Source organism: Photorhabdus luminescens subsp. luminescens, from assembly GCF_001083805.1.
GTDB classification, from domain to species: domain Bacteria; phylum Pseudomonadota; class Gammaproteobacteria; order Enterobacterales; family Enterobacteriaceae; genus Photorhabdus; species Photorhabdus luminescens.
In genome coordinates, this window is record NZ_JXSK01000002.1 from 288,357 (window position 1) to 346,027 (window position 57,671).

The following is a 57,671-nucleotide window of genomic DNA, read 5'->3' on the forward strand; positions in this document are numbered from 1 at the left end:
CTTGGCTAATCTAGCCAAATATAAGCACCTTACTATGACGATCCAAACAAAATATGCATGAAGTTAAAAGTAACCTAAACCAATTAGCTGACAAAGCTGGCAAACCTTATGTCCAACTTGTACCAATCAACCAACAAGATAGAGTTCCCGGAGGATTCGAAGATCTTATTACCATAGGCGAGGATTTTTTTGATGCAGATCGGGAAATTCAGTTTATGTTTGCAGGGGATAGCTCTACAACTCAATACGAGCTTATTTCACTATCCCCTAAGACTATATTAAGGCTACGTGCTATTTAAAGTTTCTTAGACGCCTGTAAATAAAGCATCTCCAGCGCAATAGTCGCACCTGCCAGAGCCGTAATTTCAGACTGATCATAAGCTGGGGCCACTTCAACCACATCCATACCGACAATATTGAGCGGTTGCAAACCACGAAGTAATTTCAGTGCCCGATCGGTTGTCAGACCACCAATAACAGGCGTCCCCGTACCCGGTGCAAAAGCAGGATCAAGACAATCGATATCGAAGGTCAGGTAAACCGGCATATCACCAACCGTCTCTTTTATCTGAGCAAGCAAATCATCCACACTACGGTCATTAACCTGATCAGCATCCAGCACCGTAAAACCATTGTCCCGCCCATGTTCAGTACGAATACCAATTTGTACTGAATGATGTGGGTCGATCAACCCCTCATTTGGCGCATGATAGAACATGGTACCGTGATCAAATTGGCTACCGTTTGGATAGGTATCAGCATGAGCATCAAAATGAACCAGAGCCATTTTGCCGAAATGTTTGGCATGAGCGCGCAGCAAAGGCAAAGTGATAAAGTGGTCGCCACCAAAAGAGAGCATACGCTTACCGGAAGCCAGCACCTTTTCAGCATGAGCTTGCAACTTATCACTCATATCCTGAGCATCGCCAAAGTTGAAGACCAAATCACCACAATCCACAACGTTAAGGCAATTGCGTAATTTAAAATCCCACGGCCAACGGCGGCTTTCCCATGCCAGGTGAGTAGAAACCTGACGAATAGCCGCAGGCCCGTGGCGACTACCTGCACGGCCTGATGTCGCCATATCGAATGGCACCCCAGTAATTACCCACTCTGCATCGCTAGAATATGGCTGGAAATTCAACGGAAAGCGCAGGAAACCGAAGGCATTAGAAACCAGAGAGTCATCTTGTTGGTTGCCCAAGGTACTTATTGTCATGAGATATATCCTCAAAAGTTTCCCGACAAAACAACGCTATTTAATTCCAGAATACCCATGCCATGACGAAATGGGGTATTTCTAAGATAACCCCATTTCTCTGCATTCCGCATCTGATTGATATAAATAACATTATCTGTATACAGGAGGCTTAATTAACACCAGAAGATCATTCATCTTCCAGATATGTGTAGCCATAAAGACCACTTTCAAATTCCAGTAAAAATTGCTCTTGCAAACCTGTATCCAAATCCGCGCCTTTTACTTGATCACGGAAGCGAGCCATCAATACGTTAGGGTCCAATTTCACATATTGCAGCATATCGGCGACTGAATCCCCCTCTTCACTTTGGTTATAGGTCACTTCGCCATTATCGAATACATAAACATCAATAGCCGCTGTATCGCCAAACAGGTTATGCATATTGCCAAGAATTTCCTGATATGCTCCCACCATAAAGAAACCAATCATTGGCGGGCAATCGGGGTCATAAGCGGGCATCGGCATTGTCGCTGCTACACCATCGCCATCCACATAATGATCAATAATACCATCGGAGTCACAGGTGATATCTAATAACACAGCACGGCGTTCCAACGGCTTATCCAACCCCTCAATAGGTAAAACAGGAAACAACTGGTCGATACCCCACGCATCCGGCAGAGACTGGAACAGAGAGAAATTCACATAGAATTTATCTGCCATACGCTCTTGCAGCTCATCAATAATCGGCCGGTGAGCACGGTTGCTTGGGTCAAGATCCTGTTGAATACGGCGACAAATATTCAGATATAATTCTTCCGCCCATGCCCGTTCCGTCAAATCCAGCATGCCATGCGCATATTGTGTGTGAACATCATGCAGATCAAGCTGGCTGTCATGCAACGATTCACGTAGAGAGCGTCTATTTCCTTCAGAATGCATCTCCTGCCACGTTTCCCACAGACTGGCGAGCGGACGGGAAGCATCCTCTGCCGGTGGCGTGGTCTGCGTAAATTCATTACGCTCAACCCCGATAACATTGGAGACCAAAACAGTATGATGAGCCGTCAGGGCACGCCCGGATTCCGTGATAACGGTCGGATGAGGTAAACCATGTTCATCACAAGCATCGCCAATCCCCCAAATGACATTGTTGGCATATTCATTCAACCCATAATTCACAGAACAATCCGATTGAGAACGGGTCCCTTCATAATCGACACCCAATCCACCACCAACATCAAAACATTGAATATTTACCCCGAGTTTATGTAACTCGACATAAAAACGCGCAGATTCACGGACACCTGTTGCGATATCACGGATATTCGCCAATTGTGAGCCAAGATGAAAATGCAATAATTGCAGACTATCAAGTCGATCCACGGCGCGCAAAGTCTCAACCAATTGCAATACCTGAGTCGCCGCCAGACCAAACTTCGATTTTTCACCGCCGCTGGCCTGCCATTTACCTGAACCTTGAGACGCCAAACGTGCACGGACCCCCAAGCGAGGGATCACATTCAGTCGTTCAGCCTCTTCCAGTACCTGGGCAATCTCAGACATCTTTTCGATCACCAAATAAACCTTGTGACCTAACTTCTCACCGATCAGCGCCAGACGAATATATTCACGATCTTTATATCCATTACACACGATGACGGTACGAGTCATACCCGCATGGGCTAGCACCGCCATTAGCTCCGCTTTGGAGCCAGCCTCAAGCCCTAAAGGTTCGCCGGAACTGGCCAGTGATTCAATAACGCGGCGTTGTTGGTTAACTTTAATAGGATAAACTAAAAAGTAATCGCCTTTATAACCATATGACTCTCTGGCACGTTTAAATGCAGCATTGATTGAACGCAAACGATGTTGCAGGATTTGAGGAAAGCAAAATAGCGCTGGCAAACGCAAATTTTTCTGCTCCTGCTGAACTCTTTTCACCAATTCCGCAAGATCGATTCTTGCTCCCGGCAAATCAGGATTTGGACACACACTAACATTGCCAAGATCATTGACGTAGTAGTAACTCCCTCCCCAATATGCAATATTGTAAGTCTGTTGCATTTTACGAGCGATATTATCATTCATGGCAGTCTCCTTAAGGGAGTGAGAGTTTTTCGCCTGTAATTAATAAATAACCCAAAACGCTATAATCTCGCGTATTGAGAAATATCAAGGAACAGCATGCTCTCAGGTTGTAAAAAGCGTTTAGTTACTACTAAACAATGACAAAATTACCGAGTGACAATACGCCTGTACGATATATCCGGCCTGTTTGCAGACAACAGATAACATCGAATTAAAGACATATTGAAAAGAAAGGAAAAAGACGCGGATACATCCGACGACAAGTGTGGCTGTTGGCCATTAGCAATCAGCAGATAATGGTTCATTACCCCATTCACCCCCACACATGACTCATATTTAAGGAGCCATTTTCTCGATTGAGAAACAGAAGCTATTTAGCTTTCTGCGAATCTGTAGCACAAATACTTCAACTACGGCCGCTGTTTATACTCGCAATCACACAAAATTGCAAAATGAAATTGAACAAAACCGACATATAAACCAAGAAATTATTCATTCCTCTGATGAAAATTACTCGCTGAACTAAAAAAATCTAGCGCATGGATAAGAATTACCCTAAAATAGCCATCTAGATGTTAATCCATCCATTCCCAAACTGAAATTATATTTTAAGGTAACGTTATATAATGACCACATACCTTTTCACTTCCGAATCTGTTTCCGAAGGGCATCCTGATAAAATTGCAGACCAAATATCTGATGCCGTTCTTGATGCTATCCTGGAACAAGATCCAAAAGCACGAGTTGCCTGCGAAACCTATGTTAAAACTGGCATGGTCATGGTTGGTGGTGAAATTACTACCAGCGCTTGGGTTGATATTGAAGAAATTACGCGACAAACAGTTCGAGAGATTGGTTATGTTAATTCTGAAATGGGTTTTGATGCAAACTCATGCGCAGTATTAAGCGCCATTGGTAAACAGTCACCGGATATTAACCAAGGTGTTGATCGTGAAGATCCCCTGCAACAAGGCGCAGGCGACCAAGGGCTAATGTTTGGTTATGCAACCAACGAAACTGACGTACTCATGCCTGCGCCGATCACCTATGCGCACCGTCTGGTTCAGCGTCAAGCTGAAGTTCGGAAAAATGGTGTACTTCCGTGGTTACGCCCTGATGCTAAAAGCCAAATCACTTTCCAATACAATAACGACAAAATTGTCGGCGTTGATGCGGTTGTACTTTCCACACAGCATGCTGAAAATATTAGCCAGAAAGATCTGCAAGAAGCGGTCATGGAAGAGATCATTAAGCCGGTTTTGCCTGCTGAATGGTTAAATCCAACAACCAAATATTTCATTAACCCAACCGGTCGTTTTGTCATCGGCGGCCCAATGGGAGACTGTGGTCTGACTGGCCGTAAAATTATCGTAGATACTTACGGCGGCATGGCGCGTCATGGCGGCGGGGCATTCTCAGGTAAAGATCCATCCAAGGTGGACCGCTCAGCGGCTTATGCTGCACGCTACGTAGCAAAAAACATTGTTGCTGCCGGCTTGGCTGATCGTTGTGAAATTCAAGTTTCTTATGCTATCGGCGTTGCAGAACCCACTTCCATCATGGTGGAAACATTCGGTACTGAAAAAGTTTCAACAGCAACTCTGACTCTGCTAGTACGTGAATTCTTTGATTTACGCCCTCACGGTTTGATTCAGATGCTGGATCTATTACACCCAATCTATCGTGATACTGCGGCTTATGGTCATTTTGGTCGTCCACAGTTCCCGTGGGAAGCCACTGATAAAGCAGAAGCGCTGCGTGATGCTGCGGGTCTGAAACTATCAGCTATGAATATGTAAAAATATAACAGCAAAAAGTCTGGTTTAGATAACTAAACCAGACTTTTCTTAGCATTAGCTGACGATTAAAAAATCCCTAAAAATATTATTATCGGTTGTTCACGGATTTCTAATAGAATTCACCAATCCTTACCTATTTTATTTTCAACACATGAAATCAGCTAGCGTTCCAATTTCTCTACAACAAGCCGTTATAAATACTTTGCAGCAAAAACTGCAACAAGCAAACTTATATCTTAACTGTGATTTTCCTGAGCCTACAATAAACTACCGCCAGCGGGGAACTACAGCAGGCAGTGCCTATATAAAAAATTGGGAAATCCGCCTTAATCCAGTATTATTGATTGAAAATCAACAAACTTTTATTGATGAAGTTGTGCCTCACGAATTAGCTCATCTATTGGTTTATCGCTACTTTGGGAAAGTACCTCCACATGGGAAACAATGGCGTTGGATGATGGAAGAAGTATTGAGTGTTCCGGCTAACCGTACACACAAATTTAAAATCGACTCAGTACGTAGTAAAACTTTTATTTATCACTGTGGTTGTCAACAACATAAGCTAACGCTACGTCGCCATAATAAAATTCTGCGCGGAGAAAGTCATTATATCTGTCAAAAATGCGGAGAGAAGCTTATTGCTAAATCAATAGATTCTCTCAATCCTAATTTATAATAATAAAAATGTGATTTAATTATTCCACTATCTAAATATAAATCACACAACTTCTGAGCAGGGAAGAAAGGAAGAAAATTTATGACTAATTAAAAAATAGTCAAATGTTGAAAAGAAAGGATATTTACTGCCGTTTCTTCCTTAAAACGGGCAGCAAAGGAGTCATCGTGTAAATAAGTCATGCCCGATATTCCCGATAAATGGAGCATATAACGATAATTCAATTCGGCCATTTCCTGTCACGAACCTCGCTAAGATTTGAGATTCAAACCAAAATGCTGCTTCCAGGATGTAAAAATCTTTCTGGTACATAAAGATCATAATCATTTAAACGACAGTATTCCTACAATTGCTGAGCAAACCTAACACCAACCTTTCGGTATATTTGTGCCGTATAATGTTCAATAGTACGGTAGGAAACATTTAATATTCTGCCAATTTGTTTACTGGTATATTTATGTAAAGAGAGAAAAATGACATCCCATTCTCGTTGGGTAAATAAATTCGTCGGTGGCTGAAATATAATGGAAGCGGGTAGTTTTCCATAAAATAGACGGGTTAATGAGAAATCCTGAGCTTCCCATCCGTGGAAAATGACTCCGACACATTCGTTTTCATCATTATATAATGGGTATTTTTCACAAAAATGAGATGATAAGAATTTATCGCTCCCATACATATGTGTTTCAAGCGAACATACTGTTGTTTCGCTCTCCATTACACTTTGATCATGAAGAACAAATTCTTTTGCAAACTCAGCGCCATCCCAAGGAAGTTCATAATCATACCGCCCTTCGTAATCAAATGAGTCTGGAAGATTTTCAAGACGTTTAAGTGCCAGATTGCCATAAATAAAGCACGAATTTTTATCTTTTATTCCCCAAGGATCGTTACTGATTGCTAATGTGTTAATAACTTGGGGTGAAATGATTAACTTATTATTCATGTCATCGTTCCTTTATTATATTTGACATAGTAACCACTTAATTACTATTAAGGCATTATCTGAACAAATTGTTGTCTAAATTATACTTGGAATAACTTAATTATATAATATAGCACAACAATTACCCAGTCAAAAAGTGTATATTTATCTACGATAACATTATAAATAAAGTTATTATTTAGGTGATTTATTTTATCGGTTAAGAAATATTTTAAAAATTGAACGTACCTAACCTCTCAACTCATTAAGATTAATTGTCCATAAGACAGACGACTGAGTAAATAATGACAAGAGATCAAGTGAATTCGCTGAGCTAACTGAGTTGATGCCATTCCCTGTAACTGAAAAGCTTAAGACGTTCATTAAGGTATTTCATACGGTTCCAATATCCCCAAAAATAATTAAAATTTTTGGACATTCTAGTATTCATAAAAGAATATTTCTGAACATTTAATGTTTATTTTTGAACAATTGAAATTCATTTATGACCTTTTTGTCGTTAGACATAACATTTTCCATTTGGAGAATATTTGGCTGTACTTAGCGGGGTTTAATGTCTTAGTACAGCTATTTTTTAGCATTCCGCCCCAGCGCGGACTCAGGGAAAAGGCTGTAACAATATAAAAATATTAATTTGAAGAGAATATGAACATAGTGCCTTGAATAACCAAATTGAGAGGAAAAGAAGGAATGATTGTAAAAAACGACTGGCGCCCGGCTGAGATTATTGCGGCATTAAAAAAACAAGGAACAAATCTTTCTACTGTTTCAAGAGAAGCGGGGCTTGCTCCATCCACCTTAAGTAATGCGCTGTACCGTCCGTGGCCCAAAGGTGAACGGCTTATTGCTGCCTCTTTAAATTGTGATCCTTGCGAAATATGGCCGAGCAGATACTTTAAATTAGTTGCCATTTTCAAAATCAACATGAACTCTTCATATAAAAATTAATGAGAGGAAACTAATTATCTGAAACTTTCCTCATGGAAAGTTTCAGATATGATAATAAAATTAAAACAGGGCTATTAACGCCCTGCTTTGTTATTGAGCTCTAGTTAAATTATATAAACAGGCCAATGCAGGATGTTTATCACCGGTTAATTTTTTGTATTGTGTTAACATTTCTCCCCATATTCCTACTAATTCCGTAGATATCTTTTTATTTTATGATGTTAGCTGAGCTAAACCAGTGATTGCTTTTTCAAGATATTGACGAGGACAACCTAAATTTATTCGGATAAACCCTTTGCCACTGTCGCCAAAACCCCATCCCATTGAAACGACTAGTTTGGCTTTTTGTAATAAGGCCTGCTGCAAAGCAGCATCATCCAAACCTAAATCGCGACAATCCAGCCAAGCCAGATATGTCCCTTCCGCTTTGGTCATTCGGCACCAAGGAACGGCTGACGTTAAAGCCTGCTCGAACCAACAACGGTTTTCCGCCAAATAATGCTGTAGTTCATCAAGCCATATATCCCCATGTTGATATGCTGCTGTAGCCGCAGCCATAGATAGCGCGTTGAATACATCGAGTCCATGAGCATTCAACCGATCGATAAAGGCATGTCGAAGTTCGGGATTTGGAATGAGAAAATTTGATATACGGAGTGATGAAAGCCCAAATGTTTTACTTGTTGAGGTGGCGGCAATGACATTGCTATGCCATTCACTCCCCAGATGCAGTATTGAGGTGAATTTTCCCCAAGGCAAAATTAAATCAGCCCAAATTTCATCGGAAATTACCGTCGTACCGTACCTTTTGCAAAGCATTAATAACTGGAGCAGTTCGTCACTATCCCAACATCGGCCAGTAGGGTTATGCGGGTTACATAACAATAGCAGAGGCGGTCTATGTTGCTCCAATATCTGTTCCAGATGATCATAGTCAATTTTGTAACCTTCTTGACTTTCAAGAAGCGGGTTTTCAATCATCATTCTGCTGTTCATAGTAATAATTTTGGCGAATGAAGCATAATAGGGTCCTTGCACAACGATACCTTCCCCCGGTTTACTGAGCATCTGTATCAGTAAAGCCAATCCGGGTACGACGCCTTCTATCGACGTAAACCAATCGCGGTATAAGGTCAGTTTATGACGCCTCGAAAACCAGTCTATTGCTGATTGATAATAGTGATCGTCACGTTCGCTATAACCAAAAATACCGTGGTCAATTCGAGAATAGAGTGTTTGCAAGACTTCTTCCGGGCATTGAAAATCGAAATCAGACACCCACATTGGAAGCAAATCAGCCTTATTTAAGGGCAAGTCACGATTTAAAAAGTCCCACTTAACAGAGCTTGTATTGTGGCGATCGATCATCTGGTTGAAATCAGGCAATTTCACTTTGGGTTTCCTTGTTATTCAGGGAGTTTTCCGTAGTGATTTTTGCGATACCGAAACCAGTAAAGCCATAAATGAGAGCCAGGAAGACAGCAGCATAGCACTGGATTGCCCAAGGTAGCAGTTCAAGCGTACTGACACCCAAGGTAGTCGCCATGTAAATACCAGCAGCAGTCCAAGGGATCAACGGTTCTATGACAGTACAGCCATCTTCTATTGTTCGTGACAGATTTTTATTATCCAGTCCCATCCGGCGATAAGCGTCTTTGAACAATTCTGCCGGGATAAGGAGAGCCAGCTTTCCGTTGCAGGTTGCGCCCGTTACCAGAATAGTTGTTACTAAGGTTGCAGCGATAAGTTGCCCGGTTGTGTGAACAACTTGTAAAAGCCGGTTAATGATGATGGTCAAGGCGCCAGTAAGTGCTAAAGCGCCGGCGAACGCGAATGCACAAAATGCAAGCAGAATGGTACTCATCATCGAGAACATACCACCACGATTGAGCAGGCGGGAAACATCGCTAACGACTCCGGTGATGTTGTGTCCCTGGTCAGAGAACATCGAAAGATTGAAACCATCTATCAACGCATTAAGGCCCTGTTTAAGGGTGAGCCCCTGGAGACCTATGCCAAGTACAATAGCTAATGCACATGCAGCAAGCATGACGGGTATCACCGGACGTTTGGTTATTGCTCCCCACAAAACCAGTATCGGCGGCAAAATCAGCAATAAATTGAAGTGATACAGGCTTTCAAGGGATTGCACGATTTCTGTGACCTTTTCCGGTGTCGCCACGTTACCGGTTAAGTTTGTATGACCCGCAATAAAATAAACAATAGCCGCTAAAACAAAGCCGGGAATAGTGGTATACATCAAATGTTGAACATGACTGTAAAGATCAGTATCGGCAACGATGGCGGCGAAGTTAGTTGAGTCAGATAGCGGTGAAATTTTATCGCCGAAATACGCGCCTGAAACAACCGCCCCGGCTGCCGCAGCCAAAGACACATCAAGGCCAGCGGCGACTCCCATAAGGGCAACCCCCACTGTTCCTGCTGATCCCCATGACGTACCGGTACAAACTGAGATAACGCTCGTGATAAAGAAAGCAGCAATAAGTATGTATTGAGGGCTAATCAGTTTTAACCCCCAATACATCATGTAAGGTATGGTTCCGCTGAACATCCAGGTCCCAATTAACCCGCCTACGCAAATCAGGATCATGATCACCGGCATCGCTTTAGCCAGCTTTGCCACAATAGCATCGATAATGTCATTCCAGCGATAACCTTGCCAATACGCTAATGTCGCTGCTATTCCTGCTGATATCAGTAATAGGGATTCGATGCGTAAATTCAATTGACCATACCCAATAACCAACAGTAAAAGCATTGCTGCAATTGGCAGTATAGCGAGTCCCAGATTAAGCTTTTTCTTATCATCCATATTAAAATTCCAATTTCAGGTGAGTTGTTAAAACAGAATAATGAATTTATTTCGAATGAGATGTGACAGATATTACTTGTTCATGTAATTGGTTTCATGAAGTGTAAAAATGTGACTTGTGTATCGATTTCTGATCTTGCTTATAATCCATTGCCAGGCGTCAAAAAGTTTTTAAAGATAAATTAAGTAGAACTCGTATGGAGTATACCGGTTTATCTAAAACACCGGAAATTTAAAGATTATGATTAAGTAACTAGTCCTATTTAAACATTATACTTAACTTTCCTATAATAAAAAATTACATTAAAATAGATAGATATTCAACAATGCACCTTATGTCAAATATCACACTACAATTCATTAACACATGGGAAAAAAGTCATGAACCGTGGGACGTAAAAAATAGTTCTCCATATTTTATCTACGTAATTCAGCAACAAAAGGATTTATTCATAATATTGAGAAATTATTTGGTTGCAAAAAGCTTCATAATCATGAACTTCCTTGGGATAGGTATGAATGTGTAAGATAATCAATTAACCAAAAAATGTAATTTTAAACTAATAGATTGCTAAGGATTACTATATAACACGTTATTTTAAACATAATAAACAGGAAATTAAAACAATAAGTTAAATAATAAACAACAATTCAGTCTTCCATAACATATAAACTAGAAAATTCTTATGAAAAAAGTCAATTTTATTGCTATATTCCAGAAAAAACCAGGGAATCCCAAAATAGGACGTTTATTTAATCTTCAAATTATCAAGGAGTTTTTATGAAGAACTGCACAATATCACCTCAGATTATCAATACAATGGAAATAAGTAATGAACCTTGGGGAATAAAAGATAGTTCTTCATGTTTTATTTATGGTAATAAAGCGTTAAATGCTATCAAAAATTTCTTACCATCATTTGATTACAATGGATTTTATGATCATGAACTCCCTTGGGCCGGCGCTGAATTTGCAAAGGAATATATTCATCATGATCAAGAAGTAATGAAAAAAGGGAAAAAGATATGCTCACTTGAAACACATGTATTTGGTAAAGAGCAAATTCTATCATCTTATTTTTGTGAAAAAATGCCTTTTTATCATGAAGATGGAAGTTGTATAGGCATTATATATCATTGTTGGAAGGCGAAGGACTATTCATTAACCCATCTGTATCAATATCATAATAAACTTCCTTCATCCATTTTACTCCAACCACCAACAGATCTTTTTACTGAGAGTGAATGGGATATTATTTTCCTTTTCTTACAGAAATACACAAGAAAGCAAATGGGAACAATATTGAACCTTGATCCTAGTGTAATTGAAAACCATATGACCAAGATATATCACAAAATAAATATTAATTCCACTCTTCAATTAGAAGAATATTGTCGAGTCAATAATCTCTATCACTATATACCTGAGAAATTTTTATTAACTTAAAGGGATTATTCTACAGATTCAGTGGCTTTACTTCATTATGACACGCGTCACTGATCATGCCTGAGGTACGAACAGAATTTTCTTTTGTTAAACCCTCAGGCATATTCAATATAATAAAAAATACCTATTTTATCACCACAAATAATTTTTAAATTAAAAATCCATCAAATTAATATAGATTAATTACAAATATAACAAACCAATTCACTAAAACAGAAAATAACTTTAATGAATTGAATTATTTTAAATATATATTTCTACTATATTAAATTCGTTAATTTAATTCATATTAATTGATGATAAAACCCAATATTAACTATATAAAAACATTAAATTAATTTAAATAAAAACCTATTTTCACCCCTAATTTAATCAATAAGATACCCAATAAATATGGGCATCTTATCGGTAATTTTAAACGAGTTCTGTCATCACTAATTTAGCTATTTCGAAATAGATAATCAGGCCTGTACCATCAATAAACGTGGCAATAAAAGGAGCCGATACAACAGCCGGATCAATAGAAAGCCTTTTCAATACCATCGGAATAATGGAAGAAACAATGGCACTCCAGAGGGTGATTGCAATGATGGCCAAACTGACAGCAATAGTCACTTCAATACCGACACCTAATATCCAGGCACGGATAAGCGCAGCAAAACCTATCGTTACCGCAACTAAAAATGAAGCGGAAATTTCTTTACGTAACACTGCCGATAGATTACGCAAACTCACTTCCCCCAACGCCATTGCTCTAACCAACGTTGAGGTAATTTGTGTCCCACTGTTGCCCCCAGTTCCTATTAATAACGGGATAAAAAATGCTAAAGCAATTACCGCTTCCAATTGATCTTCAAATGCTTTCAGCACAGCACCAGTATAAGCTTCCGCAACAAATAGTAATAATAACCACCCAACACGCTTACGCCATAATGTTATTGGGCTGGTACTCAGATAAGGCTGCTCCAGAGGTAAAGTTGCCCCCTGTAAATGAGCATCCAACGTATTTTCATCTTCAATCAGCTCAGCAATATCCTGCGGTCGTAGCACCCCAACTAATTTGCCAAAATGAATGACCGGAACACTATCCATACCACTGTGATTTATCAAACTATAAACATCATGACGCGGCTGCTCCGGTGATACGGAAAAATAGCTTTGCCTCATAATCTCTGACACAAATAAATCATCAGCTACAGTTAATAATACTTTCACCGGTAATATGCCATTAAGATAGCCTTCATCATCAATAACATATAGGTAAGTTGGGATCTGTTCACCTTCAAGCTGATCAATTAAATGACTTTTTACCGACAACACCGAATCAGCAACAGATACAGAAATGAAACTCTGACTCATATATGCGCTGACAGTAGCATCTTCATTTTTCAATCGCTGTTTCCGCTGCTGGTCAGCATTTATTTCATTAATAGAATGATTAGCAACCGCTAATGCATCCATTTTTTCATGGGATGTGATGTTCATGATATTGGTCCCTATTACTGTTGTGAACTTCAAACAGCACTCACATAGGGGCGAAACCAGATGAGAGAATGCAATGACTATCTCTACGTCTCAGTTTTAGCACTATACAACGTATCCTGAATTATCAGAAAGTTACATGGGGATATACCTTGGTTCGATATATCCTGTCCTAATCTTGGGCGTCTCTCGACGTCGTCAGATCAGCAACCTGTGTTTGTATAGGAGCCTCGCCTAACGAGATACTGCACTTAGAATGCGGCGCATATTATAAGCAATAGTTGTCATAATTCAAAATTGAAATCGGGTTTGTTTAAGTTCCATTTAATTTATTGATGATAATAAAAAAATGGCACATACCCGTTATCTTTCAAGTTGCCTCTTTGTTGGCTACACTCGTTCACCCCGGTCACATAGTTAGCTATGCTCCCGGGGATTCACTCCCTTGCCGTCGCGATGCATCTTGAAATCCATAGGGTATAGATTTTCACCTTTTGCCGTTTTAATGAGAATAATCCTATGAAGGAATTATTCATTTTCTGATCTCTTAGCTTCAATTTTTTCAACTTCAGCAATCAATTGGTCAGCGGTTTTACCATCCAGCAATTTATAGAACTTTTGTTTCGATTCCTTCATGTCACCATGAGCACCTGATTTAACCAAATCATTAAAATCGATACTATTAAACATAGCCGATTGAATTGATTCATCAAACTTCACTTTTTTATCATCAGATAACACATCTCTTACTTTCTCAATGGAGGCTTTCAATACGATTTCATTAGAAGCATCAATTTTAGGTTGGCTATCACAACCAGCTAATACAAATCCTAACAAACAAACTACTAACAATTTTTTCATATTCATCCCCCACAGAATATTAAACAAGGGAATAATAACAGAAGCAGAAACAATACCCGTTATCTTTCAAGTTGCCTCTTTGTTGGCTTTGTTATTTCTTCAACAGCATTAAAAAACGACTTTCTGCCTGCTAAATCCATCAGATGACTAAAACACCCGACCAACCGACAACATAACAGGCCCAGATAAAATCGCAGCAATTGCCGATATTCAGATCAATAATGTAACTGGAACCATCACAATCCGCCAGAGAATTTGGCAAATTTAGTCTGCTATTTTCGCCAACCACTATCATAACTCTCCACCAAATGAGAATTATTTTCAACTCATAAAATGCCACTCAACTCATTGTTATTATTTAAAAATAGTAAAAAATAAAAATATTATTTACCAAAGTCACTAAAACCATTTGATTAATGTAAATTGTTATCATTATCATTTTAAGATTAGTATAAACAAATGTGGACCCAATTAGATGTGCTCGTATTTGCGTTTATCGTCTCGCTTAACTATTCAATGGATAGCATATAAAGACTTGCTACTGCACTTTACGACCAACCACAACTGTCAAATTATGTGGTTCAACCAAGAACGTTATTTATTCAAAGGAGGAATAATGACAATCATCCACTACACTGCAAAATATTTTCTAACTGCCATATTGATGTTACTTCCTGTCTCTGCGCAAGCAAAAGAAATTACAGTCAAAGACGTTGCTGGCCGGAAGGTTAAAGTTAACGCGCCGGTCAATCGGGTTATGCTGGCTAACAGCCGAGTATTGATTGCATTGAATATTCTTCATCCTGATAATCCGCTTCAAGGTATTGTCGCCTGGGATAATGCACTGCAAATTAAATCTCCAGATTTGGCAATTGCTTATGAAAAAGAGTTCCCGCAATTGCGGGATATTCCGGTATTCCCTAATCCTTATCAAAGCGATTTTAGCGTCGAAAAAGCGCTGACTTATAAACCCGATCTGGTTATTTTTGATATTGGCCTTCAAACTAAGCTCAACGATAGTGGAACCATAATTTTACTGGAAAAAGCGGGCATCCCGGTTATTTTTATCGATTTCCGTCAATATCCGCTAACAAATACGATTCCAAGTATGGTTTTACTTGGGAAAGTATTTAGTGAAGAAGAAAATGCACAAAAATTTATTGCGTTTTATCAAGAGAGGATGAAGATTATTAATCAACGCGTTGGTACGCTAGGTAAAGAACAGCGTCCTCCGGTGTTTATCGAACGCCATGCAGGTATGTTAAGTGCTGAATATTGCTGTAAAACTTTCGGAAATGGCAATTTTGGCGAATTTGTTACTGCCGCAGGAGGTGATAACCTCGGTGCTCGCTGGTTCTCAGGTATGGATGGTGAGGTAAATGAAGAACAATTAATCGTCAGTAATCCTGAATTTTATCTGATGACTGCCGCAGATTGGGATAAAGTCCGCCCCGGAAGCTTCTCTGTGCCATTAGGCTACACCGGCAATCTAAAACAGTCACAGGAACGACTGAAAAAATTACTGACACGCCCCAAATTAAGCGTATTAAGAGCATTTCGCGAAAAACAGGTAATAGCACTGTACCACCAATATTACGACACGCCGTTTAACATCATTGCCGTTGAAATCATTGCTAAATTCCTGCATCCGACGTTATTTGAAGATATCAATCCACAAGCTGATAACCTATATCTGCACAAAACCTTTACCACTCTTGATGGTAACGGGATTTTCTGGGTTACAGCAAAATAATATTTCTTTTCAATCCGTTGGAATACGCCAACGGATACTTAGCTTCACCCTTTATTTATAATTTCCGTTTGTTAATATACGTAATATTTTATATAACATGCTAATAGACATCTATTATTTTGTACTCTACTATAGTTGGTGATTAAAAAAACATAAAACATGACAAGATAAATTCGATTAAGCAATAAATATAAAGTACAAATATATTCACATAATGGAATCATATAAAACCTGATAATTTATCCCAAACAGGGATGATTTATGCGAGGAATCATTCGCTCTTCACTAACAAGAATGAAAAATAAAATAACCAGACGAAATAGATTCAAGATGTAACTATTCTTAAACCAATATTCTTAAACCAATATTCTTAAACCAAAGTACTCGGAGTATGTTAATGAAACGATTACATGATATTGAGAAAGAGATGTTGCCCGTTGAATCCTACAAAATGCTTATTGGCGGGCAATGGGTAGATAGTGTATCCAAAGCGACAACCAAAAGTTATAACCCGGCGACAGGAGAACTACTGGCTGAATATGCATCTGGTAATGCTGAAGATGTCGATCTTGCTGTCAGTGCCGCGAAAAAAGCCTTCTCCGCCTGGAGCCAAACCTCACCAATCGAAAGACAATCAATTCTGCTGAAAATTGCTGACTTACTAGAAGCGGAACAAGAGCGTTTTGCTATTCTTGAGTCACTGGATACCGGAAAACCATTAAATGAATCCCTGTATATGGATCTACCCGCTTCCGTTGACCAGTTCCGCTATTTTGCGGGTGTGATCCGTTCCCATACCGATGAAGCTTCAGTTCTGGATACTAATACACTCAGTTTGGTGATCCGTGAACCCATTGGTGTTGTCGGACAGGTAATTCCCTGGAATTTCCCATTACTGATGGCGGCATGGAAACTGGCTCCAGCTCTTGCAGCGGGCAACACCATTGTTATCAACCCTGCAACACTGACATCAATCACTCTGCTTGAATTAGGCCGAATACTGAATAAAGTCCTGCCAGCCGGAGTAGTCAACATTGTTACAGGTCGCGGCTCAGTCGTTGGTCAAGCCATTTTGGATCATGAAGATGTCGAAAAAGTGGCATTCACTGGTTCCACCAGAGTAGGTTATACCGTAGCCGAGGCCGCAGCCAAAAAGCTGATCCCTGCAACGCTGGAGCTTGGTGGTAAATCAGCCAATATTATCTTCCCTGACGCCAAGATGAAAAAAGCCGTAAAATATGCGGCCAGAGCTATTTTGCTGAATCAAGGTCAAGCGTGTGAATCAGGTTCCCGCTTATTCCTGCACAAAGATATTCATGATGAATTCCTCAAATCTCTGAAAGCAGAATTCGAATCTGTCCAGGTTGGCGATCCACTGGAAAAAGAAACTCAGATGGGAAGCCAGGTCAGCCAGGAACAAATGGAAAAAATTCTCGGATACGTAGAAGTTGCAAAACAAGAAGGCGCAACCATTCTAACCGGCGGTAAACGCATTACTGGAGAAGGTTATGATGATGGTTTCTTTATCCAACCAACCATCATTGCCGATGTCACTAATGACATGCGAGTCGCGCGCGAAGAGATTTTTGGCCCTGTATTGACCGTGATTCCATTCGACGACGAAGAAGATGTCATCAGAATGGCAAATGATTCTGATTATGGTCTGGCCGGTGCTGTCTGGACACAGGATCTCGACCGTGCATTACGCGTCGCCAAAGCTGTCAGAACGGGTCGTATGTGGATTAATACTTACCACGAACTGCCAGCTCACGCTCCATTTGGCGGTTACAAAAAATCAGGCCTTGGCAGAGAAACACACAAAATGATGTTGGATGCTTACACTCAGGTTAAAAACATCTATATCAAAACCGGTGAAGAATAATTTCAATCAGTGATGAGAAAAGCCTTCCATTTGGAAGGCTTTTATTCAAACTCTTGCTTTAATATCAATACTATCCGCATTCACATCTTTGATATGTTCTTTTGTCAGCCGATAAACGACTGGGCTTAACAATGCTAATGCAATCAGGTTCGGTATTGCCATCATTGCATTCAGTGTATCTGCCAATAGCCAGACAAAGTTCAATGATTGAGTTGCACCTACCATCAAAGCAATAATCCATACTACACGGAAAGGCGTAATAGCTTTTTGCCCGAATAGATACTGAATACATTTTTCACCGTAGAAACTCCAGCCAAGAATGGTGGTAAAAGCAAATATTACCAGAGCACCCGCGACAATATAGTTGCCGCCAGGAATCGCCATAGCGAAAGAAGTCGCTGTCAATGTCGCACCTGTCTGACCATTCAGCCAACCACCCGTAATGACGATAGTTAAGCCAGTGATAGAGCAAACAATAATGGTATCAATGAAAGTACCCAGCATAGCGATCAACCCCTGACGAATCGGGTTTTGAGTTTTGGCGGTTGCATGAGCAATCGGCGCACTTCCCAATCCCGCTTCATTAGAGAAAATGCCTCGAGCTACACCAAAACGAATTGCCGCCCATACTGCCGCACCCGCAAAACCACCCTGTGCCGCAACAGGTGTAAATGCAGATTTAACAATCAGAACAAATGCAGCGGGAATCTCACTAAAATTCACCCCCAGCACAATAACCCCAGCAGCAAGATAGGCAACCGTCATAAACGGCACTAATTTACCTGCTACATCAGCAATACGTTTAATACCCCCGATAAGCACTGCGCCAACCAGAATCGCTAATACTATGGCCGTTACCGTGGTAGAAACGCCGAAGTTACTTTGCAGCACATCAGCAACAGAATTTGCCTGTACGGTATTACCGATACCGAAACAAGCAATACTGCCAAATACCGCAAACAGCGTCCCCAACCAAGCCCACTTTTTACCTAAACCATTTTTTATGTAATACATAGGGCCACCAACATAGTGACCATTTTTATCAACTTCACGGAAACGGACTGCCAACACTGTCTCTGAGTATTTGGTCGCCATGCCCACTAATGCGGTTATCCACATCCAAAACAGTGCGCCTGGCCCCCCCAAAACAACTGCGGTAGCCACACCGGCGATATTACCTGTTCCAATGGTGGCGGAAAGCGCTGTCATCAACGCGTTAAATGGCGATATCTGCCCTTCTCCCCGTTGATGATTACGCTCAAATAGTAATTTAAAACCCGTTCCCAGTTTACGTATAGGCAGAAAAGAGAGGCGAAGCTGCATGAACAACCCAACCCCCAGAAGACCGACCATCATCGGTATTCCCAACACTACCCCGTTAACAGCACTCAGCCATTCTGTGATTAATTCCATATAGTCCCTCGGACATCTCGTAACAAAATAACAACATACGCGCAGCAACTTAATAAAGAATATTTACAGAAAATATGCGAGAAAAAATTTCGTAAAAATGGAAAAAGATTTGATACTTGTGAGTGATATCACTCGATAGAATTTTAAGATTAGAATGTTCAAAAATTTATCACGCCAAATACATTAAAAAATATTTACATATAAGCCGCTATCTTAATCAAAATAATTTACTTAATCATTTGATTATTCCGATTAATTAAAGCAAAACAATAAAATATTACTCTTTACACTCCGTCTTTTGTTAATTAATGAACTTATTAATATTATTTTTGAAGTCGATTTTTTAAGAAAAAAATCATTACGTAGAAATTGTCAGCGATTTTTCTGAAAATATCTTGCTCGCTCTACCTATCATGTTTTTCCTTTTAAACAAACCACTATTCTGGAATGGATTTATTACATCACTCAAAAGAACAATAGAAAATATAGGTGATATTTTTTTATCATCATAAAATCACCTAATCTTTTTCGAGCCGCTTCACAAGAATTGAATAACCTCATTGTTTTATTGTTCCACTCAACTCATTTTATCAGCCTAGGTTAATGAATGAATAAAAGGAGAACCTCATGCCGGAACAACAATATTTCATTGGCGTTGATGTCGGCTCCGCCAGTGTCCGTACTGCGGTTTTTGACCAACACGGCAAACGGCATGCATTCTCCGCTCGACCTATCCAGCAATTTCATCCAAAAACCGATTTTGTTGAACAATCTTCTACAGACATCTGGACGCAAGTGTGTGCAACAGTAAGAGAAGCTGTTGCACTGGCAAATATTAATCCTATTGACGTTAAATCAATCGGCTTCGATGCCACCTGTTCACTCGTCGCGGTAGCAGCAGAAGGACGCCCTGTTTCTGTGGCCGAAAATGGTAATCCCGAACACGATATCATCATGTGGATGGATCATCGTGCAATCAAGGAAGCCATTACGATAAATCAAACCAATGACCCTGCACTCTGCTATGTAGGTGGTGAAATCAGCCCTGAAATGGAACTACCGAAAATCTTATGGCTAAAAAACCACTTTCCTCAACGTTATCAAGATATATGGCGTTTCTTCGATTTAGCGGATTTTCTGGTGTGGAAAGCAACTGCCGCTGATGTAGCCAGTATCTGCACGTTCACCTGCAAATGGAATTATCTGGCCCATCAAAAACAGTTCAGCGAAAAACTACTTTATGATGTTGGGTTAGAAGATTTAACAAATAAAGTTCCGCCTACCATCATCGAGCTTGGCGAAAAAGCAGGCTACCTAACTGCTGAAGTCGCTAAAGATTTTGGGCTGCACACAGGAGTCATCGTCGCTGGTGGTATTATCGACGCTCACGCCGGAGGATTGGCACTGGCTGGCGCCTATCCAGAGGGCAGCCTGGCCATTATCAGCGGCACCTCAAACTGCCACATGATTGTCAGTCCTTACCCTATCATGGTTCCAGGAGTTTGGGGTCCCTATTTCGGCGCAATGCTACCCGGTTACTGGCTCAACGAAGGTGGACAAAGCGCCGCCGGCGCATTAGTTGAGTGGTCAATTCGTCAACATAATAGCTGGCTGGAGCTGGAAACCGAAGCTGAGGAATCTGGTCATCATTACTACCAGCTACTGAATGAAGCTGTCACCCAGTTAGAAAAGCAAGAAAAATACCCGACCGCACAACTTCATATTTTAGGTGATCATCACGGCAACCGTTCACCAAGGGCAAACCCCAATGCCAAGGGAATGGTAAGCGGGCTAACGCTGGCAGATAGTCGTGATGCTCTGGCCCGCCATTACTTGGCAACGCTGCAATCTATTGCTTATGGCACCCGCCATATTATTGATGCGCTAATAGAAGCAGGGCATAAGATAAACCGGCTAGTTATGTGTGGCGGTGCAACTAAAAACCCACTATGGCTACGTGAATATGCCAATGCCACCGGCCGCGAAATTTATCTTGCTCAGGAAGAGGATGCTGTTAATCTTGGTTCTGCTTTGCTTGGCGCCGTTGCTTGCGGTTCCTTTGCAGACTTCTCTCAAGCAGCGAAATCGATGGTACGTGACGGTAGCATTATCAAACCGGAGAAAGAGACATTTTTATTTCATCAGGCCAAATATCAAGTCTATCTGCAAATGTACCGGGACCAGCAACGATATAACGAAATCATGCAAACCGGCGATTAATCTTTAAATGATAAAAACAGGTATATACCCTATGGATTTCAAGATGCATCGCGACAGCAAGGAAGCGGGATCTCAAGACAAGCATAAGTCCCTTCTTTAGTATTATGTCTTTCAGTGAACATTGCAGGAATGGTATTTTTCTGCCAGATTGGTATTCGCTTATAACACATAAGGTTGCTCATAGAAGATCTCTGATCATAAATTATATTTTAAATGCATCTTATTATGCTATTCCACAACTGTAAAGCCATAAAATCACCAGAGGAAAAGTCCCTGGGTTTCATCATATCCATGCTTGCAAGATGAAAGAAAAAACGTCCATTCTTTCTTAAATTGAATGAACTGATTTACCATTAAGAAACATATGAAAGGAAATAAGAACTCATTGATAAAATTTCTCCGGCCCTATGAGCCGGAGAAAAGATTATCAATCCTTATAACTATATTGATAATATCCGCCGTAATCATAATAGAGACCAGATTTCTTCTCTACCGCATTTAGCAATACACCTTTAATATGAATGCCATTTTGCTTAAATCGGCGAATAGCAATATTAACCTCTTTAACCCTTGTTTTATGATAACGAGCAATTAACAATGAAGTTCCTGCATATCTTCCAATAATCGCAGCATCGGTTACAGCTAAAATAGGAGGAGTATCTATCAAGACATAATCATAATGCTCTTCTGCCCAAGATAATAATTCTTTAAGTTTGTTATGCATAAGCAATTCCGATGGATTAGGCGGAATAACACCTCGATTGACAAAATCAAGCTCAGTAAGATAAGTTCTGGTAATAATCTCTTTTAACTGATGCTGACCAGCCAAATATTCAGACAGCCCCAGAGATTGAGGACTTTCCAATATTTTATGTAAACGACCTCTTCTCATATCTGCATCGATTAAAAGCACGCGTTTATTACTTAATGCCAATACAGCAGCAAGATTGACTGAAATAAAAGATTTTCCTAGTTCAGGAGCAGAACCCGAAAGAAGAATAATTTTGTTTGCAGATTCCATCATTGAAAAATGCAAGGTTGTTCTAAGGCTGCGTAATGCTTCAATAGCTAAATCAGTGGGATCTTGAATCGCTAATAACCGCAATTTCTGACGATGAGTTCGCTTTTTCTGTTGTTGCTCAAGTTTAATCTGGGTCCCAGATAATGGAATAGTGGCATAAACGGAAACACCTATTTCTTCCAACTGTTCGGGGCTTTCGATTCCTTTACGAAACATGACGCGTATGCAAACCAACCCAGCAGACAATATAAACCCCAATATCATCATAGATATAATAATCAGTGACTTCTTCGGTTTTACCGCTGAACTTTCTACAATCGCTTCATCAATAATGCGTACATTACCCACTGTCCCTGCTTTCAAGATGTTCAACTCTTGCTGTTTATTAAGTAACTGCACATAAATTTCTTGACCAACTTGAACATCTCTGGTTAAACGTAAAATTTCCTGCTGCGTTTTAGGTAACCGTTTGATTGACTGATTCAGCTCCTTTTTGGTATCAACCAAAGTTTTACGTTTATCAAGCAATGCAAGATAAGCGGGATGTTGTTTGGTATATAATTGCTGTAATTCAGCTTCTCTGAAAGTCAACTCATTAATCTGTTTCTCAATTTGGACCAATGTTTCCAGAGCCGATTTTGCTTCAAGTGATAAATCGATAGATTCATTCGCTTGACGATATTGGTTAAGCAACTCCTCAGAACGATTGAGCTCAATTTTAACTTTAGGCAAATGATTTTTTAAGAAATTAAGACTACTTTCAGCCTCTTCCGTCTTTCTTGTCACATTTTGTTGCAAGTAATTTTTACCAATACTATCCAGTATTGATTTTATTCTTGCGCGATCATCACCTTCCATTTCAAGCGAAATAATACCCGTATTATTACCTTTTTCTTTTACCCGCAAAGTTTGTTGCAGCCCGCGAATAACACCTAACTGCCCTCGTTTAACCAACGTGAAACTTTGCCCTGGAGAAGCTAAAATATTTGAGATAAGCAGATTTACGCCATCAGTATCAAATACTTTGTTCACTTGCCCGTGGAAAACCAGATCATCAAACAACAATCGATAATTTTCTGCATCGTCAACATATATTTTTATCCCTTTATTAATATATTCAGGTGATACTGTAAAATGTTTAATAATAATGTCAGGCTTTGGCATACCACGAAGACGGGCAATCCCCTTACCTACCACAGGAAAATAATCCGCTGTAACCTGAACATCCAAATTTAGATCCTTTACTGCCTTTCCCAAAATCATTCGGGAAGTTAATAACTCCAATTCTGCCGATGTATCTGACTGTCTCCCAGAAAGCATATCCGCCATGTCACCGATTAAAGGCAACGCACTACTTCTCTTTTCAACCTGCAATAAAGCATTTGCCTTGTATATCGGAGTCGCAATCAAGGAATAACAAAGGCCAATAACAGTGAACAATAGGGTAATTCCACCAATCACCCAGCGATAATCGAATAAGGCACTAAGAAGACGGCCTAAATCAATTTCATCACTATCCGTATGAGTGTGACTTGATTTATCTGATGTAGTCATAAGAAGCCTATAATTACTTTATTGATAAGTAATGAAGAACAGCAAACCCAGAATTTAAAAATACTTATAAGTTATAATTTCCCCAACCAACTATTAGCACTCTCAAATAATAACTGATACACATATTCATAAACCTCAATATCAGACTTATAAGGATCGGGAATTGCCATTCTATTTAACCAATGGCCAAAAAGCATTGTTTTCCCCCTTACGCCTAGATTTATCCTGTTTACAGCCTCAATATGTCTTTTTTCCATAACTAAGATCAAACTTGACTGCTGGCATAATTCACTGGTTAGTTGACGTGCTGTATGTCCCTCCAAGGACAATCCATACTTAGCCGCAACCCTGCTTGAGAACTCATTTGCAGGGTTACCAGACAAAGCAGATATTCCCGCAGAATAAATCTCTTTCTGAGGAAATATCTGCCGCAATAAACGCTCTCCTGTCGGAGATCGACAGATATTACCCACACAAACAACCAGAATAGAATTAAACATTAATTCGGCCACTTACGAATCCACTTAGTTGTTTCAGTCAGGCTATTAATGCTTGATATCGTTGGCACCAACTGATTGATAACCCGATTCCAGCGAACAACTGGCGCACTGGTAACATAGACAATATCGTAAGGCTGCAAATTAAACTCAGTTCCCAACACCAAAGCCGTTGCATCTTTAGCATTGAGCTGATAGATATTGGCTATTTTCCCTTTATTATCAGTAGTATTACGTAGTGAACGGATAACAAAGATGCCATTAGCATCACTTGATAATTGATCTATGCCTTCAGCATTACCCAATGCTTCAGTCAAAGTCATTCCACTGCGATCCATACGCAGAGTAGTCTGTTTTTTGACTTCCCCCATAACAAACACTTTCAAATCATCATTACGAGGAATGTATAAAATATCGCCAGAATAGAGCAGGCGATTTTGTTTCAAATCACCATTCTGCATCAAATCTTGCAGAGAAATAATCGTTTCTTTTCCCTTATGAGTCAAAATGATCCTCCTCCAGTCAGCATTTTCAGTTAAACCGCCAGCATGGTTGATCGCATCAATAATGGTTAAAGGAACGTTAGTGATTGGTTGTTGAGCAGACCTGATAACTTCACCTGTTACATAGGCTTTTTGTGAACGGAAAGCGGCAATATTAACATCGATTTGAGGTGATTCGATGTACTTCGATAACTTATCGGTAATCATCGCGCGCACCTGAGTGACCGTTTTCCCTTTGACATGAAGCTTACCAACATAGGGATAAAAAATCGTTCCATCAGAATGTACCCAGTTGCCCGTATCACTAGCACTACGGTATTGCCCGGCAGGTATCGTCAATTCAGGATGATCCCAAACAGTAACCATAATGACATCACCTACACCAATACGGTATTCATACTGCTGTAATTCTTTATCTAATTCAGGATTAGGACGTGCAATAGCAGAATTTATTCGTAACTTTTCAATTAACTGTGGTGTGACTGGATAAACATTTACTAAATTATTAATATCATAGTTACTATCACCATCATTGATTACTTCTTTATTATAAACAGTAAGGCCACTCCCAGGTATAACCGTACAACCACCTAATAGCATAGAACCAGACAATGCCAGAACTATAATTAATTCCTTAATATTCATCAGAAATTTATCCTTAAAAAATAATAAACAAAAAAGAATACAGAAAATAGTATTAATTATAATCTCCCTAACAAAACTAGATTATAATATAATAAAATATAATATAATATAAAAATTTTGCTTAAGGGCCACAAGCCACTAGGCTACTGGTCATATCACTTGGTAAAAACAATAGAAATCAACTTAATGGCTTTGAAAAATTCAGACTATTAAATAATAGGTAATAAATTTATTAATTATTTTATTATTTAATATATTTTATAAGATATTATTACAAACAGAAAGTAAGAGCAGCCCCTCAAATAATAGTGAGGATATTTATCAGAATTTATCGAAAATGAACACATATTCTCGATGATATTGTGAAAAGACACAGACCTACTTACATCAAATCAGTGTTCATATAAGAGACTTTAGTGATTGAGATGATGATAAAAAATAAAAAACCTATCAAACAACCAAATTATAAAACCATAATTTTTTATACTATAAATAATAGCTCGGCATTATCTGATATTTTTAGATTGTCTTAATTTTGAAGATCACCACTTTGTACTTTTCACATTTATCAACTACCATTACGAGTTGTTCTATATAGCAATAGAAGATCTGAGAGTTGGGCATATTCCACAAAAACTTTATCAACTGGGATTACCATGAAAAAATCAACCATACTAAGAATCGCCAGACCAACTGACAATTTAACTCAAGTTGCTGAAATGTACTGCCAAGGTTTAGGATTTATTATCCTAGAGCAATTCGAAGATCATGAAAACTTTGATGGTATTATTCTAGGGCATCCAAATCATCTCTGGCATCTCGAATTTACCCATCATCGTGGCACAACAGTAGGAAGATCCCCCACCCAGGACAATTTATTGGCCTTCTATATATCAGACCATTCAGAATGGTTAGAACAGATATCATTAATGAAAAACGCTGGTTTTATTGCCGTCCCCTCTTACAACCCATATTGGGATATTGATGGTAAAACATTCGAAGATATTGATGGTTATCGGGTTGTGTTACAAAACACAGTATTCCCTGTTTGATTATTAATCGACCTTAAGTATACTTGCCCTAATAACCAACCCATACCTACGTTGTTTTATATTACGCAATAACATTATCAAAACTCAGCTATTGACACTGAGTTTTGATATATTCTTGCAAGTATTTCGTTTGCTGTTCATTCTCAACAATCATTCTTCGGAGATCGAAATAATCTTGTTCAACTGCCGGGTTAAGTCGTGGGGGGGTTGCATGGCCCACGCTGCCGGAGGAGCTGGCTTCGCCTTGATTACAGGTGGCCGCGATGCGCAACCGACGATGACCAGCGGCAACATCATTGCGAAGAACATCAATTTCAGATTTCGCATGAGCAAGTTCCTTTGTATGCTGATTATCCAGTTCAGACAGGAGCTTTATCCGCTCCTGCTGATTAACGATTTCATTCTGCTGCTCTAGCAGCTCACTCTGTAGCTTAACTGTCGTATCAAGCTGTTTGGTATACTTACCGTAATAGTGGTAAGCCAGAAGCGAGACAAGCGCTAGTGCAATAACAGTATAACCATGAGAGTTAAACTTCATAATATCGCTCTACAAAAGTGAAAAGGCTTTATCAATAACTGCATTGCTATAAGGTTGACTACCATTTTCCATGGTAATAACCGACTTAATAAGCTTTGTCATAAATACTTTATTAAATACATCAACAACTTGATCACCAGTCACCTCCGTGTCTTTACATACGTAGTTAATATAGGCATCAGTATTATTTTCATTATGGGGAGCCCATCGTGAAATGATACCTTTCACTGTTTTAAGGCCATGTTTCCGATTGTAATTATGCAAAATTTTAATCATTGCCCGAATACCATATTCAGGGCTGACAAACTGGCAGAAAGATTGGTCGGTACGTTGTGATTCCGGTACCAAGCCTTGCCAATCATCACCCCAACGAATGTTGCCAGGGTTATTGTTTCGAATACCTCTACTCATAATTCACTCCTACTGTTTATTACCTGTTTTGTTATTAACAACTTTTCTTAAGATCTGACCAAAATAGTCAGTTCCCAGATAACCAATAATGACACTGCCGATGTAAGCCAAATCCGTGCTCATACCAAAAAACTTCAACACATCACGGATAAACCAGGCAATCATGGCACACATAATAGAATCCATAATTGTCGTCCAAAATTTACCGCCGTTATATCGACCTCTGAGATAAGCCATTGCGGCCGCCAGTGCCGCACCAATACCTTGTTCTTTGACTGACAGCAGCCATACCCATAGCTGCATCCAGATGTCAGGCTGTTTATCCATGTATTTCATCCTTTACTCCCATTCATATAATGGGAATCCATAGGCTGCCGTGTAGCCTTAAATTTGAGTTAATAGGAATACTGCGAAATCAGTAGAATAAGAAAAGGCCACACATAGCGCAGCCTTAAATTTTATAAGGTGATTACTTGCATTTAGTATAATACCGAGCTCATCAACAAACTCGGGCTCTATATCATTATGTATAAGGAAATAATAATAATTAACAGATATACCCGTTATCTTTCAAGTTGCCTCTTTGTTGGCTGCACTCACTCACCCCGGTCACATAGTTCTCTATGCTCCCGGGGATTCTCTCCCTTGCCGTCGCGATGCATATTGAAATCCATTGGGTATATAATTTATTAAGGCATTAACTATTCCAATTAAATAATACTCTTCCTGTCAGCTATTATTCTACAAGAAACCATATTCTATCTATTTTTTAATTTTCTAATACCTTATCCATCAATTAAAAACAACGCGTTATTACCTTGCCTTGAATTTGCTACTTTCAAGTATCAATATGATCACTATGCACTTAAACTCTGAAATGTATTGTTGTTTTGTTATAGTGACCTCATTTTTGCTGATTCATTTAAAAGCAAAATAAGCGCTAAATCAAGGATAAATCACTCTTCCCCCTTCTAATATAAACACCTTTGTTCTTATCAAGTTACTCAAGTATCCCTAAATGTATGCTGATATTCTCAATCATTTAACCTGGAAAAATGAATTCTAGCATATCATAACCACTAGCCCATAAATCTCCTTAATACTAAGATTAAATTACAACGTATAATAAACCATAATTCATGATAATTATGTACACCTGGTAATAAATCTCTCAAAGCAATTTTCTCAACAAAACGTTTCGCAAGTAATTTTTTTAAGGAGGGATCTTGTATGCTTTTTCTATACAAAATAAAAAAACTGCCAACCTCTCGTATTGCATGACGGCTCAGTGATCTTTTTAACGATTTTTCACCTTTAATTTCTTTTGATATTTTAATAATTGAATCAACGACAGTAATATAACTATCAGCCCGATGATATAATTTTTTAATTTCTCTTGAACGAGTTATTGATTCCAAATTATGTCGATAACAATATAATAACTCCTCACAAAAGCCAATTCGATTCGCTATAAGTGACAAATTAATTGTCCATAAGATATCTTCATGAAGGGTATTTTCTCTAAAACTTAGTTGGTTATTTATAATCAGCTCTTTTTTAATAAGTTGTAACCAAACAAAATGTGGCCATTCTCTACATTCAACACAATATTCTATCCACTCTTTACCCGTTAATATCCTGCCATAAGGTTGCCTACGTGTTATCCTTCTATTCTCTTGTGCAAATGGATCTTCTGTAAAACTGACTCCATTGCCAATTAACACATCTAATTTCTGTTCAATAGCGTGATCAAGCCATTTTCTTAATATTTGTGGTTTCAACCAGTCATCACTATCAACAAATAAAATCCACTCTCCTCTCGCATATTTTATGCCATCATTCCTAGCTATTGAAACACCACGATTTTCTTGATTGAAGATCCGTATTCTATTATCTCTTTTTTTATATTCATTAATGACTTCCAAGCTATTATCTGTTGAGCCATCATTAATAATGACAACTTCAAAATTAATATTTTTTTGTGCAGATATTGAATCCAACAAATAGACTATATTATTTTCATCATTAAATATAGGGATAATGATAGTAATATCAAACTTAAACATCTATAGTCCTTTTAATGAGTTGGTTTTTTCAATAAAAACATTATTTTCATAGTAAAAATACGCCTTTTCCACATTGATATTCAAAGACCATACAATATTTTAAACGTCAGTTATAGATAAAGTTAAAAATTTTCATCAAAAAAACAAAAATTAAGTGTGATAATGATTAAAGGATATATCGAGAATTTAGGTATTGCTGTCTGTTGTAAAGATAGTAATAGTGATCAGAATCTATTGGAATAGTTTAAATAAATCGGTAAATATAACAGATAAAATTAACAGGATATTTTGGATTTGCCAAGATTACTGTAATCTTCCACATACAAATGCAGTTAAACATTTTAAGGTGAAAAAACCATATATAATCAAGTGCAATAAATAGAAGAAAATAATATAGGAGGAGGAAAAATATTAACTATATTTACCCGTATAAATAATATAGGAGATGTGAAACTTATAATGCTATAATTGGTAGAAAGTATTAGATTAACTATTTCTGTGGATACCAATTTTATTTCATCTATAATTAAATGATTTTCATTTAATTAATAGACTAGAATATTAAATTATAATAGTAAAATTAGCAATTGAAATATTTACCTGTTATTTTATATGGATATTTAACATTAAAAATATATCAGATTACACTGGATGATAAAATATTAAATAAAATTATTGTAGATAAATTCATATAAATTAAATAGCATTTAAAAATTTAAAAGGCAATATTATTGCCTTACTTATTAATGAAAAAATATTTACAACTCATAGACATTCTGGATAACACTGTAAGGGAGACAATTGCACTACAATTCTTTTTCCTACAACAACTCGTTGTTGGCTTTTTGCCTGTATTGCCCGTTTCCCATCCCAACGTAAACGAGCCCTTAAGAATAGCTCACTATGAGAAAACTGTGGACTTAAACGCATAGAAAAAGTGAGGGGTAACATATCCAAACGATAATACATCTCACCCACGGTCAACACTTTGCCTTCAACCACAGTAAGCAACGACACCTCAACGTCTGCCGTTTTGGGCAGAGAAACCGGCATGGTCACCTCTCCCTCAATCAGACGTGATGCTTCATGCTCAACGGTCTCACTGACACAACCGGTAATTAGCAAACACAACAAGACCAACCCTACCTTGGTCATGACAGGCTGATCCTACGTTGTGACAACGGAGTATGCTGCCCATCCAACAAACGCTGCAATGTTGTCTCATGTTCAAGCCCCATGATAAGGCCTCTACTCAGCACCGCAGAAAGCGGCTCATGAACATTTTGCGGTATGTGCCCTGATGTAACCCGACGGCCGCAACAAAGACTATTATTTTCATGGGGCACGTTTGTTAAATGAATGGGTAACGAATTTTCAATTTTCATACTCGCATTCCCAAAGATTCGCTCTGTTGAGAGTCAGACGGAAGTTGAGCTTGCAATAACTCCTGCCAAAACTCAGCATGATCCAACATACTTGAAAGACTTTCTTCAAAGAGAGCCAGATTTAGCCGGCTAGCTGACATTTGCCGATAAAGCTGCACCATCAGCGTTGACTCATCAAAACCAAAATGAAGATCAAACTGATACCAATGACGATTAAAACTGGCTAATTGACGGAAAATCCCTTCGCCAACCGCAGTGATATCAGCTACATCAATCTGTAAAACGAGCTGGTCACGTTCAGGAATTAAGATCAAAGAGAGGTGAAGATGCTCATCAAAACAGAGAGCAGCCACACCTTCATGATTTAAAGCCAGGTGCGGCAAGCCGAATTTAGCAGCAAATTCAGACAAAACTTGGTTGACGATGGCTATCACATCCATGGGTTACTCCTGCTAGAGAAGGCAATCAGACCAAATTGAATTACCGAATGGTCAAGCAAACGGGTTACTCCCGCAGAAAAGGGGGCCAGTTTACTACCATCCTCTTTTGTGACTCTGTCACTCAAGGGCAATTCTTTTAATAAAAAGGTCACTCCGGTGATTATCAAAAACCAAACACCAGAGCATAGGAGCGTGTTTTTTTTCCTTAACACATTCTGCCTGTCAAAGATTAAAATCTTAATTTGGTATTTTCGCTTTTCTATACTTTTACCTTTAACGCTATTAGTGGATTTTAAAAACGAGCTCAAATAGCAGCATCCATCGATAAGAGCGCACCTCCCGGTACGCTCAAACTTATTATCCAACACGGATCTACTCTGCCAGCATTAGACTACGCCAGTCGCCGCGCGCCATGCTTGATTATGACTCTGAGATAGTTGTTGCAATAATTGCAAAACATCTCTCATGAAATTAATAGTCGATGAAATTTGGTCTTCACTCTTTTGTTTTTCATGCTGAGCAATAGACGAATCCACTTCATGTTCCTTAGCTTTAGCCTGAGAAAGTCCCTGTTCTACTTGCACCGCATTATTAGCCACACTCGCCAAAGAGCTTATCACTGAGCTAGAAACCTGCTGGGTGTTATTACGAATATTAATAGTTAAGGTAGAATGTTCCAGGGTTCTCTTATCACCAAGTTGATCTTTTTCCCACACCTTACCAATCTCCGCTCGATCCGCATCTCTGATACCTGACTGTTGCATCTTAAGGTCGATCAATTCGTTACGGCCGGCAATCCTATTTTCCAATATCTTTTGCTGTTTCACTGCCTGACTATTTTTAAAAGCAGAGAAACCACCTACCAGCCCTGAACCAAGCGTCATTAAACCTGAAACCACAGCCATAGCAATCATCAGCTTGGCGCCATGTCGCATCTCATCCACTTGTGACTTCTGCGCATCAATGGACGCTTTATTTTCAGTGTCACGCTGCAAGATACCCAATTCACGCATCTTTTTGGCAATCTCAAAAAGTAGCGACAACATATCTAGCGTGCTAGTTAACTGCTCCCGGACATTTTCTAAGCGACCGAGATCAAGGCCCTGTTTCGGTGCAATCAATTCAACCTTATCTGTAAGCTTAGCTTTTCCCGGCTGTTGAATAGCGGCTTCATGTGCTGTCGGTGTCGATATGGAGATTTTGTCAATCACAATATCAACACTGTTATTGACATTGCTTACCTGAGAACTGCTGACATTATTAATAGCTTCCATCTTCGTTACTCCTTAAATTTCCTGTGGTCGGCTGGCAAGGTTATTTATCATGTCGCCTCTGGCATTAAGCATCTGGAAAATCATTTCCATCACATGTTGGAAAGACTCTACCAGTTGAGATAACTCCTCTTTGAGCTTGTCCATAACAGCCTGAAATACAGTCAATTCGCTACGTGAGAGCTGTACATCAGCTTGTCGGTTAGCCGCTTTACTCTGGAAGACAGCATTGGTTGTTTGAGCGGTACCATTAGCAACATCAACCACTATATCGCTCACCTGCATACCCACTTTCAAGCTATGAGTCATAGTATTTGCCGCCGTACCAGCAACTTTTACAGAAAACTCCGCCGCCTTTACTGCAACCTTGGATGCTACCTCAGCCGCAACCTTAGCCCCTACCTCTACAACTTTACTACCAATCTTAGATGCCACGTCAGCAACTGCTTTGCCCATCTTAGCGCCCATCTTGGCTATCATTCCGACTGCTGAACCACCGAAACTGACCGCTGCTGCTGCCACCGCCATCGTAATCTCAATCGCGGTTATAACTGGCCCTAACCATTTCATGGTTTCCTTGCTGATTAAACCATCTTGGGCTGCTTGTTGTAGTCCCTGAGAAACCACGCCCATTACCCCACCAGCGATCAGCAAAGCGCCTGCTACCGCACCAACACCGGTAGCAACCATAATTGCACCAACCACAATTGAAGCAATCGCACTGATCCAGCCAAAAATCTTAGAAAATAATCCAGATTTCTGCGCCTCTTTAGCAGAATTTTCAGCTTCTTTTATCTTCTGCTGGTTCTCATCCATTTTCTGCAAACTTTGCTGGCGTGCTCGCTGGATATCTTCAATTTTGAGATTCGTCTGATTACGCTCAATCTCACTGGTCAGTTTGCCCAGTTCAATCTCTATTGCCTCAGATGAGAGAAACTTTTCTATCATCTCCTTTGAGGATAACCGCGAAACTTCTGTCAGCTTTATTATCATCGCCTTTGCCAGATCTTTTGCCTGCATCACCTCTTGCATATCTGATTTGAGCCTAACCATGTCTTCTGGTTTAGGGTGAGCATTCATCACTGCCAATGGCGCTGGCAATGATACTCCTCGTGACTTAGCCTTAGCCGCATCAGAAGACAGCAAGTTACCTGCCTGGCTAAGTGTAACGAGCTCCTCGCTTTTAGGAGGTGCGAGGATTTCATCAGCCTGAAAACTGTTGATCCCCGGTTGAGGAACTTTAGATTCACTGACTTGAACCATTTTCCTGAGTCCTTTTTATTGTAATAGCTTCTAACATTGCACTAGAACTGGCAGCCAAAGCGGCCTGTTCCGGCGAAGCTGCCGCAAGCTGTTGGGCCGAGTAGAAGCCACTCTCAGCCCCATCAAATTCTCCTAATTGCAGGAGACATTCGGCAGCATGAAATGGAAAACGGGGCTCATTAATATCAAGCATCGCTCCGTAGCTATAGCTTTGAACAGCCTGTTCCAGTTGCCCCATAGCCTGACGGCATGCTCCCAATCCAAGGAAGAACCGGGAGTCATAGTGATCTAACATACACAAAGCCTGGAATATCTTATGTGCATCCGGCCATTTGCCTGACTGATACTGGTTGAACGCTAATGAGTAAAGTTGCTCCAACGTATCACTAGAAATATCTTTCAACATGGCAAGGGTGCCGCCATCATGAAGAAAAGATTCCAGCTCTTGTGCATATTGGTCAGAAGTCGTTGATGTTTCTTGATGCTCCATAATCATTCCTTAAATTGCGCCGAGAATATTGCGCATAATGCTGTCATACTTTTGAATAAAACGGTTTAACGCCTCGATAGCCGCGTTATAACGGGAACTCACTTCATTTAAACGCGTCGTTTTTTCTTGGACCGTGTTATTTAGTGGATTTACGCGATCATTAACTGAAGTCGAAAAGTTGGCTAACTTATTATTATCCTTGTCATATTTGTAAGAATTATCCAGACCTGTCATAGCGCCACTTTGCTTATTGGGGCTTTCTAAAAATTCCTTAATGGAGACAGATTTGAATTCATCTTTTATCCAATTGGGAAGCATTTGTTGATTTTTATAAGATTTCTCTATTTCCTCGATTAACTGCTTATATTTATCACTCTTCTCAAAAGTGTCCTGATTAATAAAACCATACTCTTTATAATGATGTTTCACAATTTCCTTGATTAACAGCTTACATTCAGCACTTCTCTCAAAAGCAGCCTGATCACTAAAGCCATACTTCTTATAGTCCAGCAAATTGAAAGAGCTGCTATCATTAATCTTAAGCTCCCCATTAGCTGCTAATTTCGCATTAATCTCCGACTGGATAACACTGTAAATCTTTAATTCTGCGGTCAATGCTGCCAGTTCATCACGCAACTCAAGTCGTTTTTTATCATGACCTGACATAACAGAAACAAATATATCGATTACATCATCATCAAGGCGATCCGGCGTTAAATTAAAATGAACCGCAGCCAGAAAATCTTTTAATGTCCAAGTTTTTAATGTCGTGCTATCCAAGAAGGATTTAAGATTCTCAATTCCATTTTTTATTTGGCTATCTAAGTGACCACCCTTAACAACAGCGTCCGCTGGCAGGAAATAGGCAATCAGTTTTTTCAGGAGTTCTTGATTCTCAGTGATAACAACAGAACCAGATTTAATATTGATCCCTTTATCAAGAATAAGCTTAACCAGCTCATCAAGCTCCGAAGATCCAGAACCTTGTAGTTGCTCTAGCGAAACCTTCTCCAGATCTTTTAAGAAAAGTTGTGGGTCATTTTGATATGGCCTAATTTCCACCTTCAAACTCCTTATACAATAATGCCACGCATACGAGGTGGACGACGGAGACGCTTTCCCTCTTCTAAAGAGGGAGGTTGGTTGCTCCGTAAGCGATTAACTTCTGTCAGCAACTCTTGCTCAGCATTCTGAACCAAAGTAACGTCAGTATGACCAAACAGTTCTGTACCCACATTGGGGTTGATGCCAAGAGACTGCCACATCTCCTGCAACAGTTGCAGTCTGTGATCACTGTCCTTAATGGCTGCCTCAGCCGCTTGCAGTACTTTGGCGTTAGGTTGCTCTTGCATCAGTGACTCCTATAATAAAGAGAGATATTGATTCTTCCTGTCAAAGTTGGACTTTTTTTTGTTGTTTTCTCATTTGATGTAACGATATAACGCAACTGGCTTCTAACTCGAACCAGCCAGGCGCGACTTCACTCGCGCCTGTCCAGCGGCGGTAAAACCGGGCCAAACGTTCATCATCAAGGGGAGAGTCAACCAGAGTATTAACTTGACCATAAAGGCGGCTACCCGGCCCAAACACTGCCATCGTTGCTTGTGCCAACAGATAAAGAGGCGCAAACGGATTAGCCAACCCTCGCCTCTGCTGGGTACGACGTAACATCACGATCCAAACTCGCGGCGCATCATAGCGCCAGGCAATTTCACAGCCTTCACACCACACACGCCAGCCAAGAGGAATTGGGCTATTCCCCATACAGTGAGGCTGCACCGAATAACCCCGCTCCTCAAACCAAGGAGTAAGCGGATCATGGTTCATAGGCATACCCTACCAAGCGGTTGGATATTAATCTGTTGAGTCAACTCTTGATACGAGAGCACCGGCAAGCCGTGGTGATCACCTTCAATTAACTTACGGACATAGCGACGAATATCCATTGATACGATCAACACCGGCTTATTCTGCATCTGCGTTAGATCGCCCACCGTTTTTTTCATCTGTTCAAGGAAACTTTGCGTTACCGCGGGGTCCAGCGCCAGATAACTACCTGCGCTCGTTTGACGAATACCACTCCGAATCTGCTCCTCTACCTGCTGATCCAACAGATAAGCGGGCAAGATATTGTTACCATTAGCATACTTGTAACAGATGTAACGCTTGAGACTACTGCGAATATATTCCGTTAATTGCACCACATCTTTCTCCTTCTGCCCCCACACCACCATAGCTTCAAGAATCGTACGTGTATTGCGAATAGAGATATCCTCACCGACTAACCGTTGCAATATCTCAGTCATCCGCTGCAATGGAATTATGCGCATGGCTTCCTTGACCAATTCACCATAGCTACCCTCCATCTGTTCCAGAAGATAACGGGTTTCCTGCACACCAATAAAATCTTCGGCATATTCCCGCAACACATGTGACAAATGCCAAGTGATCACCTGAGACATGGATAAAAATGCCAGCCCGGACTTCACCAAACGTTCCTGATGTGCTTCGGCTACCCACAAGGTAGGCTGATTAGGCAATAGAGGTTCCCCTTCTTCATAAGGGATAGCCAGTAATTCCAACTGACTGACCGGTTCCTGCACCAGTAAATGCGCTGAACGCAACCGACCACGGGCAACAGGTACCTCTTGTAGCTGGATCAGGTATTCTCCCGCCTTCATTCCCTCATTAAAGCGTAAGTGGATACCGGGAAAGGGTACGCCCAAATCCAAATAGAGGGCGCGTCGTACCCGTATCAATTCATCATTCAGTGAAATAGCTTCCAGTTCAGCCTGTAATCCCGCATCCACATCAATAAGTAAAGGAACCGTCATAGCAAATTCCTCTTTCTCACCAAGCTTTCCAGCTTTGGCCTTACTGCCGCTCTTGGATTTAGGTTTGGCTGCCGGTGCGCCTGCCCCTTGGGCTAATAGGCTAGGAAGATCCGCTTGCTGGCTGGCGCTAGCTTGCCGCTGGCGTTGGAATAGAAAATAACCGCCACCCGCTACCACCAGTGCAAGCGTGAAGAAGGTTAATGTAGGGAATCCCGGAATCAGGCCAAATAACACCAATAAAACACCGCCAATCAACAGTGCCTTTGGTTGGGCAACGACCTGATCGCCGATCTCATTACCCAGATCCGAGGAGTCTTCCGACGAAACCCGCGTAACAATGATGCCCGCAGTGATAGCGATCAGTAGTGCCGGAACCTGAGAGACCATGCCATCACCAACGGTCAAAATGGCGTAGAGCTGCAATGCATCAGCCGCCGACATCCCTTTCTGGGTGACGCCTATGGTTATCCCACCCAAAATGTTGACAAAGATGATAAGTAGGCTCGCAATCGCATCACCCTTAACAAACTTCATCGCACCATCCATCGAACCAAACATCTGGCTCTCTTTTTCGATAATGCTGCGCCTCTCCCTGGCTTCATTAACGTCAATCACGCCAGCACGCATATCTCCGTCGATACTCATCTGCTTACCGGGCATGGCATCAAGGGAAAAACGAGCACTAACCTCAGCTACGCGTTCCGAACCTTTGGTTATGACGATAAATTGCACAATAGTAATAATCAGGAAGATCACTATCCCGACTATCAGGTTGCCTCCGACAACGAAATTACCAAAGGTATAGACTATCTTCCCGGCATCCGCTTGCAGCAGGATCATTCGGGTGGTACTGACGGAAAGCGCCAAACGAAACAGCGTGGTGACCAGCAAAACCGCAGGAAAGGCGGAAAACTGCAAAGGCGAATTGATATAGACCGCCATCATCATAAGCACAACAGAGATGGTCATATTAATGGCGATCAAAATGTCAAGCAGGATAGGCGGAAGCGGTAATACCATCATGAAGACCACAGCTAGCAACAATATTGCCAACATGATGTCTTTACGCTCGCCAATCAGACGCAATAACTCAAGCCCACGGCTCATAATAGGGCCCCTTGAGCGAGATAACGCTGATAAGCACTGCGTGCTTCTTCCAAGTTCCCCTCTTGTTGACAGGCACGGCTAACACAAAGCCAGAGAGCGGCGCTTTGCTCACCCTGCTCTTCTAAGAGCGTGCAATGTTCTTTTGCCATGCTCCCCTTTTGTAGTTTAAGTAATGAAACCACCAAGGCACGGCGCCCTTCCTGATGTTCAGGATGCAAAGCCAATAATGCATCCAATAAAATACGAGCTCGGTCGGGATGACCGTATTGAAGTTGAAGCCAGCCGAGCAGCAACAGAGCGCTCTGCTGTTTAGCACTGAGAGTCATGGTCATACCTTGTGCAACAGGTGCAGAGCCATCTGCAACAACTGTTCATCTTGATTCATTTTTTCCAACAGGGAGACAGCATGCTGTACCCTGACGTCATTATCTTGTTGCAAAATTGTCCGCAGACTATTAACCGCCTGACGGAAATCATGTGGACGCAACAGAGAATGAAACCCATCTTGCGGGCAAGCAAAAGCCAACAAAGCCTGATCAGCCTTGTTAGCGGGATAAAGACGTGCAGAGTGAGTCTCAACGGATTGACCGTCGGGCAATAATGCGTAGCGATCAGGTAAACTAACCCCTATCTCTTCCCGACTGATCGCCGTTAGTTGTTCAATTCCTATATGGGCAGCAGCGATTTTGCTCACGAAGCGAGCACCTCACGCTGTACTCTTAATAAAGAACGAAATGCCTGATGCAACAAGGGCAAGGTTATCTCTCGTTCATCTAGTGTCACAAACAATAACAGGCGATCTTCCCCCAACCAGCCACAACGCAAGGGCAGTTCGGGCCCTGACCACTGAAAGTGAGCAGCATCGCCTTAACCATTACCTCTTTTCCCTGATGCCAGGGAATTTCACGAGCCAGCCAAAGTGTTAATGTGTCACCATAGCGTTCAATTTGTAACGTACCAGAATACTCAAAATCGATTTGGATCAAGGGGCTAGAAACATCAGACATCTCCATACCCAAATCCTGACAAAACTGGAGCAACTGTGGCTCTATCCAGTTCATGGCGCTCCCTCTCCCGACCACAATTCGTCTTCTTCTCTCTCAATTGCTGTATCCAGCGCCAGTTGACAAGCATTAAGCAAATTTTGGCGCTGTTCTTCATCACTGAACACTTCTACCGGAATCAATCGAATCACCCGTTTCAGCTCCCGGTAGAAATGAATTTGAGTTTGGCTATCCTGCAATCCCAAAGCATGACCGAGCATTTCAACATCCCGCACATTGGCCCAACGTTTCTCAACCAGAGAAACGACATCCCCCATAAGGTCAGAAGGCCCGTATGCCATGACTTTCCCCCCCTACCACGCTTTTCCATAACTGCTCAACCTGAACTGATAAGCTGTTAAGCAAACGGAGTTTATGCATGTCACTCATCACACGTTCCAACTTAATCGGATCAAGTTGCCGCTGTTGGCTGTCCAGATCAGCACTTAACGCTTTCATGATGAATCCTGTTACTTCCATCAGGGAGCTACTCTTGAAATTGGATTGAATATCCCGCCAAGCAGCCGATAGCCCTTGATAATCCATAACCGCATCACGATAGATGTTGCGCAATGCCTGTAAATTGCCAACCCCATTTTTGGCGGCTGTCGTGGCATCAGGCGTAATACGGGCTCCCAACTCGATAGCAATCCCTTGCTCTTGCGCTAAACGTGACAACTCCTGTTCAACCAATGTCAATATGGCATGCGCCTCTGGCCTGCCTGCCAGCGCATCACGGGCCTGACTCATCGCATAGAATTGCTCGCTTACCTCTCCAGAGAAACTTTCCAGATAAGCCTGTAACTGAGCAATATTAGTCAGTTGAGCGCTATTTAAGTGAGAGATCAATGCGTTGACTTTTTGTTGGCGCTCCAAATCCGGCACCTTCTGCAAATATTCACCCACCAGCGCCTCTATTTCTCGCACTCTGGCATGCCCATCGCTAACTTTACGTTTGGAGAGCGGCATATCTTTGCGCTCCGAAAAGGCAAAAGTCATCTCTTCGGCCGCATCAGCAAAAGACTGGGACGCCGATACCAGCACGACTTTCTCTCCCTGAAACTGACCGACCTTAGCCTGCTCCTGTTGTGCGGCAACCCCGGCACCCGGTTCTGATAAAGTTATCGAATGAAGATGATTCTGGATAATATCCATAGTCTACCTTGTCATATCAGAGTTAATAATGAACAAATTATAAAGATACCGGCCCTGTGCCTATGCCAAAATCAGTCGTGAATTTTTAGCAAAATCCGCCGTCACTCAAGGCAGAGTTTCATTAAGCCAGTGTAAAGCTCATCAAACATGAACAATACGCCGTGGATAAAATAGGAAAGCTCACCGATAAAGCAGAGAACATCTAGGCAAACTCCAACCATTTTCTAAAAACTCCCGACTCAGGTTGCAATCCCTCCCCCTCTCCCTTCTTTATAGTATTCGCAGCAGAGGTTATATAAACGATCATGAAGCTTTCCCTTGACCATATTCCCGGCCAAATGCGCCACGCCATTAATGAATGCCGGCTAATTCAAATCCGCGGCAGGGTTACTCAGGTCACGGGTACACTACTTAAAGCCGTTATTCCCGGTGTACGGATAGGTGAACTTTGTCACTTACGCAATCCTGACAACACGCTGTCGCTTTTGGCGGAGGTGATTGGGTTCCAACAACATCAAGCCTTGTTAACGCCGCTTGGTGAAATGTTTGGCATCTCTTCAAATACTGAAGTCAGTCCAACCGGAGCCATGCACCAAGTTGGCGTGGGTGATTACCTATTAGGACAGGTCCTTGATGGGCTAGGTAATCCGTTTTCCGGCGGCCAATTGCCGGAACCACAAGCTTGGTATCCGGTTTATCGGGATGCTCCGGCTCCCATGAGTCGTAAACGGATTGAACACCCGCTTTCACTCGGCGTACGCGCTATTGATGGCTTACTCACTTGTGGTGAAGGTCAACGTATGGGGATTTTTGCCGCGGCTGGCGGCGGAAAAAGTACGCTGCTATCTACGTTGATTCGTAGTGCCGAAGTTGATGTTACCGTGCTGGCGCTCATCGGTGAACGTGGACGTGAAGTACGAGAATTTATCGAATCGGATCTCGGTGAAGAGGGATTAAAACGTTCAGTGCTGGTGGTCGCGACTTCAGATCGCCCGGCAATGGAGCGAGCTAAAGCAGGGTTTGTCGCCACGTCAATCGCTGAATATTTTCGCGATCAAGGCAAACGTGTACTTCTACTGATGGATTCCGTGACTCGTTTCGCCCGAGCGCAACGAGAAATAGGTTTAGCTGCCGGCGAACCGCCAACCCGACGTGGTTATCCCCCGTCAGTGTTCGCTGCCTTGCCACGGTTAATGGAACGTGCCGGTCAATCCGACAAAGGTTCGATTACTGCCCTCTATACCGTATTGGTGGAAGGCGATGATATGACAGAACCTGTGGCAGATGAGACCCGTTCTATCCTTGATGGTCACATTATCTTGTCACGCAAGTTGGCTGCGGCTAACCACTATCCAGCTATTGATGTGTTACGTTCCGCCAGTAGGGTGATGAATCAAATTGTCACCCCTGAACATCAGGCTCAAGCCGGTCTGTTGCGCAACTGGTTGGCTAAATATGAAGAAGTAGAGCTTTTGTTGCAGATTGGCGAGTACCAAAAGGGGCAAGATCCCGTTGCCGACACTGCCATTGCACGCATTGAAGCAATACGTAATTGGTTACGCCAAGGCACTCATGAGCCAAGTGATTTACCGCAAACTTTAGCGCTACTACAGCAGATAACAAAATAATGATTAGCCGTTTACAACGTATAAAAGCCTTACGCGTCGAACGCGCTGAAAAACATTTTTCTCTGCAACAAACGAAACTGCAAATGGCCCGTCAACACCATCAACAGGCTTTGCAAACCTTGCAAGATTACTGTCAATGGCGAATAGAAGAAGAACAACGGCTTTTTGAACTGTGTCAGGGCCAACCAATCGACCGCAAAGGCCTTGAACGCTGGCAACAACAAGTTGCCTTGTTGCGCGAAAATGAAGCACAACTGGAAAAACAAGCGGCTGAAATGAAAGAAAAAGTGGAGCAGGAACTCCGTCAATTACAAGAGTGTCAGCGTGTACTGCACCACGCACGCCAACAGCAAGAAAAATTTAATGAATTGGGTCGTCAGCAACAGGAGGCGATCCGTGCCCAAGGTGAATACCAGGAAGAGCTGGAACAAGAAGAGTTCCATCGCCAAGAAAGAGTGTAAAACAGAAGAGTATGAACCCACTGACAGCTATCGGCAAAGGTGTCTCCTCCCTCCCAACGTCGTCCCCCGCAGAGGCAGACGCAGATTTGCAACGTCGTTTCGAGCTAGCTATCACCTCTCACGCCGCCAACGCACGCCAGTCAACTACACGGCGGACGGAACAACCGTTAACTAACACGACGACAAATAGTAAAACCGCAGATCAACATGCCACACATAACTCAGATGAGGAGCTTCCCTCATCCGACTCTCCCCAACCGACAATTCTGGCAATTGATGATCCGCGCAGGCAAGCCTTACCATTACCAAGCCATGACATACCTGTGCGGCCTCAAAATCAGAAAAAAAGCTTATCGGACTCTGTTCATCATCTTAGTGAGATCGCCAGCGAGATAAGAGAGTCTCTGTCAGCATCCAAAATCCCAACACGTCAGTCGAACCTGAATGCTTTGTCTGATTCTGGCCTAAAACCGGCTGATATCACTGTGACTTCCGATCCTGACACAACCGACATTCCTGTACTGCAAGACGCAAACGATGAACCAGCATATTATACAGGGATGCAAACAACACCCGGCCGATCACCATCTCAGCCAGACACACAACACAGTGCTACTCCTCATCAACAAACAGATTTGACTTTACCTATACCTGCCCGCCATGCCAACGACATCAACATTGCGGAAAGAAAAACACTAGCTGAAATCGAGACCTACCATTTGTTGGTAGCAAAGCCAAAAGAGTCTGATTCTCAATCCTCTTACTCTGGCGGATCAGACGGGAAAACACCTTTCATCCCACAAGCGCCGCTCCTGCCAGGAGAGCGCATCCTCGCCACGATGCAAGCAACGTCAACTATATCTCCTCTTTTGGAAGCGTTGATCGATAAACTGAGCGTGGAGATCAATATCGACCTGACACAGCAGCGTCCGGCGACATTACATCTGACACTCCCTAGCCTGGGGGCGCTTGAGATCCAACTCACTAACGAACACGGCAAACTTCAAATCGAAATTTTGGCGAATCCGGCAGCTCAACAACTCCTGAAACAGGCACGCTTTGAACTGATTGAACGTCTACAACTTCTTTACCCAACACAAACTGTTGAACTATCCCTTCCGTCTCAAACGGATGGTGAACATGGATCGCGTCAACGTCGCAGCGTATATGAAGAATGGAAAAAAGATGCATGAATGACCTAACCTTATCCAAAGTTTCATTGGAAGAATTAACGCTGCATCAAACCCTGAGTCGCCACCAGCAACAATTTAGTTGGGATAATAGCCATCTTTCCCTAGATGTGGCATTCCCGCCACAAACGTTGGACAGGATACTGATCGCCCATTGGCAGGGGCAAACTTTTTCCTTTTATTGCCATGCAGCCGAGCTAGCGTTGTGGCTTGCTCCTGATCTGCAACAAGCGAATCTGACCTCGCTCCCTCAAGATCTGCTGCTGGCACTACTGGAATACCAGAGCAAAATTCTACCCACTCTGTCATGGTCAGCACTGCGTACCGTGTCAGGACACCCTTTGTCAGCTTGCTTGCGACTACGCCTTGAACGGCCGGGGACCATATTGCCGCTCTGGTTGCCAGAACCATCCCCCTTAATTGCCATATTGCCAGAACGTCAACCTGGCGAGCATCTGTCTATTCCATTACGACTCTCTCTGCAATGGGGGGCAATAACCTTGACTTTAGACGCATTTCGCACCCTGGAATCAGGGGATGTGCTGCTACTGCCCCCACAGCAACAACCAGATGCCCCTTTATTAGCGTATCTGGAAGGACGCCCTTGGGCCTACTTTAAATCCCATGACCATACACTGGAGTTAATCACTATGCACACCCCCTCTTCTGACGGTTCTGACAACACTCTGCCAGTAACGGACTTAAACGATCTGGAGGTCCATGTCAGTTTCGAAGTGGGTCGTCAGACCTTGGATCTACAGACACTCACCAGCCTGCAACCCGGTTCATTACTCGATCTTGGTGTTCCTTCAGATGGTGAAGTACGTATTCTCGTTAATCAGAAATGCCTGGGCTCAGGGCGATTGGTGGATATTGAGGGGCGTCTGGGGGTAAGAGTCGAACATCTCTCCGTGGAGAAACAACCATGATCCAGCTACCGAACGAATTGGATCTCATCATCGGTCTGGCGTTGCTGTCTCTGCTTCCCTTTATTGCGGTGATGGCGACCTCTTTTCTCAAACTGGCCGTGGTATTCTCCTTACTGCGTAACGCATTGGGCGTACAACAGATCCCACCTAACATGGCTATGTACGGATTGGCAATTATCCTCACTATCTATGTGATGGCTCCAGTAGGTTTCGCCACTCAAGATTACCTGCGCCAAAATGAGGTTTCATTCAGCAATGCACAATCAGTAGAGAAATTTGTGGAAGAGGGACTGACACCTTACCGGAATTTTCTCAAACAACATATTAAGCCCAGTGAACGCACTTTCTTTATCGACAGTACCCGACAAATTTGGCCAAGCCAGTACGCAGATCGGCTAGAACCAGACAGCCTATTGATACTGTTGCCCGCCTTTACCGTCAGTGAATTAACCCGAGCTTTTGAAATCGGGTTTCTTCTTTATTTACCGTTTATTGCCATCGATCTCATTATTTCTAACATTCTGCTCGCAATGGGGATGATGATGGTTTCTCCAATGACTATCTCTCTTCCTTTCAAATTACTGTTATTTGTCCTGCTTGATGGCTGGACACGCCTGACACACGGCCTTGTCATCAGTTATGGAGATTGAATATGAGTAATGCCGATATTTTGCATTTCACCAGCCAATCTCTCTGGTTAGTGTTAATCCTTTCCCTGCCGCCGGTACTCATGGCTGCGGCAGTGGGAACATTGGTCTCGTTGATCCAAGCGCTCACCCAAATACAAGAACAAACATTGGGTTTTGTCATCAAATTAGTTGCGGTCATTATCACCCTGTTCGCTACAGCCACCTGGCTTGGCAACGAACTCTATAGCTTCGCCAACATGACCTTTCTTAAGGTGCCGCTGATCAAATGACCCTACCAGAGCTCCAACAGCAAATGCTGGCTTATACTCTGTTGTTACCTCGCATCATGAGCTGCTTTGTGATATTTCCTGTGCTCAGCAAACAGATGCTAGGTGGTGGGCTAATCCGCAACGGCGTCGCTTGCTCATTGGCCCTTTATGCTTACCCAACAGTAGCAGGCAGTCAGTTGCCCACATTAGGTAGCCTGGAGTTGACGCTGTTGCTCGGTAAGGAAGTTCTGCTTGGTTTGCTCATTGGCTTTATCGCTTCGATTCCATTTTGGGCGATGGAAGCCACCGGTTTTATTATAGATAACCAACGGGGAGCAACAATGGCGTCAGTGCTCAACCCTTCCCTGGGAAGCCAAACCTCACCCACAGGTCTGTTATTAACTCAAACGCTAATCACACTTTTTTTCTCCGGCGGCGCTTTTCTTAGTCTGCTTGGCGCCCTATTTCAGAGTTATAACAGTTGGCCGGTAACACAGTTTTTCCCTCAAATTACCAACCAGTGGCTGCATTTTTTCTACGGCCAGTTTAGTTATCTGCTGCAACTCTGCGCCCTAATGGCGGCTCCCTTGTTAATTGCCATGTTTCTGGCAGAGTTCGGGCTGGCTCTGATTAGCCGTTTCGCTCCTTCTCTCAACGTTTTCGTGTTAGCAATGCCGATCAAAAGCGCAATTGCCAGCCTGTTATTGGTTATCTATATCCAGTTATTGATGCATCATGCCTATGATAAGGTGCTATTAATTCTCTCCCCAGTACGCATGTTAATCCCTATTCTGGAGGCGCCATGAGTGGAGAAAAGACAGAAAAACCCACCCCGAAGAAACTCAGAGATGCCCGGAAGAAAGGCCAAGTAACCAAAAGTAACGAAGTCGTCTCTACCTCTTTAATCTTAGGGTTAATCGGCATGATGATGGTCATGTCTGAATACTATTTGGAGCATCTGAGTAAACTGATGCTGATCCCGGCTGATCTGCTAGATAAACCCTTTCCCCAAGCCTTAAACCATGTGGTTGAAAACTTGATGCAGGAGCTGGTCTACCTCTGCCTGCCAATTCTGGGCGTTTCCGCTCTGCTATCGCTGACCTCACACTTCGCCCAATACGGTTTTCTACTGAGTGGACATTCCATCAAGCCAGATATTAAGAAGATCAATCCTGTTGAAGGCGCTAAGAGAATCTTCTCTATCAAGAGTCTGGTGGAATTCATCAAATCGATACTCAAAGTGGGGCTGCTCTGTACCTTGGTCTGGGTGACGCTGGCAGGCAATTTACAAGCGCTGCTGAACCTACCGGAATGTGGGGAAAGATGTATTATCCCTGTACTCGGAATCATGTTAACCCAGCTCATGACCGTATGTGGTATGGGGCTTATCGTAATCTCTATTGCCGATTATGCCTTTGAACACTACCAACATATTAAACAGCTTAAAATGAGCAAAGACGAGATTAAACGGGAATATAAAGAGAGTGAAGGCAGCCCAGAGATCAAAAGCAAACGACGCCAATTTCACCAAGAATTACAATCAAGCAACATGCGCGCTAGCGTCAAGAACTCATCAGTGATCGTCGCCAACCCAACTCACATTGCGGTAGGTATCCGTTATAAGAAAGGGGAAACACCGTTACCTCTTATCACACTCAAGTTCACCGATGCACAGGCCCTACAAGTTCGACGTATTGCCGAAGAAGAAGGTATTCCGGTGTTACAACGGATTCCTCTGGCTCGTGCGCTTTATCAGGATGGCCTGATCGACCACTATATTCCTGCCGATCTCATCCAAGCTACCGCAGAAGTCTTACGCTGGCTAGAGCAGTGGCAAGATCGTGCTCCTGAGCCGTAACTCGCCCCTAGCATATACGAACTGAACATTGGCGTTTAAAATATTTCGCCAATGTTCAATACAAATGAAATATAATTCAGATTTGTTTCTTAATTATTACGATTCAACTACATAATAACAACAAATTTAATATAAATAAAAATTACTGCTAATAACCCAACATTACTTAAACAATATTGTAATAAACAATCCAATTCGGTTAGGTTGATTTTATGTTTTTATCGATTGATCAAATAGCTGAAACCAGATTGAATTTATTAATAAGTGATTTATATTACGCGTAGCTATTTGAATTTCACTTTGCGCTGACTTCTATAGCTATTGATTCGTTAATATTACCCTAGCCATTACTCATTACAATTACTAACATATTCTGAATTACCAATAGATTGTCTGAATAATAAGGAGATAACTATCAATATCAATCAAGACAAAAGACTCGGTTTATGACTCAGGGTGCGAAATTTATAAGCAATCGTTATCGTGTGAAAAATTGATCGCTTTTCACTCTTCGTTTATAAAGTGTTTATAAAACGTGAGAATAATACGGTATCTGGACCAAGGAACATAATAGGCCCACGAGTAAAAACCATTTTAATTAAAAGGTGCTATAGTTAACCATCAGGTTAAATACATAAACTATTCTTCCTGTCTACTTCAGACAGCGAAACCAAAGAAAATATCTATTAATAATAATAATGTGATTTGTATTTTTAAGACATACACCAACAGGTCCAGGACAATAGAATGAACGGCATCACAACATCAGGGAAGGGAATGGATATCTCGCTATTCCAACGTAGCATGCCTGCCTTTAACGTTATAGAACATCCTCAGGAAGGGATATATATCCTGCTCGAAGGTGAAATGACATGGCAGGATAGTACCAATACCTACGATATCTCCCACAACGAACTGCTTTTTGTTCGTCGTGGCAGTTATGCAGCAAAAACGCGTAGTGATACCTGTAAGTTACTCTGGTTGCCTCTGAGTACCACTTTTCTCCACGGTTTTCTGCAACGTTTTGGTACTTTGCTCAGTGAGGTCGAGCGGCACAATATGCCAACACCCGAATTAATCGCACTTACCTCATCGCCTCTGTTATCTCAAAGTATAAATGGGCTGGTCGATCTACTGGCTCATGATTACCCCGCAGCATTGGGTCAACTCAGAACAGAAGAATTGTTGTTGCTATTAGCATTTGGAGAACAAGGCACTTTGCTCATGTCAGTATTACGACAATTGAGCAACCGCCAAGTGGAACGTTTGCAGAGTTTTATGGAAAACCACTACCTTAAGGAGTGGAAACTCAGTGAATTCGCTAAAGAATTTGGCATGGGATTAACCACCTTCAAGGAGTTGTTCCGTTCAGTATACGGAATATCACCACGCGCCTGGATCAGTGAACGCCGCATTCTTTATGCGCACCAACTCCTACTCAACAGTGAGATGAGTATTGTTGATATTTCAATGGAAGCGGGATTCTCCAGCCAATCTTATTTCACTCAAAGCTATCGGAGGCGCTTTAATTGCACCCCCAGTCGGGCTAGGTATGGCAAAGAGTAACGATGGGCTAAAATAATCTGACGTTTTTTACAAGTTAACCATTGGCCTGACAGATAAAATAAGGCTATTCCTAATTTAATCGACAAGAGTGACTAGCAGCAAGATGAGCATAGCATGAGCCAGCAAGAACATAATCAGACTCGAACCAGCATGTTTCTCGGCCGCAAGATCTCTGTTATGCAGTCGGGAATTCCACGCCGGGATCAGTTACTCGGAAAATCATCGGCTATTCAGTATCAGAATAGAGACATTATTAATAGCCAACAGTTTATTTTATTACAACGCTTGCTACCCAGACATCTGTTGGAAAGCTTGATGAAGTCCGTTTGGTTTCGTAGACGGTTAAATTGCGGACAAGCTTTGCGGCGTGATGACCTACAACAGCTCATCAGAGCGGCGGCAGAACCGGAATGTGACTGGAATAAGGTCTTGGGTGATCGCATAAACTTGGCTGATAGACATCTTTTACAGCATTGGGTATTACAGCCGCTATTTGACTGGTGGCTCCGTTTGTTGGAGCCAGAGATAGATTTTTGGTTCACTGAATTTGATCAGTTACAGATCCAAGAGCGGCAACTGCGTGCTAAAGCGCATTTTTGGCAGCAAGCTGAAAACATCTCATCTCAATGCCGGGAACAACATCATCAAGAGGTTATATCTTTGCAAACAGCGCTTAACCAACGCAAACAACTATTAGAAAAACTGCTGTTGACAACGGAAACCCAGGCTCGCGAAGCATGGCCCAACTGGTTTACCGGGCTGGACGCACTCCAGGCTGGCAGCGACCTAACCGCTTTTACACCGGTTCCCGAAGCGCTGTCATCCTGTTGGACGTGGCTAACCGCTTTAGAGCATGACAGCCAGTCGGCCATTCACTTGCAAAAATGGCTTTGCGCCCGTGTTCTGTGTCTGCCGCAGGACAGTTTTTATTGGCAATCGACGACGACCTAATTATTAGAGGAAACATGCAAACTCTACTCAATCATTTGGCCAGTCGCTTGGGCCAGAAGCCTTTTGTTTCCGATAGACAAGGGCATTACCATTTGCACATTGATAACTACAACCTATTTCTTCGCCAACAGGGAACTGAACTTGTGTTATCCAGCCCGCTAAGCTGGCGTCATAACCCAAAAGATCCGTCAGGCGCTGAATTACTGAAAAGACTATTGCAACAGGTCACGCGTTGGGGACGCCAAGCTCCCCACGCCCTGACCTTGGATGAATCAGAGAATCTTATTCTGGAAGCACGCCTTAACCTTGGTAGTTTGGATGTTCAAATACTAGAACAGATGTTAACTCTGCACATCGAACTACTGGAACAAATCATGACCTTATTGTCGGAAACCCAATCCGCACCTCAATGGAAACAGGCAATATGGCAGCCATGAAACCGTTCCAACGGCTGTGCCGTTCCTTACTGTTGTCGTTGAGTATCAGCGGTGTGATGCTTCCCTCTGCTTATAGCCAAGATCTGGATTGGTTTCCTACGCCTTATCACTATCTGGCAAAAGGAGAAAGCTTGCGGGATGTACTGGTTAATTTCGGCGCTAACTATGAAGCCTCAGTGGTTGTCAGTGATAAGGTGACCGATCAGGTTAACGGTTATTTTGAACAGGACACTCCGCAGGAATTCCTGCAACATTTATCCTCTCTCTATAATCTGGTTTGGTACTACGACGGGAGCGTGCTGTATGTATTCAAAAACAGTGAAATACAATCGCGCCTGCTTAAGCTTGAACAAACTAACGCAACGGAGCTACAACAAGCTCTGAAACGCTCCGGTATTTGGGAACCGCGCTTTGGCTGGCGTCCTGATCCAGGCAACCAACTGGTTTACGTATCAGGCCCTCCCCGTTATCTCGAACTGGTTGATCAGACAGCATCTGCACTGGAACAGCAATCATTGCTGCGTAGCGAAAAAACCGGCGCCTTGACCGTGGAAATTTTCCCGCTCAAATACGCCTCGGTGGTCGATCGCAAGATCCAATATCGTGACACCAGTATTGAGGCGCCTGGCATCGCCACCATTCTCTCCCGTCTGCTCAGTGATACCAATGTGGCCGCTGTTACTGGCGAAGCATCATCTTCTCCTATGGGCGGGAGCTACTCAAGCCGTGCTGTCGTGCAAGCGGAACCCTCCCTAAATGCCATTATTGTACGGGATAACCCAGAAAGAATGTCCATGTACGCCCATTTGATCAACGCACTGGACAAACCCTCTGCCCGGATTGAAGTTGCTCTTTCCATCGTCGATATCGACGCTAACAACCTTTCAGAACTGGGTGTTGACTGGCAAGTCGGCATCAACACTGGGCCTCGTCATATTATTGATATCACCACCTCCGCTGGGGAAAAAAAGGAGGGCAAGCAAAAAGGCGAAAGCATCGGCTCAGCCGCATTAGGTAGTCTGGTTGATCGCCGTGGTCTGGATTACTTGCTCGCCAAAATCACTTTGCTAGAAAGTAAAGGAAGCGCTCAGGTGATTTCCCGCCCAACGCTTTTAACGCAGGAGAATACGCAAGCCGTCATTGACAACAATGAAACCTACTACGTGAAAGTGAATGGTGAACGGGTTGCCGAACTTAAAAGCCTTACCTATGGCACCATGCTACGCATGATCCCTAGAGTCATCCAAGTCGGAGATTCTCCTGAAATCAGTTTAGACCTGCATATTGAGGATGGTAACCAGAAACCTAATAGCTCAGGACCGGATGGCATCCCGACCATCAGCCGAACCGTTGTCGATACCGTCGCCAGAGTTGGACATGGGCAAAGTCTGCTGATTGGCGGCATCTACCGCGACGAAATGAGTCAAATAACACGCAAGGTGCCATTTTTAGGCGATATCCCCTATTTGGGGGTTTTGTTTCGCAACACCAGCGAGCAAGTTCGGCGATCAGTACGGCTATTTATTATTGAACCACGTCTGATTGATAGTGGGATAGCCCATTATCTCGCTCTCGGTAACGGGCAAGATCTCCGTCCTAAATTGCTGGCAACGCAAGATATCTCTAATCAGAGCTTATCGCTGAATAAAGCATTGGCGAGTGCACAATGCCAACCATTATCCTCGGCCCGTCAAGTACAGGAAACCCTACGACAAGCCGGTAAAAGCTCATATCTCTCCTCATGCCGAATGGGTAACACTTATGGATGGCGAGTCATTGAACAACAATGTTCATTGAAGGAAACCTGGTGTGTTCGTGCGCAAAATAAGGCGAACAGATGAGTTGGAAAATTCGCTTTTACCGCGGACTGAATAAAAGTATTGAGGTCAATTTAGCTGAGGGGCGTTTAGCCATCGGCTCAGACCCCCTACAGGCAGATATCGTTCTGGTGGATGAAGATGTTGCTCCTGTGCATCTGATCTTAGAAGTCGAACCAGATTCAATTCGCCTGTTGGAATGGGCCGGTGAAGTCGCCCCAAGTCAGAATAGCGAACCGCTATCAGCGGGCGCCACATTGCAAGCATTGGCCCGTCAGGAGGCTGGCCCGTTATTGTGGGCTTTTTGTGACCAACAACATGCATTCCCAAACCAACTCGCTGAACCGACGGCTGCACCACGCCAGCGCCCTGCCCGCCAAAATCGTAGCCGGGTAGCAGGCGGGATGTTAATACTTTGCCTGATACTGGCACTCGGTCTTCTGGCGCTGCTTGGACATGAAGGATGGCAAAGGAGCAACATGTCCAATGGCCTCGCCGAGCAAGAGCTACGCCGTTTTCTCAATGACGGCTCAGCCTATCGTCAGGTGAGTGTACACATGATGCCCGATCATGGGCCGCTACTACTCAAAGGTTATGTGGACCTCAATCAACAACGGCTGGCGCTGCAACAGTATCTTGATACTCACTCTCTCAGTTATCGGTTGGAGTTACGTACTATGGAAGAGTTACGTCAGGGGGTGGATTTCATTTTACAAAAATTAGGCTATGCCCAAGTCCAGAGCAGTAATGGCAAACAACCCGGCTGGGTCCGCCTTATGGGAGAAGTCACTGATACCAGCCAGCAATGGAACGATATCGAGTCACTACTCAAACGCGATGTTCCAGGCTTACTGGGCATAGAAAACAAGACCAAGTTCACCGGTAATCACCTCAAGCGACTGGATATGTTATTGGCTAAACATGATTTACCCGACACACTGATCTACAAAGATAAAAATGATCGTATCGAGTTCACTGGTCAATTGGATGAGCACCAGACGCATAACTTCTACCGCTTACAGCAGGTATTTAAACAAGAGTTCGGCAGCCGGCCAACACTGGTATTACTAAATAATAAGCAGCTCACCCGCAATGACGAACTCAATTTCGACGTCCGGGCCGTTTCCTTCGGGCGTGTACCCTATGTGGTACTCAAAAACAACCTGCGTTATCCGGTTGGAGCAACCACAGAAAATGGTTTAAGAATCGAAGCCATCCGTCAAGATGCGATTGTTATTATCAAGGGCGGACAACAATTTATCGTCAAACTTAACAGGAGCCCAGCTTCATGATGACATCCCTGGAAGCACGACTGTTTGGTGCTGATCCCACTTATGTCAACGAAATGCAACACCGTCTCGCTCAGGCGCTGAACGATATCAAACAACGCCTGAGGCGCGGCGGTTCAGTACAAGAATACCAACAATGGCAACTGGAGGCTGATGCCATCCAAGCTGCAATCACAATACTTAACACAACAGAAGGAAACCATCATGGCTGAAATTTTTACTTCCGCAAAGACAGTTAATACTCTCGATAAAGTTGCTGAACAGCTTAAGACCCAAGCCAACACAGCTAACTCCGACGTTAATGACGCAATCGCCGCCCTCAAGGACGGGCCTGATAATCCGGCTTTGCTAGCTGATTTGCAACATAAAATCAACAAGTGGTCGGTAATCTACAACATTAACTCCACTGTCACCCGGTCCATGAAAGACCTGATGCAGGGAATATTACAGAAGATCTAATCATGACACGTTCACTCAAAGGGCTACTGGCAGATATCGCTCTGGTTGGAAGCGGCCATCACTGCCATGACGAAGCCAATATCATTGCCGACTGGCTGATGTCAAACGAAGAAGGACAAGAAGCAGCAAACCTGATTCGGCTCTCTTCTTTGACGAACCAAGGCAAATATCAACAGGCTCTGGATTTCGGCAGAGACCTTCCCTGGCCCAGTCTGGAACCTTGGTTAGCTTTGTGTGAGTGGCGTCTGGGACTGGCATCAGCCCTGGAGCAAAGACTGACGCGAATGGCAGGCAGCGACGATCCACAACTGCTCTCCTTTGTTGACGGCATGCGGGAACAACTGGCTCATGGATAGGATTGAAGGGCCATCCTATAACACCGTGTCGCAACCAACGGTACAGCCTTCGGTTAGCTCTGGGCACCAGCACAGCTTTGAGCGGGCACTGGAAACCACGCCCGATCAGAAAATGCTAAAAGAGCGCCAGCAACGCTGGCTACAGGGAGAAGTGCTGGAAAACGTTTTAGGCGATTTTGATCCAGCGACACAACGCAAAGTGATATGGCAGTGGTATCAGTCTTTATCGCCTGATAAACAGCCCACCCAACGTGCTCAGTTAGAAGACAAGCTGATCGCTCCGGTACAAGAGCAGCTATGGTCGCAGTTTGGTGGCTTAACAGGCAATGTCAAACCACCATTGGATATGCCTGAACTTAGAAAGACTGTTCGTGAATTCGCCCCCACAGGTCGACAACAAGAGACGGTTCTTCTCAAGGTCCTCGGCCAGATTCAGGCTATTCCCGGCAATGAGTACTTGAGTGACCTTATCCAGCGGGAGTTAAAAACGCTGATCCCCCGTAACGGTATGGTAGATAACCTGATGCGGAACTCACATAAACCTGATTTGGAAGAATAATGGATCAACCACAACACCATGAAACAAGGATAGACAACCTAGATAAACTCAACACACCTCAAGTTTGGAGGAACAATGGATCTACCACAGATAAGTGAGACACTGATCACCAGCCTGGATGAACTTAATACACCTCAGGCTAGTGCCGAAAATATTGCGAGTTTTGAACACGCTATGTCCAATCAAGATCAGGGGATTGAAAACAATCTGATCAATGAATTGGGTCAGCTCAGGCAACAATTTACTCAGGCGAAACAGGAGCTGGAAGCACAGCTAGCCGTCTCTGGCAACGATCCTAACAGCCTGATGCAAATGCAGTGGTCTCTGATGCGGATCACCCTGCAAGAAGAGCTGATTGCCAAAACGGTAGGACGACTCAATCAAAACGTTGAAACTTTAATGAAAGCCCAGTGAGGAGCTGTGAAGAAACACTATATAATTTGCGTTATGCTCGCTGTCCTGATGCTAACTGGCTGTAAAATCGAACTCTACACCGGTATCAGCCAAAAAGAAGGCAACGAAATGTTAGCCTTGCTCAGGGAAGCGGGCATTTCCTCTGATAAGCAGCCAGACAAAGATGGCAATATCAAGCTGTTAGTCGAAGAGTCTGATGTAGCGCAAGCTGTTGAGGTGCTCAAGCGTAAAGGGTATCCACGAGAAAACTTCTCTTCGTTGCAAGATGTCTTTCCCAAAGACGGCCTTATCTCCTCGCCAATAGAAGAGCGGGCTCGGCTCAACTTCGCCAAAGCACAGGAGATCGCCCGAACACTTTCTGAGATCGACGGCGTGCTGGTAGCTCGGGTACATGTTGTCTTACCCGAAGAGCAAGACAAACTGGGTAAAAAACTATCGCCAGCCTCCTCCTCGGTATTTATCAAACACGCCGCGGACGTGCAACTCGACACTTACATTCCCCAGATCAAGCAACTGGTTAATAACAGCATTGAAGGGTTGAGTTATGACCGGATCAGTGTCGTATTAGTGCCCGCAGCGGGCGTACGTCAGGTACCGTTGGCGCCACGCTACTCCACGCTGTTCTCTATCCAAGTGACTGAGGAATCACAAGGGCGTCTGATTGGGCTGTTAGTACTACTATTAGCCCTGTTATTTGTCAGTAATCTGGCGCAATTTCTGTGGCATCGAAGCAGGATGCAATAAATGGCAACAGAATTAACGCCCTATCAGTTTCGGTTTTGCCCTGCCAGCTATATTCATTCTGACCACCTATCACCAGAATGGCTTGCAGTCTTATCTTCCCTGCCTGAGTGGCGAAACTCCCCCAGGCTTAATGGGCTACTGCTAACCCAATTTAATCTAAATGTGGATTATGAATTACCAACCGGGTTGGGAAATATCGCTTTGTTAGCACAATCGTGCTTAGAACAACTTCTTACCTGGCTAGGGGCCTTACTTCACGGGCAAGCTATCCGCCATTGCCTGCTGGCGACAGAACTTCGCCATTTACACGATTCACTAGGGAAAGAGGGACATCGCTTCTGCTTAAAGTATCTTGATATCATTATTGGCAACTGGCCGACTGGTTGGCAGCGCTCATTACCACCCAAAATCAATGCAAACTATTTTCGTGCCAGTGCCTTACAATTCTGGCTAACGGCGATGGAGCCTCTTGCTACCGATTTCTCTAAGCGCCTGAATTTGCGGCTTCCCCCTCATGACAATCTTCCGGCCTGGCCTGTCAGCCAGGCAGATCGACCATTGGCACAAGCATTGTGTCTCAAATTGGCTAAACAAGTGAACGCAGAATGTTACCATTTATTAAAATAGCAACAGAGCATCTTCAACTGTCTCCTGAACTCCAGATACTACGTAAAGCGGACTATCAGACCTGTCTCAGCGCCAAATCTCTGCTTGATGCCGCCCGGATGCAGGCACAAGAAATTGAACGTGACGCGCAGGCAGTGTATGAACAACAAAAAGAGCTAGGCTGGCAAGCAGGTGTTGATGCCGCCCGTGCAGAACAAGCTACCCTGATTCATCAAACCCAGTTGCAATGCCAGCAATACTACCGGCAGGTCGAGCAACAGATGAGCAATGTGGTCTTACAGGCTGTGCGCAAAATCCTAAAGAATTATGACCAAGTTTCTCTTACCTTACAGGTGGCCCGTGAAGCCCTGTCATTAGTCAGTAACCAAAAACAGGTTATCTTGCGCGTTAATCCTGAACAGGCCGCAGCAGTACGTGAACAGATATCACGGGTACACAAAGATTTCCCTGAGATCGGCTACTTAGAGATCACCGCCGATGCTCGTCTCGATCAAGGAGGCTGTATTTTAGAAACGGAAGTCGGGATCATTGATGCCAGTTTGGATAGCCAATTAGAAGCGCTGATGTCTGCCATCAATAACCAATGGCAAAGTTGAAGACGCCATCACGTTTCAAAGAGGTAACTGGTTTTCGACGGAAAGTGAAAATTTCTTCTGCCGT

60 protein-coding genes, 2 pseudogenes and 1 riboswitch are annotated in these 57,671 nt (G+C 42.6%); of the genes and pseudogenes, 30 read left to right on the top strand and 32 right to left on the bottom strand.

What is annotated here, in order from left to right; all coding sequences use genetic code 11:
• Window positions 1-53: 53 nt before the first annotated feature.
• Window positions 54-299: a hypothetical protein gene (locus TI10_RS26585; RefSeq protein WP_074524832.1), complete on the top strand. Its 246-nt coding sequence runs from the start codon at window positions 54-56 to the stop codon at window positions 297-299.
• Here TI10_RS26585 and speB read toward each other — a convergent pair.
• Window positions 296-1,219, bottom strand: a complete 924-nt coding sequence (gene speB, locus TI10_RS06155) for an agmatinase (protein WP_049582424.1) — start codon at window positions 1,217-1,219, stop codon at window positions 296-298. The genes TI10_RS26585 and speB overlap by 4 nt on opposite strands.
• 169 nt (window positions 1,220-1,388) lie before the next feature.
• On the bottom strand, window positions 1,389-3,293 hold the full coding sequence (speA, locus tag TI10_RS06160) for a biosynthetic arginine decarboxylase (protein WP_049582426.1): 1,905 nt from the start codon (window positions 3,291-3,293) through the stop codon (window positions 1,389-1,391).
• A 626-nt stretch (window positions 3,294-3,919) separates the two neighbouring features.
• On the opposite strand from speA, the gene metK reads away from it, so the two are divergent.
• Together metK and TI10_RS06170 are read left to right on the top strand one after the other, a co-directional pair.
• Window positions 3,920-5,092 carry a methionine adenosyltransferase gene (metK, locus tag TI10_RS06165; protein WP_049582428.1) on the top strand — a complete coding sequence of 391 codons (1,173 nt, stop codon included), beginning with the start codon at window positions 3,920-3,922 and terminating at the stop codon, window positions 5,090-5,092.
• A 151-nt stretch (window positions 5,093-5,243) separates the two neighbouring features.
• Entirely contained in the window at window positions 5,244-5,768 is a 525-nt protein-coding gene (locus TI10_RS06170) for a SprT family zinc-dependent metalloprotease (RefSeq protein ID WP_049582430.1), read from the top strand.
• A 265-nt stretch (window positions 5,769-6,033) separates the two neighbouring features.
• On the opposite strand, the pseudogene TI10_RS06175 reads toward TI10_RS06170, so the two are convergent.
• A pseudogene (locus TI10_RS06175) lies at window positions 6,034-6,714 on the bottom strand (helix-turn-helix transcriptional regulator).
• Window positions 6,715-7,404: 690 nt separating this feature from the next.
• On the opposite strand from TI10_RS06175, the gene TI10_RS06180 reads away from it, so the two are divergent.
• Window positions 7,405-7,662 carry a helix-turn-helix domain-containing protein gene (locus TI10_RS06180; RefSeq protein WP_049582431.1) on the top strand — a complete coding sequence of 86 codons (258 nt, stop codon included), beginning with the start codon at window positions 7,405-7,407 and terminating at the stop codon, window positions 7,660-7,662.
• 213 nt (window positions 7,663-7,875) lie between these two features.
• On the opposite strand, the gene TI10_RS06185 is transcribed toward TI10_RS06180, so the two are convergent.
• Together TI10_RS06185 and nhaC are read right to left on the bottom strand one after the other, a co-directional pair.
• Window positions 7,876-9,054, bottom strand: a complete 1,179-nt coding sequence (locus TI10_RS06185) for a MalY/PatB family protein (protein WP_049582432.1) — start codon at window positions 9,052-9,054, stop codon at window positions 7,876-7,878.
• Window positions 9,041-10,495: a Na+/H+ antiporter NhaC gene (gene nhaC / locus TI10_RS06190; protein ID WP_049582433.1), complete on the bottom strand. Its 1,455-nt coding sequence runs from the start codon at window positions 10,493-10,495 to the stop codon at window positions 9,041-9,043. The genes TI10_RS06185 and nhaC overlap by 14 nt, the downstream gene beginning before the upstream one ends.
• Window positions 10,496-11,276: 781 nt before the next feature.
• On the opposite strand from nhaC, the gene TI10_RS06200 reads away from it, so the two are divergent.
• On the top strand, window positions 11,277-11,942 hold the full coding sequence (locus TI10_RS06200) for a PAS domain-containing protein (protein ID WP_049582436.1): 666 nt from the start codon (window positions 11,277-11,279) through the stop codon (window positions 11,940-11,942).
• A gap of 414 nt (window positions 11,943-12,356) precedes the next feature.
• On the opposite strand, the gene TI10_RS06205 is transcribed toward TI10_RS06200, so the two are convergent.
• From TI10_RS06205 to TI10_RS24865, 3 genes are all read right to left on the bottom strand, one after another.
• The gene (locus TI10_RS06205; RefSeq protein WP_049582438.1) at window positions 12,357-13,427 is read right to left on the bottom strand and encodes a magnesium transporter; all 1,071 of its coding nucleotides are present in this window, start codon (window positions 13,425-13,427) and stop codon (window positions 12,357-12,359) included.
• A gap of 74 nt (window positions 13,428-13,501) precedes the next feature.
• Window positions 13,502-13,673: riboswitch (M-box (ykoK) riboswitch) on the bottom strand.
• A 279-nt stretch (window positions 13,674-13,952) separates the two neighbouring features.
• On the bottom strand, window positions 13,953-14,285 hold the full coding sequence (locus TI10_RS06210) for a DUF6694 family lipoprotein (RefSeq protein WP_049582439.1): 333 nt from the start codon (window positions 14,283-14,285) through the stop codon (window positions 13,953-13,955).
• Window positions 14,286-14,424: 139 nt separating this feature from the next.
• On the bottom strand, window positions 14,425-14,580 hold the full coding sequence (locus TI10_RS24865) for a hypothetical protein (RefSeq protein WP_155416463.1): 156 nt from the start codon (window positions 14,578-14,580) through the stop codon (window positions 14,425-14,427).
• A gap of 321 nt (window positions 14,581-14,901) precedes the next feature.
• On the opposite strand from TI10_RS24865, the gene TI10_RS06215 reads away from it, so the two are divergent.
• Both TI10_RS06215 and TI10_RS06220 read left to right on the top strand, forming a co-directional pair.
• The gene (locus TI10_RS06215; RefSeq protein WP_049582440.1) at window positions 14,902-16,038 is read left to right on the top strand and encodes an ABC transporter substrate-binding protein; all 1,137 of its coding nucleotides are present in this window, start codon (window positions 14,902-14,904) and stop codon (window positions 16,036-16,038) included.
• A 397-nt stretch (window positions 16,039-16,435) separates the two neighbouring features.
• Window positions 16,436-17,920, top strand: coding sequence for an aldehyde dehydrogenase family protein (locus TI10_RS06220; RefSeq protein WP_049582442.1), 1,485 nt, complete (start codon window positions 16,436-16,438; stop codon window positions 17,918-17,920).
• A gap of 45 nt (window positions 17,921-17,965) precedes the next feature.
• On the opposite strand, the gene TI10_RS06225 is transcribed toward TI10_RS06220, so the two are convergent.
• Window positions 17,966-19,333: an alanine/glycine:cation symporter family protein gene (locus TI10_RS06225; protein ID WP_049582443.1), complete on the bottom strand. Its 1,368-nt coding sequence runs from the start codon at window positions 19,331-19,333 to the stop codon at window positions 17,966-17,968.
• A 627-nt stretch (window positions 19,334-19,960) separates the two neighbouring features.
• Between TI10_RS06225 and TI10_RS06230 the strand changes: the two genes are divergently transcribed.
• A complete protein-coding gene (locus tag TI10_RS06230; protein ID WP_049582444.1) occupies window positions 19,961-21,553 on the top strand; it encodes an FGGY-family carbohydrate kinase in 1,593 nt (530 codons plus the stop codon).
• A 38-nt stretch (window positions 21,554-21,591) separates the two neighbouring features.
• Here the strand turns inward: TI10_RS06230 and TI10_RS23520 are convergent, their stop codons facing one another.
• The 4 genes from TI10_RS23520 to TI10_RS06245 all read right to left on the bottom strand — a co-directional run bounded on the left by TI10_RS23520 (window position 21,592) and on the right by TI10_RS06245 (window position 25,773).
• Window positions 21,592-21,735, bottom strand: coding sequence for a DUF1971 domain-containing protein (locus TI10_RS23520; protein ID WP_394298756.1), 144 nt, complete (start codon window positions 21,733-21,735; stop codon window positions 21,592-21,594).
• 245 nt (window positions 21,736-21,980) lie between these two features.
• Window positions 21,981-24,128, bottom strand: coding sequence for a polysaccharide biosynthesis tyrosine autokinase (locus TI10_RS06235; RefSeq protein WP_049582447.1), 2,148 nt, complete (start codon window positions 24,126-24,128; stop codon window positions 21,981-21,983).
• Window positions 24,129-24,199: 71 nt separating this feature from the next.
• A complete protein-coding gene (locus tag TI10_RS06240; RefSeq protein WP_049582448.1) occupies window positions 24,200-24,628 on the bottom strand; it encodes an arsenate reductase/protein-tyrosine-phosphatase family protein in 429 nt (142 codons plus the stop codon).
• On the bottom strand, window positions 24,628-25,773 hold the full coding sequence (locus tag TI10_RS06245; RefSeq protein ID WP_049582450.1) for a polysaccharide export protein: 1,146 nt from the start codon (window positions 25,771-25,773) through the stop codon (window positions 24,628-24,630). Before TI10_RS06245 ends, TI10_RS06240 begins: the two co-directional genes overlap by 1 nt.
• Before the next feature lie 656 nt (window positions 25,774-26,429).
• On the opposite strand from TI10_RS06245, the gene TI10_RS06250 reads away from it, so the two are divergent.
• Window positions 26,430-26,825, top strand: coding sequence for a VOC family protein (locus TI10_RS06250; protein ID WP_049582451.1), 396 nt, complete (start codon window positions 26,430-26,432; stop codon window positions 26,823-26,825).
• An 88-nt stretch (window positions 26,826-26,913) separates the two neighbouring features.
• On the opposite strand, the gene TI10_RS24405 is transcribed toward TI10_RS06250, so the two are convergent.
• The 19 genes and pseudogenes from TI10_RS24405 to sctW form a co-directional block, all read right to left on the bottom strand.
• On the bottom strand, window positions 26,914-27,363 hold the full coding sequence (locus TI10_RS24405; protein WP_049582454.1) for a lysis protein: 450 nt from the start codon (window positions 27,361-27,363) through the stop codon (window positions 26,914-26,916).
• Window positions 27,364-27,372: 9 nt separating this feature from the next.
• The gene (locus TI10_RS06260; RefSeq protein ID WP_049582455.1) at window positions 27,373-27,774 is read right to left on the bottom strand and encodes a structural protein; all 402 of its coding nucleotides are present in this window, start codon (window positions 27,772-27,774) and stop codon (window positions 27,373-27,375) included.
• Between the two features lie 9 nt (window positions 27,775-27,783).
• Window positions 27,784-28,110, bottom strand: a complete 327-nt coding sequence (locus tag TI10_RS06265; RefSeq protein WP_049582457.1) for a phage holin, lambda family — start codon at window positions 28,108-28,110, stop codon at window positions 27,784-27,786.
• Window positions 28,111-28,853: 743 nt separating this feature from the next.
• Window positions 28,854-29,840 carry a glycosyltransferase gene (locus TI10_RS06270; RefSeq protein ID WP_049582458.1) on the bottom strand — a complete coding sequence of 329 codons (987 nt, stop codon included), beginning with the start codon at window positions 29,838-29,840 and terminating at the stop codon, window positions 28,854-28,856.
• 765 nt (window positions 29,841-30,605) lie between these two features.
• Window positions 30,606-30,995 carry a YscW family type III secretion system pilotin gene (locus TI10_RS06275; protein WP_049582459.1) on the bottom strand — a complete coding sequence of 130 codons (390 nt, stop codon included), beginning with the start codon at window positions 30,993-30,995 and terminating at the stop codon, window positions 30,606-30,608.
• Entirely contained in the window at window positions 30,992-31,225 is a 234-nt protein-coding gene (locus TI10_RS06280) for a T3SS regulon translocated regulator ExsE family protein (RefSeq protein ID WP_049582460.1), read from the bottom strand. The genes TI10_RS06275 and TI10_RS06280 overlap by 4 nt, the downstream gene beginning before the upstream one ends.
• Window positions 31,222-31,665 (bottom strand): type III secretion system chaperone, encoded by a 444-nt coding sequence (locus TI10_RS06285; protein WP_049582461.1) that lies wholly within the window; start codon window positions 31,663-31,665, stop codon window positions 31,222-31,224. The genes TI10_RS06280 and TI10_RS06285 overlap by 4 nt, the downstream gene beginning before the upstream one ends.
• Before the next feature lie 386 nt (window positions 31,666-32,051).
• Window positions 32,052-32,939 carry a YopD family type III secretion system translocon subunit gene (locus tag TI10_RS06295; RefSeq protein WP_049582465.1) on the bottom strand — a complete coding sequence of 296 codons (888 nt, stop codon included), beginning with the start codon at window positions 32,937-32,939 and terminating at the stop codon, window positions 32,052-32,054.
• 12 nt (window positions 32,940-32,951) lie between these two features.
• A complete protein-coding gene (gene sctE / locus TI10_RS06300; RefSeq protein ID WP_080984997.1) occupies window positions 32,952-34,199 on the bottom strand; it encodes a type III secretion system translocon subunit SctE in 1,248 nt (415 codons plus the stop codon).
• Window positions 34,183-34,689 (bottom strand): SycD/LcrH family type III secretion system chaperone, encoded by a 507-nt coding sequence (locus tag TI10_RS06305; protein ID WP_049582467.1) that lies wholly within the window; start codon window positions 34,687-34,689, stop codon window positions 34,183-34,185. Before TI10_RS06305 ends, sctE begins: the two co-directional genes overlap by 17 nt.
• A 9-nt stretch (window positions 34,690-34,698) precedes the next feature.
• Window positions 34,699-35,751, bottom strand: coding sequence for a virulence-associated V antigen (locus TI10_RS06310; protein WP_049582469.1), 1,053 nt, complete (start codon window positions 35,749-35,751; stop codon window positions 34,699-34,701).
• A gap of 11 nt (window positions 35,752-35,762) precedes the next feature.
• Window positions 35,763-36,041 carry an LcrG family type III secretion system chaperone gene (locus TI10_RS06315; RefSeq protein WP_049582471.1) on the bottom strand — a complete coding sequence of 93 codons (279 nt, stop codon included), beginning with the start codon at window positions 36,039-36,041 and terminating at the stop codon, window positions 35,763-35,765.
• A 40-nt stretch (window positions 36,042-36,081) separates the two neighbouring features.
• Window positions 36,082-36,516, bottom strand: a complete 435-nt coding sequence (locus TI10_RS06320; protein ID WP_049582473.1) for an LcrR family type III secretion system chaperone — start codon at window positions 36,514-36,516, stop codon at window positions 36,082-36,084.
• Window positions 36,513-38,630, bottom strand: a complete 2,118-nt coding sequence (gene sctV, locus TI10_RS06325; protein WP_049582474.1) for a type III secretion system export apparatus subunit SctV — start codon at window positions 38,628-38,630, stop codon at window positions 36,513-36,515. Before sctV ends, TI10_RS06320 begins: the two co-directional genes overlap by 4 nt.
• On the bottom strand, window positions 38,627-38,956 hold the full coding sequence (sctY, locus tag TI10_RS06330; RefSeq protein ID WP_049582475.1) for a type III secretion system chaperone SctY: 330 nt from the start codon (window positions 38,954-38,956) through the stop codon (window positions 38,627-38,629). Before sctY ends, sctV begins: the two co-directional genes overlap by 4 nt.
• A gap of 2 nt (window positions 38,957-38,958) precedes the next feature.
• The gene (gene sctX, locus TI10_RS06335; protein ID WP_049582476.1) at window positions 38,959-39,324 is read right to left on the bottom strand and encodes a YscX family type III secretion system protein SctX; all 366 of its coding nucleotides are present in this window, start codon (window positions 39,322-39,324) and stop codon (window positions 38,959-38,961) included.
• Window positions 39,321-39,691, bottom strand: a pseudogene (gene sycN / locus TI10_RS06340) (type III secretion chaperone SycN). Before sycN ends, sctX begins: the two are co-directional and overlap by 4 nt.
• Complete coding sequence (locus TI10_RS06345; RefSeq protein WP_049582478.1) at window positions 39,688-39,975, bottom strand: TyeA family type III secretion system gatekeeper subunit; 288 nt, start codon at window positions 39,973-39,975, stop codon at window positions 39,688-39,690. The pseudogene sycN and the gene TI10_RS06345 overlap by 4 nt, the downstream one beginning before the upstream one ends.
• The gene (gene sctW, locus TI10_RS06350) at window positions 39,956-40,828 is read right to left on the bottom strand and encodes a type III secretion system gatekeeper subunit SctW (protein WP_049582479.1); all 873 of its coding nucleotides are present in this window, start codon (window positions 40,826-40,828) and stop codon (window positions 39,956-39,958) included. Before sctW ends, TI10_RS06345 begins: the two co-directional genes overlap by 20 nt.
• Window positions 40,829-41,133: 305 nt before the next feature.
• Here sctW and sctN point away from each other — a divergent pair, with 305 nt between their 5' ends.
• From sctN to TI10_RS06455, 21 genes are all read left to right on the top strand, one after another.
• Entirely contained in the window at window positions 41,134-42,456 is a 1,323-nt protein-coding gene (gene sctN / locus TI10_RS06355; RefSeq protein WP_049582480.1) for a type III secretion system ATPase SctN, read from the top strand.
• A complete protein-coding gene (locus TI10_RS06360; RefSeq protein ID WP_049582481.1) occupies window positions 42,456-42,917 on the top strand; it encodes a type III secretion protein in 462 nt (153 codons plus the stop codon). The genes sctN and TI10_RS06360 overlap by 1 nt, the downstream gene beginning before the upstream one ends.
• Window positions 42,918-42,928: 11 nt before the next feature.
• Window positions 42,929-44,110 carry a type III secretion system needle length determinant gene (locus TI10_RS06365; RefSeq protein ID WP_049582482.1) on the top strand — a complete coding sequence of 394 codons (1,182 nt, stop codon included), beginning with the start codon at window positions 42,929-42,931 and terminating at the stop codon, window positions 44,108-44,110.
• Window positions 44,107-45,036: a type III secretion system cytoplasmic ring protein SctQ gene (gene sctQ, locus TI10_RS06370; RefSeq protein ID WP_049582483.1), complete on the top strand. Its 930-nt coding sequence runs from the start codon at window positions 44,107-44,109 to the stop codon at window positions 45,034-45,036. Before TI10_RS06365 ends, sctQ begins: the two co-directional genes overlap by 4 nt.
• Window positions 45,033-45,686 (top strand): type III secretion system export apparatus subunit SctR, encoded by a 654-nt coding sequence (sctR, locus tag TI10_RS06375; protein WP_049582484.1) that lies wholly within the window; start codon window positions 45,033-45,035, stop codon window positions 45,684-45,686. Before sctQ ends, sctR begins: the two co-directional genes overlap by 4 nt.
• Window positions 45,687-45,688: 2 nt before the next feature.
• Window positions 45,689-45,955: a type III secretion system export apparatus subunit SctS gene (gene sctS, locus TI10_RS06380; RefSeq protein WP_049582485.1), complete on the top strand. Its 267-nt coding sequence runs from the start codon at window positions 45,689-45,691 to the stop codon at window positions 45,953-45,955.
• Window positions 45,952-46,740 carry a type III secretion system export apparatus subunit SctT gene (gene sctT, locus TI10_RS06385; RefSeq protein WP_049582486.1) on the top strand — a complete coding sequence of 263 codons (789 nt, stop codon included), beginning with the start codon at window positions 45,952-45,954 and terminating at the stop codon, window positions 46,738-46,740. The genes sctS and sctT overlap by 4 nt, the downstream gene beginning before the upstream one ends.
• Window positions 46,737-47,792 carry a type III secretion system export apparatus subunit SctU gene (gene sctU / locus TI10_RS06390; RefSeq protein ID WP_049582487.1) on the top strand — a complete coding sequence of 352 codons (1,056 nt, stop codon included), beginning with the start codon at window positions 46,737-46,739 and terminating at the stop codon, window positions 47,790-47,792. The genes sctT and sctU overlap by 4 nt, the downstream gene beginning before the upstream one ends.
• Window positions 47,793-48,539: 747 nt before the next feature.
• Window positions 48,540-49,358, top strand: a complete 819-nt coding sequence (locus TI10_RS06395; protein ID WP_049582489.1) for a helix-turn-helix transcriptional regulator — start codon at window positions 48,540-48,542, stop codon at window positions 49,356-49,358.
• A 114-nt stretch (window positions 49,359-49,472) separates the two neighbouring features.
• A complete protein-coding gene (locus tag TI10_RS06400; RefSeq protein ID WP_049582491.1) occupies window positions 49,473-50,309 on the top strand; it encodes a T3SS regulon anti-activator ExsD domain-containing protein in 837 nt (278 codons plus the stop codon).
• A gap of 14 nt (window positions 50,310-50,323) precedes the next feature.
• Window positions 50,324-50,746 carry a YscB family type III secretion system chaperone gene (locus TI10_RS06405; protein ID WP_049582493.1) on the top strand — a complete coding sequence of 141 codons (423 nt, stop codon included), beginning with the start codon at window positions 50,324-50,326 and terminating at the stop codon, window positions 50,744-50,746.
• Window positions 50,734-52,587 (top strand): type III secretion system outer membrane ring subunit SctC, encoded by a 1,854-nt coding sequence (gene sctC / locus TI10_RS06410; protein WP_279615316.1) that lies wholly within the window; start codon window positions 50,734-50,736, stop codon window positions 52,585-52,587. Before TI10_RS06405 ends, sctC begins: the two co-directional genes overlap by 13 nt.
• Window positions 52,584-53,855, top strand: a complete 1,272-nt coding sequence (gene sctD, locus TI10_RS06415) for a type III secretion system inner membrane ring subunit SctD (protein ID WP_074524828.1) — start codon at window positions 52,584-52,586, stop codon at window positions 53,853-53,855. The genes sctC and sctD overlap by 4 nt, the downstream gene beginning before the upstream one ends.
• The gene (locus TI10_RS06420) at window positions 53,852-54,064 is read left to right on the top strand and encodes an EscE/YscE/SsaE family type III secretion system needle protein co-chaperone (protein ID WP_049582494.1); all 213 of its coding nucleotides are present in this window, start codon (window positions 53,852-53,854) and stop codon (window positions 54,062-54,064) included. Before sctD ends, TI10_RS06420 begins: the two co-directional genes overlap by 4 nt.
• Window positions 54,057-54,311 (top strand): type III secretion system needle filament subunit SctF, encoded by a 255-nt coding sequence (gene sctF / locus TI10_RS06425; RefSeq protein ID WP_049582496.1) that lies wholly within the window; start codon window positions 54,057-54,059, stop codon window positions 54,309-54,311. The genes TI10_RS06420 and sctF overlap by 8 nt, the downstream gene beginning before the upstream one ends.
• 2 nt (window positions 54,312-54,313) lie before the next feature.
• Window positions 54,314-54,667 (top strand): YscG family type III secretion system chaperone, encoded by a 354-nt coding sequence (locus tag TI10_RS06430; protein WP_080984998.1) that lies wholly within the window; start codon window positions 54,314-54,316, stop codon window positions 54,665-54,667.
• Window positions 54,660-55,226 (top strand): YopR family T3SS polymerization control protein, encoded by a 567-nt coding sequence (locus TI10_RS06435; protein ID WP_049582498.1) that lies wholly within the window; start codon window positions 54,660-54,662, stop codon window positions 55,224-55,226. Before TI10_RS06430 ends, TI10_RS06435 begins: the two co-directional genes overlap by 8 nt.
• 75 nt (window positions 55,227-55,301) lie before the next feature.
• Window positions 55,302-55,640 (top strand): type III secretion system inner rod subunit SctI, encoded by a 339-nt coding sequence (sctI, locus tag TI10_RS06440; protein WP_049582499.1) that lies wholly within the window; start codon window positions 55,302-55,304, stop codon window positions 55,638-55,640.
• A 6-nt stretch (window positions 55,641-55,646) separates the two neighbouring features.
• Window positions 55,647-56,384: a type III secretion system inner membrane ring lipoprotein SctJ gene (gene sctJ / locus TI10_RS06445; RefSeq protein WP_279615317.1), complete on the top strand. Its 738-nt coding sequence runs from the start codon at window positions 55,647-55,649 to the stop codon at window positions 56,382-56,384.
• Window positions 56,385-57,011, top strand: a complete 627-nt coding sequence (locus TI10_RS06450; RefSeq protein ID WP_049582501.1) for a Yop proteins translocation protein K — start codon at window positions 56,385-56,387, stop codon at window positions 57,009-57,011.
• Window positions 56,990-57,607 carry an HrpE/YscL family type III secretion apparatus protein gene (locus TI10_RS06455; RefSeq protein WP_049582502.1) on the top strand — a complete coding sequence of 206 codons (618 nt, stop codon included), beginning with the start codon at window positions 56,990-56,992 and terminating at the stop codon, window positions 57,605-57,607. The genes TI10_RS06450 and TI10_RS06455 overlap by 22 nt, the downstream gene beginning before the upstream one ends.
• Window positions 57,608-57,671: the final 64 nt, after the last annotated feature.

Bases quoted from the DNA above. Each gene is read 5' to 3' on its own strand.
- sctW (WP_049582479.1), bottom strand. From the start codon at position 40,828: ATGGATATTATCCAGAATCATCTTCATTCGATAACTTTATCAGAACCG.
- sctT (WP_049582486.1), top strand. From the start codon at position 45,952: ATGACCCTACCAGAGCTCCAACAGCAAATGCTGGCTTATACTCTGTTG.
- nhaC (WP_049582433.1), bottom strand. From the start codon at position 10,495: ATGGATGATAAGAAAAAGCTTAATCTGGGACTCGCTATACTGCCAATT.
- TI10_RS06260 (WP_049582455.1), bottom strand. From the start codon at position 27,774: ATGAGTAGAGGTATTCGAAACAATAACCCTGGCAACATTCGTTGGGGT.
- sctN (WP_049582480.1), top strand. From the start codon at position 41,134: ATGAAGCTTTCCCTTGACCATATTCCCGGCCAAATGCGCCACGCCATT.
- TI10_RS06450 (WP_049582501.1), top strand. From the start codon at position 56,385: ATGGCAACAGAATTAACGCCCTATCAGTTTCGGTTTTGCCCTGCCAGC.
- TI10_RS06420 (WP_049582494.1), top strand. From the start codon at position 53,852: ATGATGACATCCCTGGAAGCACGACTGTTTGGTGCTGATCCCACTTAT.
- sctY (WP_049582475.1), bottom strand. From the start codon at position 38,956: ATGACTCTCAGTGCTAAACAGCAGAGCGCTCTGTTGCTGCTCGGCTGG.
- TI10_RS06210 (WP_049582439.1), bottom strand. From the start codon at position 14,285: ATGAAAAAATTGTTAGTAGTTTGTTTGTTAGGATTTGTATTAGCTGGT.
- sctS (WP_049582485.1), top strand. From the start codon at position 45,689: ATGAGTAATGCCGATATTTTGCATTTCACCAGCCAATCTCTCTGGTTA.
- sctQ (WP_049582483.1), top strand. From the start codon at position 44,107: ATGAATGACCTAACCTTATCCAAAGTTTCATTGGAAGAATTAACGCTG.
- TI10_RS06245 (WP_049582450.1), bottom strand. From the start codon at position 25,773: ATGAATATTAAGGAATTAATTATAGTTCTGGCATTGTCTGGTTCTATG.
- TI10_RS06235 (WP_049582447.1), bottom strand. From the start codon at position 24,128: ATGACTACATCAGATAAATCAAGTCACACTCATACGGATAGTGATGAA.
- TI10_RS06220 (WP_049582442.1), top strand. From the start codon at position 16,436: ATGAAACGATTACATGATATTGAGAAAGAGATGTTGCCCGTTGAATCC.
- speA (WP_049582426.1), bottom strand. From the start codon at position 3,293: ATGAATGATAATATCGCTCGTAAAATGCAACAGACTTACAATATTGCA.
- TI10_RS24865 (WP_155416463.1), bottom strand. From the start codon at position 14,580: ATGATAGTGGTTGGCGAAAATAGCAGACTAAATTTGCCAAATTCTCTG.
- sctE (WP_080984997.1), bottom strand. From the start codon at position 34,199: ATGGTTCAAGTCAGTGAATCTAAAGTTCCTCAACCGGGGATCAACAGT.
- sctF (WP_049582496.1), top strand. From the start codon at position 54,057: ATGGCTGAAATTTTTACTTCCGCAAAGACAGTTAATACTCTCGATAAA.
- TI10_RS23520 (WP_394298756.1), bottom strand. From the start codon at position 21,735: ATGAGCAACCTTATGTGTTATAAGCGAATACCAATCTGGCAGAAAAAT.
- TI10_RS06250 (WP_049582451.1), top strand. From the start codon at position 26,430: ATGAAAAAATCAACCATACTAAGAATCGCCAGACCAACTGACAATTTA.
- TI10_RS06320 (WP_049582473.1), bottom strand. From the start codon at position 36,516: ATGAACCATGATCCGCTTACTCCTTGGTTTGAGGAGCGGGGTTATTCG.
- TI10_RS26585 (WP_074524832.1), top strand. From the start codon at position 54: ATGCATGAAGTTAAAAGTAACCTAAACCAATTAGCTGACAAAGCTGGC.
- sctR (WP_049582484.1), top strand. From the start codon at position 45,033: ATGATCCAGCTACCGAACGAATTGGATCTCATCATCGGTCTGGCGTTG.
- TI10_RS06315 (WP_049582471.1), bottom strand. From the start codon at position 36,041: ATGCAAGAGCAACCTAACGCCAAAGTACTGCAAGCGGCTGAGGCAGCC.
- TI10_RS06170 (WP_049582430.1), top strand. From the start codon at position 5,244: ATGAAATCAGCTAGCGTTCCAATTTCTCTACAACAAGCCGTTATAAAT.
- metK (WP_049582428.1), top strand. From the start codon at position 3,920: ATGACCACATACCTTTTCACTTCCGAATCTGTTTCCGAAGGGCATCCT.
- TI10_RS06365 (WP_049582482.1), top strand. From the start codon at position 42,929: ATGAACCCACTGACAGCTATCGGCAAAGGTGTCTCCTCCCTCCCAACG.
- TI10_RS24405 (WP_049582454.1), bottom strand. From the start codon at position 27,363: ATGAAGTTTAACTCTCATGGTTATACTGTTATTGCACTAGCGCTTGTC.
- sctC (WP_279615316.1), top strand. From the start codon at position 50,734: ATGGCAGCCATGAAACCGTTCCAACGGCTGTGCCGTTCCTTACTGTTG.
- TI10_RS06405 (WP_049582493.1), top strand. From the start codon at position 50,324: ATGCAAACTCTACTCAATCATTTGGCCAGTCGCTTGGGCCAGAAGCCT.
- TI10_RS06240 (WP_049582448.1), bottom strand. From the start codon at position 24,628: ATGTTTAATTCTATTCTGGTTGTTTGTGTGGGTAATATCTGTCGATCT.
- TI10_RS06305 (WP_049582467.1), bottom strand. From the start codon at position 34,689: ATGGAGCATCAAGAAACATCAACGACTTCTGACCAATATGCACAAGAG.
- TI10_RS06180 (WP_049582431.1), top strand. From the start codon at position 7,405: ATGATTGTAAAAAACGACTGGCGCCCGGCTGAGATTATTGCGGCATTA.
- TI10_RS06400 (WP_049582491.1), top strand. From the start codon at position 49,473: ATGAGCCAGCAAGAACATAATCAGACTCGAACCAGCATGTTTCTCGGC.
- TI10_RS06430 (WP_080984998.1), top strand. From the start codon at position 54,314: ATGACACGTTCACTCAAAGGGCTACTGGCAGATATCGCTCTGGTTGGA.
- TI10_RS06205 (WP_049582438.1), bottom strand. From the start codon at position 13,427: ATGAACATCACATCCCATGAAAAAATGGATGCATTAGCGGTTGCTAAT.
- sctI (WP_049582499.1), top strand. From the start codon at position 55,302: ATGGATCTACCACAGATAAGTGAGACACTGATCACCAGCCTGGATGAA.
- TI10_RS06280 (WP_049582460.1), bottom strand. From the start codon at position 31,225: ATGAAAATTGAAAATTCGTTACCCATTCATTTAACAAACGTGCCCCAT.
- TI10_RS06295 (WP_049582465.1), bottom strand. From the start codon at position 32,939: ATGGAAGCTATTAATAATGTCAGCAGTTCTCAGGTAAGCAATGTCAAT.
- TI10_RS06435 (WP_049582498.1), top strand. From the start codon at position 54,660: ATGGATAGGATTGAAGGGCCATCCTATAACACCGTGTCGCAACCAACG.
- TI10_RS06200 (WP_049582436.1), top strand. From the start codon at position 11,277: ATGAAGAACTGCACAATATCACCTCAGATTATCAATACAATGGAAATA.
- TI10_RS06215 (WP_049582440.1), top strand. From the start codon at position 14,902: ATGACAATCATCCACTACACTGCAAAATATTTTCTAACTGCCATATTG.
- sctD (WP_074524828.1), top strand. From the start codon at position 52,584: ATGAGTTGGAAAATTCGCTTTTACCGCGGACTGAATAAAAGTATTGAG.
- TI10_RS06455 (WP_049582502.1), top strand. From the start codon at position 56,990: ATGTTACCATTTATTAAAATAGCAACAGAGCATCTTCAACTGTCTCCT.
- TI10_RS06270 (WP_049582458.1), bottom strand. From the start codon at position 29,840: ATGTTTAAGTTTGATATTACTATCATTATCCCTATATTTAATGATGAA.
- TI10_RS06360 (WP_049582481.1), top strand. From the start codon at position 42,456: ATGATTAGCCGTTTACAACGTATAAAAGCCTTACGCGTCGAACGCGCT.
- sctV (WP_049582474.1), bottom strand. From the start codon at position 38,630: ATGAGCCGTGGGCTTGAGTTATTGCGTCTGATTGGCGAGCGTAAAGAC.
- TI10_RS06345 (WP_049582478.1), bottom strand. From the start codon at position 39,975: ATGGCATACGGGCCTTCTGACCTTATGGGGGATGTCGTTTCTCTGGTT.
- TI10_RS06230 (WP_049582444.1), top strand. From the start codon at position 19,961: ATGCCGGAACAACAATATTTCATTGGCGTTGATGTCGGCTCCGCCAGT.
- sctU (WP_049582487.1), top strand. From the start codon at position 46,737: ATGAGTGGAGAAAAGACAGAAAAACCCACCCCGAAGAAACTCAGAGAT.
- TI10_RS06275 (WP_049582459.1), bottom strand. From the start codon at position 30,995: ATGACCAAGGTAGGGTTGGTCTTGTTGTGTTTGCTAATTACCGGTTGT.
- TI10_RS06395 (WP_049582489.1), top strand. From the start codon at position 48,540: ATGAACGGCATCACAACATCAGGGAAGGGAATGGATATCTCGCTATTC.
- TI10_RS06265 (WP_049582457.1), bottom strand. From the start codon at position 28,110: ATGAAATACATGGATAAACAGCCTGACATCTGGATGCAGCTATGGGTA.
- TI10_RS06225 (WP_049582443.1), bottom strand. From the start codon at position 19,333: ATGGAATTAATCACAGAATGGCTGAGTGCTGTTAACGGGGTAGTGTTG.
- speB (WP_049582424.1), bottom strand. From the start codon at position 1,219: ATGACAATAAGTACCTTGGGCAACCAACAAGATGACTCTCTGGTTTCT.
- TI10_RS06285 (WP_049582461.1), bottom strand. From the start codon at position 31,665: ATGGATGTGATAGCCATCGTCAACCAAGTTTTGTCTGAATTTGCTGCT.